This window comes from Gracilibacillus halotolerans (assembly GCF_014206945.1).
Lineage (GTDB): Bacteria > Bacillota > Bacilli > Bacillales > Amphibacillaceae > Gracilibacillus > Gracilibacillus halotolerans.
Genome location: NZ_JACHON010000003.1, coordinates 115,344 through 173,014 on the forward strand (window position 1 = coordinate 115,344; position 57,671 = coordinate 173,014).

A 57,671-nucleotide genomic window follows, 5' to 3' on the forward strand; every position below is an offset into this window, starting at 1 on the left:
ATTCGGGAACGATAGACCTACTTTCTCTAATAAAAGTGGAATTTGTTCTATCATCTTCTCTCTTGTTACTTGCATATTTTCTTGAACAAATGCTAGTTCTTCATCTACATATGGCATACAAAACTGGGTATCAGGCTCTTGAAAAACAAACCCTGAAGATGCGGATAATTGATAATTCTTATATTTCATCGGTATTTCCTCTAACTTAGGAATGATACCTGCCATTATTTTTAGTAAAGTAGATTTACCAGCACCTGAAGGACCGAGAATTAGAACTTTTTCCCCTTTGTGAATGGTTAACGAAAGGTCTTGAAAAAGTAACTCTTTACTTCCTGGATACTTAACTCGCATTTGCTCCATCGTAACAATAGGATCTGTCATATGCTCATCGCTCACTCTCTTCTAAAGCTTCGTAGTGTTCCTTAGCGACCGGTCGCACTAGATTAGTAACCCCTGTTTTATCTAATGCTTTTACGAGGTAAAATGCAAAGAACCCAGAGAGAATAATAGCTCCAATAGTTCTATTTGTAATAAGTAACGTTAAATTCCACCAAACTAAATCTGTGATATAACCATAATACATATCGAGCCACAACGAGCCTAATGTGGCAAGGATGGCTGCTAAACATGTTACATAAAGCCGATAATTTTTGTAACGGAATAAAGCAAAGACAAGTTCACACCCTATACCTTGCACTAAGCCATAAAGCAATAGGCTTATTCCCCATTGACCTCCAAATAGAAACTCACCCTGTGCTGCAGCTATCTCCGCAATGAATGCTACACCTGGTTTTCTTATGATGAGGAATGCGATAGTTGCGGCAATGAACCACATCCCATAAAGAAATTGCTCCACGTGTAGTCCGATGAGCGAAACAGCACTGTATAATGGTCCCCAAATTTTATAAATTACACTAAATACAATTGCAATAACGATAGTAACTAAAATATCTGTTAAGGTTAATTTTTTATTCACTCTTGTATTTCCTCCTTTTAAAAAATCTTATCTTAAAGTGACGTAAGTCTCCCTCCTTTATCACATAAAAAAACCACTATCACCTAAATAGGAATAGTGGTTCTACATATTGATATCAATTAAAATACAATCCTGTAGTAACAACCACTTCCCTACGCTGGTATAAGCCAGATCAGGTTCTAAGAGTCTCAAAGTTCTACTTTGATCTCAGTCTTTACAAGACACCCCTAGTGGAATTTATTAATTATGTTATTTACAAGTAACTATATCAATTTTTTCAATATTGTCAACTAGAAAAATGAATGTGGTTTAATAAATCATTTAGCAGGTTATGGATAGGTATAGAACCGATAGGGGAGGAACTAGACATGACAGCAGAGGTTGTAATAATGAATAAGCTAGGCATGTCCATGGCTGCAGATAGTGCGATAACAAGTGGAATAGATGGAGTTCCGAAAGTATATCATTCAGCAAATAAGTTGTTTCCATTGTCCAATAATCATCCGATAGGAATTATGGTATATGGAGCAGCTTCGTTTATGGAGGTGCCATGGGAAGTAATCATCACTTCCTTTCGGGACTATGTTGGAGACAAGAAATTGAATAATGTTACCGACTACTTCGATACTTTCTTACGCTTTCTAAAGGAAGATTCACGATTTTATCAAGAAAATATTGAAGGTATTATCGTTTATCGCACGTTTTCTGATGTGTTGAAGCGATTAGTCGCAAAAGTGGAAGAGCAAGTCGAAGATGACCCATCGGAAATAGACGATGAGAAACAAGTTGCAAAGCTACTTCAGCGAGAAGTTGAAAAGCAAATTAAGAAGTTTCAAAATAAAGAATCCCTTCTTTCCATAACGTATCAGCCATTTGAAGACAAACATTTCCCGGTTATTGAAGAGGTTAAAGAAGAATATATAGATTTTCCAATCACAAAAACTCTCTCTAAGAAACTTTGTCGACTAGCATTCGAAAGTGTGCGAAGTGACTACTTTAGTGTAGGTAGTACTGGATTTGTAATGGCTGGTTATGGGGAGGAAGAGATTTTTCCACATTTAGTGAATTATCGTTTGGAAGGCTTTGTATTAGGTAAACTAAAGGTGAAAAAATTAAAGGAAAAACAAATTGATTATCAGCAAAAAAATTATTCTGGCACAGCAGTCATTGAAGCTTTTGCCCAACGAGAAATGGTAGATTCCTTTATGGTAGGCGTCGAACCGCACATGGAAGATACTATCTTCAATATTATTAATCGCGTGTTATCCGAGTATCCAGAACGTATACAGAAACACTTAGATGTACAATTAACAAAAAAACAGGTTAGTCAACTACGAGTTTTGGGTAAAGATGTATATGACTCTATTAGAGATGCCTTGGATGATTATCAAAATAAAAACTACTATCAACCATTATTGGGGATTGTCAGATCACTGCCAAAAGATGAATTGGCTAATATGGCGGAAGCGTTAATGAACCTAACGTCGTTTAAGAGAAAGGTAACTCGTGCAACGGAGTCAGTGGGTCCGCCAATTGATGTAGCGGTTATCTCAAAGGGTGATGGCTTTGTCTGGGTGAAAAAGAAGAGCTATTACGATCAGGATTTAAATCGATAGAGTTGAGTTATGGTAGCAAACCAAGAAAGGAAGAGCGTTATGCCAAAAGAAAAAAAGAAGCGCAAGCAACTGTTTACTTTAACGACAGAAGAGCGACAGGAAATAGAGAAAGAAAACGAGCAGCATAAAGTGAAAGATGACATTGCGAATCAAGTGATGGAACAAATTGATAAAAAATTTAAAAATAAATAGATGGCTGAAGAAATACTTCTCTATTAAATTAGAGGAGTATTTTTTTGTTGCATAGATACTAATTTTTCGTACGATGTGAAAAGTTCAAGGTTCAAGATTAGTGTGAGATGTATTCTATATTGATATTATAAGTTAAATGAAATTAATAGTTAGTATAATATTAGAAAATTAATGTCATGCATGTGAAGAGAAGTTAATCTAAATATATTTTTAATGATTTAAATTGGCTTTGTACTAAAAAACATCCTAATAATGCAACAGTAAAAGAAAAATTGACAAGATAAAGTATTAATAAATTTCAAACTCTATCTTGCCAATTTCTGCGTATTTATCTGTAATTTTGTTGCTAGTTACAACGACTGAAGTTGGAAATACACTTGAAGTTTCAGAAGTAGAGGTTGAGGTCATGGTTAAGCCCTTACTATTTATTTTATAGCGATTTATTAATCTTAATTTAGTATCTGGATATGCAAAGTGATACACATTGTAACTTGCGGTGTATTTTCTGTCACCAAACCCTTTAGTAACAGTGCTAAATATTGTAGCTCCGCTCTCGTCGCTTATATCTGTTTCTAGAGACTCTACAAAACTACCATCGGGCAATTCTATTCTATCTGTTTTAGCGTTTATGTATTTGGTAGTATCTGTAACAATCCCGTCATTCGAATTCGACATTTTATTTATAGATTTTCACTTCGTTAAAAAAAGCCTCTGTATAAGCTCTCAGTACTTCTGGTCTAGTATTTTCAAACATATACTCTCTTTCTGCATCATCATCTTTACTAGATTTTTCAGTTTTTTTATGAACGCTTTTAGCTGTTCCGTTGTGTTTATTTTGTACTCTTGAAAAGCACAAAAAGAATTAACGCAAATGATAAACTTATTAACCTTCTCACTTTAAAACCATAAAACCATTAATAGATTTTGTAAACATTTTTTGAAAAAAGAAAAAACAACCCATTTATGAGTTGTTAAAGATGAAGTTTAATATTGTTAATTGCTTCGGATTGTTCTTTTAGATTTGATCCCGTATTCTGCGATTAGGAATACTCCTAAAAATAAAAAACAGGCAATAATAGTGTTGTTACTTGAAAGTGCTTTCGATTGAAGTATTTGCATGTAAATGAATAGATTCATTACAAATGAGATAACAAAACAAGTAATTGACACAGTTGCTAAATAACTACCTAATAATAGTCTTTTCGATACTTTATATTTCTCTTCTTTTTGTAAATATAAAATTCCCTTATCTCTACTAATTAAAATAACAATGAAGCAAATAGCTAAGGCAGCAATAATATAGGATATTGGGATATTCATAGTTCTCAACTCCTTATTTTTTAGAAATCTAGATGAAAAGACTTTTCAAACCCTCCTTAATAAACATATTACTAATTTTTAACAGTAATTTCAATTTATGTTCAAAAAAATTTTAAAAAGTGTGGAAATTCTGGTTGTCTCTATTATTGAATTCAAGCCAGATTTTTATAGAATGATGTTATAAATTAATTGAACTTTTTCTGGTGATAGAGTGTCTTATAGTTAGAGGGGGAAGTGGTGTGGAGGCTAAATGGGTGAAAAAGGCGAAAAAGGGCGATAAGGAAGCCTTGTTACAGCTTATATTAGCAAAACAAGATGATTATTATCGCATTGCAATGTCATATATGAAAAATAAAGAGGATGCACTTGATGTACTAGAGGATATGATTGTAAGGCTCTATGAAAATATCCATACCTTAAAAAATATAGATTCCTTCCAAGGCTGGAGCAAGAAGATTCTTATCAATTGTTGTCATGTTGCATATGGTAAAAGGAAAAAAACTGTGTATGTAGAGCAAGAATATTTGGAAGCATTCGCGGATTCTGAACAGGAAGTATCTTACGAGCATTTAGATGCGCAAATTGATATCGATAGGCTACTTGCCTCTATTAGTTCACCTCAGGCGGAGGCTATTCGCCTAAAATACATTCATGATTTAGATTTAGAAACAATAGCGTAGATAGAAGATGTTTCGGTAGGTACTGTGAAGTCTAGAATTTTCTATGGATTAAAGAAATTAAACCGTATATATCGAGGTGAACACAATGAGTAGTATAAAGAAAGTTATCGAGGGAGAAAAGAGCCAATTACAAGAGTTAAAGGCACCAGAAGAACTAGAGAATCGCCTACGTGTGGCATTAGAGAGAGAGCCTATTAGAAAAAGAAAAAAGAGAATTGCATGGAGAGGTATTGCAATTGCGAGTATATTGATACTATCTCTACTTATAGTTAATCACCATGAGGGATTAGCGTATTATGGTAAAAAAATTTTGGGGTTTGACCATGTTGTTTCAGAAACCTTAAAGGATTTGAATGAAAAAGGAATGGGGCAAGTCATAGGTGAGAGTATAACGTTACAGGAAGGTGTTATATTTACGGTAGAAGGTGTAATGAACGACGATAATCAATTAATTATGTACTATACAGTTGAAGCAGTAGAGGGTCAGATAGAACATAAGGAATTCCAACCGATTCGCCTAACAGGCTTCTGGACAAATAGCTATCATGACTATGGCGTAGGAAAAATAAGCGGAGATGGAAAGAAAATAACAGGTACACATAGCTTTGCTCCTCCGAATGGTTTTGCAAAAGAGTTAACGTTGCATTTCTTGCATACAGAAAAAACCTTAACTTTCACGTATGACCCATCAAAAGCTTTAGCTACAATAATTGAGATGAAGATTGGCCAAGATGTGTTGATCGATGATACTAAACTTACGTTTAAATCAATCAAGGCGTCGCCTACCATGACACTTATCGAAGGAAGCTGGGAAGGAGAGATAGAGAGCGCAGAAATAGATGCTACTAAATTGTATGTAAATAATGAATTAGTAACACAGCAAGGAAATAGCTATACATCAAATTGGCGAGGGAATACTTTTGAGTTAAGATATGATGCATTATCGGCCCCAGTCAACAAAATAGAGCTCGTACTTCATAATGGAGAAAGAATCGATGTAATGATACAGTGAGTGATGATGAATAAATTAGAAAGGATGAATGTCATATGACGTTTGAAGAGATATTACCAGAACTTAAAAAGGGAAAGAAAATTATTCGAGAAGGTTGGCCAGGTGCTGAGCTATATGTAAAGATGGTCGGCGAGGAGCAACGTGATGGTGAAAAACTGAATCCTTATTTTCTTATTAATGTAGAAGGTGAAGGATATACAATGTTTACTCCGACGGTTTGCGATATTTTAGCAGATGATTGGAAGATAGTAGAGTAATTTTGGAGGTAGAGCAATGAAAATCCCTGAATTAGAGGGCAAGACGGTGTTTGTTACGGGTGCGAATTCTGGGATTGGTCGCGCACAAGCAATAGTTTTCTTGAAAAATGGTGCGAATGTATTTGGATTTGATATCCAAGACCAAGGCTTAAAAGAACTACAGCAAGCCAACAGCAATTTCTATTATGAGGTTGGTTCAGTAGCGGATAAAGAAGCTGTATCACGCGCGGTGGAGTCGGCGGTAGATAGTTTTGGAAAGATAGACATTTTACTTAATACAGCAGGAATATTAGATGGATACGCTCCAACTTTAGATACGGATGAAGCTTTGTGGGATAAGGTGATGGACACAAATGTGAAGGGGATGTACCTCGTCACGAACGCAGTCTTGCCATACATGTTAAAACAAAATAAGGGAACAATCATTAACGTTGCCTCGATTGCAGGTTTAGTGGCTGGAGGTGGTGGTGCAGCTTATACAGCATCAAAACACGCCATTATCGGGTATACGAAACAACTTGCCTATGATTATAGCAGAAAAGGTATTCGTGCAAATGCAATAGCACCAGGTGCAATTAAAACACCAATGAATCAAGCCGATTTTGAAGGTGATGGAAAAATGGCAGATTGGGTCGCGGAAGAAACGCCTGCAGGTAGATGGGCTGAGGCAGAAGAAGTAGCAAATGTTACGCTATTTCTAGCGAGTGATGCGGCAGGTTATATGCATGGCTCGGTTCTTCCAATCGATGGTGGCTGGATAATAAAGTAGTACAAGTAGATGGGAATTGTGCTACAATACTCTTGCAGGAAAAAAGCGGAAACTAACAACCTGCACTGCGACACTTATTCTTCTTTGGTCGCAGTTATGACTAAAATAGCAACGAGCTATTTTACAAAGGAGAGTATATGATGACGAACGTATCCAGAACTTCTACCCAAGAAATGACCAAAATCGCCATCGTGACCGCCTTGTATGTTGCGATCGCTCTATTATTATCGGTTATTAGCTTTGGAGCACTCCAGTTAAGACTTTCAGAAATGTTTAATTTTTTGGCGTTGTTTCACAAAAGGTATGTAATTGCGGTCACGCTAGGAGTAGCAATTGCGAATTTCATGTCACCGATTTGGTTTCTTGATGTTCCAGTTGGTAGTATAGCAACGTTTTTAACACTACTTGTCTGTCGTGCAGTAACAAAAAATATGCAGAGTTTGAAAGCGAAAATGGTTACTACTGCAATTATTTTTGCATTTTCTATGTTTACGATTGCTGTGCAATATTATATTTTAATGGACTACCCATTTTTTGCTACATGGTTAACCATCGGCCTTGGTGAACTATTCTCCATGACAATTGGTGGTATCATTATATACATGGTTAGTAAACGAATAGATTTAACAAAGTAAGCGATAAATAGAGAATGGAATATACATAGACTCTGGAGGAGAGGTGTATATTCCATTTTTAATGCACGTTAGGAGAGTATAATTTTTTTATAGAAGGCTCACTCTAGCCAATCGCTAGGTTTGACGCTAGCCAAGTCTTTATTATGAAAACTCTTTATCCGATTTTTGTACGTATAATCGGTTGGACTTTATGCTAAAGAATAGGTATAGCAACATCGTTAGGGGTATGAATGACCAAGCAAAACCGCGCATTAATGCAAATGGTGTTTCAAATAAAAAAGAAAACCAGAAGGAAGTGCCTGTTTTATCCCATAATCCAGGAGTATAATAGAGTTCCTTTGGATTAACAAATGCATTAAAGTCGATAATATCTGTTAAATAAAAGACAACTAGTAATGGTAAATAGCTTATTGCTAATTGAAAGCTCATACTAGAGTAACGTTTATATCTCGCTGCTTTAGAGTGGTAATCGGAGAAAATATCATCTTCTTCTGTGTTGGTGTCTTTTTTGAAATATTGAATACCTGAGTTTTTCGTTCCACTAATATGTTTCCATCCACTATCCTCAAATAATGAACAATAATCAAGAAAGTCCTCTTTGTATTTAAATCGTCGATAGTCGATTTTTATTGTAGTCTCTTCAGGTTCCCCTTCTAAAAAGTGATAGCCAAACGATGCCTTATTTAAATGATAACCGTTTCTTGCCATATCCTCTAACCATTTTTCTTCCTTGTCAAAATCTAAAAAGAACTTAAATTTAAACATTGATATCCCCTCCAATGGCTGAAGAATCTGATAGGAGATTTTCAGTTACCTGGATCATATGCTTCATACGAGCACAATCAAGTCTTAGAACCTCTAAACCTTTCTCCGTAATAGCATATGTTTTTCTCCTTTTGTCAGAGCTCTTTACAGATTTAATTAATTGTTGTTTTAATAAGTTCTCAATAGCTCCATACATAGTCCCTGCAGCAATTTTCACTCTTTTATTACTCATTTCCTCGATTTTTTGCATCATCATATATCCATGAGAAGGTTCAAGCAATGATAACAAAATATAATAAGTTGTTTCTGTTAAGGGTAAATGCTTTTCTAAATCCACCGTAGTCACTCCAATACTCAGTCTTACTATATATCGTTAAACTGTATAGTTTGATTGTATACAGTTGGACTGTATATGTCAATAACTTTTAATACAAAAAAAGAGACTGATATAAAAATCAGCCTCTTTAGTCGTTATGGCTTATGCTTTTTTTCTTCTAACAAAGAATACTAGTGATCCAGCTGCAAGCATTGCTAATCCTGCAAGTAGGAAGTTGTAAGTGCTTGTTGCTGTATCGGGAAGAGTTTCCCCGTCTTTAGAAGATTCGTCATCTTCTGGTGTTGTAGAATCAGATTCTATTGGTGTTGAATCTGGCAGGTCCTCCACCTCTTCTACATCCTCTACTTCAAATACAGTAAATATACTGAAATGATCTGTTTCTACAGTAATGAATCCATCTTGATAATAGCCACCGTCACCTACTTGTTCCCATTCCTCAGTTTCAGGATTCCAGTAGAATACTTTTACATTGGTAGGATCATTTACCCTATCAGCGTTAACTGGGAATGTAAGTGTTACAGGTGTGTCCTTAAAGTTACTAATTATCTTACCATCTTGTGTAATTGTAAAGTCATATACTGCACTTAATGCTTCGTCAATATCCTGCATTCTTTCTACTACTATTTCTACTGCTTCACCATTATTTAGTATAGATGCTGGAATTGCTAATGTAACATCTTCCTTTTCAACCGTGATTTCAGCATTTTGTTCTTTTAACTTACTAACCTGCTCTTTTGTTAACGTAACTTTTACGGTTGAATCATTATCGGATAAATCAAGAACAAGATTACCGTTCTTTGGAACTGAATCAACTGCTTTATTGTCTACAGTAGCGACCTTATCTTTAACAGAAGGTTTTGTAACTACTGGTTTATTTTCTGGCTTTTCTGGTTGTTTAGGATCCTCAGGTTTAGGGTCTGCTGGTTTAGGTTCCTCAGGCTTAGGATCTTCTGGTTTAGGATTCTCAGGCTCTGGCTGTGGTTCATCGAGAGAATTAACGAGTGTTAACACCCCGAATACAGATGGGTCTTGATAGCCTTGGCCAGAAGTATCATTCCAAGTAGCGACACTATTACGAGCACCCTCTACAGCATCATTAATTTGAACATCAAATCCAATCTGTAGATTATCCTCGGGATTAATAGTTTTAAATGGAATCTTTAACTCTACTGTGTACCCTCCACCAGTAATTTGTGTTGCAGATTCAAAACCTTCTTCAACAGCAGTTGGGTTAAAGGATGTTTCGTTATCAAAATTCACACGATACTGCCCTACACCATCAACATAGGAAGAAGCTTTCGTATTTTGTTCATCAACAAATACTTCTACAGAATCTTGTTCATGAGCATCGGCATGTGCCTTATCTAAATTAGAGTCACTAACTTGTACGAATACATATAAGTTTTCATCATCCCAAAGTACTCTAGCATTACCGTTCGCTCCGTTATGAGCTGTTTGATAGCGATTGATTGGTAGTGCTGGTGCGTTACTCCAAACATCATCCATTACACCATCAATCGTTGGTGTACCTTGTACAGCGTTACCTTTATTTGCTTCAATCACTTCAGGATCATAATCTTCAATAAATCCTTCAGGGTCAATTACTGCATAGTATGCTGGCTTCGCTTGGAAGTCTTTATCAAATAGACTTGGGCTATTTTCTGATCTCCAGCTTGTACCATCATCTAATGCCCAGAATGTAACTCGAGCGATGTCATCTGCATATTCCTTATAAATTTGGAATAGCTGAGCATATAGGTAGGCTTGTCTATTCGCTTGTTGCTCTGTTTGTACTCCGCCATCCCCTGCCATAATATCTAGCTCAGTAACACTAACTTCTACTCCATCTAAAGAAATGAATTTCTCGATAGAGCTTCTTACATTTTCAGGGTTTGTATTGATATTGTAATGACCTTGCATACCAATACCGTCGACTAGAACATCACCGTTATTTTCTGCAGCATAGTTTTCGTTTATTTCTTTTACCATTTGATAAATGGCTTCTGCTTTGTTTTGGTTATCATCATTGTAGTCATTGTAATATAGCTTTACATCGTCCCAACCATTTTCTTGCATTACTTCCTTCGTAATTCGGAATGCTTGTTCTACAAAATCAGGTCCAATAGCATGGAACCAACCAGACCTACGAAGTGAAGCTCTCCAATCAGACGGGTTCGGAGGATTATCGCTCATCGCCTCATTTACTACATCCCATGCAATAACATCGTCACCAAAAGCTTCTACTGCGGCTCTAATATGTGCTTCCATATTAGCTAAAGCTTCATCACGACTTAATGGGTTACCGTCAGAATCTGCCCATAACCATTCTGGTGATTGTGAATGCCATACAAGCACATGTCCAACCATTTGTAGGTCATTTGCAAGCACACTATCAACTAGCGCTCTTTCAGATGTAAAATCAAAATCACCTTCATCATTATAAGCGTAGTCTGGCTTCATAGCATTTTCCGCTGTTACTACTTCATGATGATGTTTAAGGAAATCTAAACGCATACCCTCTAAATCTTTTTCAGACACGATATTACCAATTAAAAAGTCATCTTTATAAACATCCTTAATAGCGGTTAAACTATCATCAAAGCTTACTTCACCAGTTCCAGTAGGCTCAAACGTCACATCATCAACATAGAACGTTGCGTCTGCATTATTAGAGCTTTCTACGTAGATGGTGATATGTCCGTTACCACTACTAGTATAACGATACGTTCCTTCAAATTTTACCCAACCATCATCTTTACTAATGGTTTTACCTTGAATGGTGTTGTAACTTGCACCGTCACCATCGCCAATTTGGGTAGATAATTGGATTTGAGAGCTATCAGGAGAAATAAGTTTAATCCAAGCAGAAATCTTATATTCTTCACCTATATTGATATATTCTTCAACACGTAGTGAAGGTCCGTTCCAAGCTTGCTCGCGATTTTCAACTTTTAAAGCGAAAGAACCATCTTCAGTATGGTTTGCCTCATCTGTTACAGTAAGCAGTTCATTCTCTCCACGAGCTTCAAACCCATTTAATTCTCCATCTTCGAACGTAATTGTTTCAAATTCTAGGGCTGGCTCACGATCCGGATCTTCTTCTTCACCATTTTCATCACCTGGTGTGCTGTCAATTTCGCCTAATTGTGTAATGATTACCTCATCAATAAAAATATTTGGTGCAGTTTCGCTACCGCTATCGTCAGATTCGACGTATAGAATAAACTCAGAAGTGTCAGTAGGGAGGCTAAATTCATTAGCTTCAAAAGAAGTCCAATCTGTTGAACTTACATCTTGGTTATCTACTACCCAAGGATAGTTATTATCAAGTGAAGGAGCGTCTACTTTTGAAGCAATACGTAATGTATCTGTGCCTTCGCTAACTCTCACTTTTAACGAAATATTATAATTATATCCCGGTTCAACTTTATCGGTTAGATTTAGGCTAGGGCTACTATTTCTATCTTCTCTATCTTTAAATAGAAGTGATTTTGAACCGTCAGATGCTTGTTCAGTAGAAATCTCAAAGATACCATTGCTCTCAGCCCAAGGTAAGTTTTGCCAATTACCTAAATCATCATCTTCAAAGCTTTGGGAAAATACAACATTTCCATCTTCCTCAACTGGTTCTTCAGGTTCTTCAGTTGATGGAGTTTCTGGCGTCGGTCCATCAATCCATCCAGCGATATCAGTTAATGTGGTATCCATTGTTACATAATGGCGACCCATAGCATAATCCCCGTCATTAGGGTAACCAACCTTAAATGCATACTTTATGCCATTATCTTTATTTACTTCTTTGGCAATATCATTGTAACTCCCATATGGATAAGCCATTAATGTAGGATTTTCTCCAGTGAGCTCTTTAAGGTAATCTACAGCATTACCAATTTGTTCTTGTGCTTGCTCAGCAGTAATTCCACTTTGAACGGATCCATCACTTCCCCAAATATCACCGTCATGTGTTGTAGAGTGGACTTGTAAACTTATATTATCCTTACCCACTAAACTTTTAAGATTTTCTTCTGACATACTGAAATTTCCGCCTATCCAATCCGTAGTGACAAATTGAATAGCGTTCATATTAAATTCATCTAGTATCGGAACAACTGTATGAACGAAATCTGGTGTTGCATCATCAAAAGTAAGTAGAATAGGATTTTCAGGAGCTTGTTCCTCTCCATCCATTATTTTTACGTATTGATCAGCAGTCAATGTTGTGAAGTTATTATCTTGTAGGTATTGCACGGTTTGTCTAAACAGCTCTGTGCTAGTGTGTGTCCAAGTATCTGATGGGTTATCAACTACTTGGTGATACAAAAGTACAGGAATATCTTGTTTTTCAGCAGCTTTTACAATTGGTGATCCCCAACCCGGTGGTAGGAGCAAGAGAGCTGCCATGAGCATAATCATGAATTTTTTCATCTTCTTTACCATAGATTTTCGTTTCCCTCCATTAACTATTAAATTATAATAGCAAAATAGCGCACGAGATTAGAAGCGCTTCCAAAATGTAGAAACTTTCCTCCTTTCCCATCTTCCATTGTAACGTGTATGTGTAAGCGCTTTAAACCACCCAAATTATAGATTATACTCTAGAAAGTAAATAACTAATACTAATACTTGAGATACACTCTACTAGAAACTTTGAAAACTATAGAAAATACTTAAGTTGCAGTTTAGTGGTATTTTATTACAAATAAAAACTCAGTATGGCACTTAACCATACTGAGCAATCTTATTTTGTATAATTGTCAAAATATCCTTGGATATATACGATTGGTGTCCCCTTGTCTCCACTTCCAGATGTTAAATCGGCTAGAGAGCCAATTAAATCCGTTAATTTTCTTGGAGTCGTACCTTGAGATTCCATCTCGCCAACCAAATCATCTTTTTTATTATTAATATATTCCGCAACGGCTGTTTGTAATTCTTCCCCTTTCAAATCAGAGAAGTTGTTATCTGCTAGGTATTTCAATTTTACTTCATTTGGTGTTCCGTCTAATCCTGACGTATAGGCAGGGGAGACAACAGGATCTGCAAGTTCCCAAATCTTACCTGCAGGATCTTTGAAGGCACCGTCTCCGTAAACCATAACCTCAACTTGCTTACCGGTTTTCTCTTTCAATAATTGTTGAATTTCTTGAACGACAGGTTGACAGTCACGTGGGAAAAGCTTTACGTTATCTTCTGTCGCTTTGTTAGCACCTAGTAAACCGAATTCTTCATTATATCCACTACCATTAATGGATTGTTTTAATATGTCATCTAATGTATATACTTTTTCCGCTCCATTAGCATTTAAGATTCTTTTTGTTCGCAGACGACTGTGGATATCGCAAGCTAATACGCTTTTCGTATATTCTAATATCGATTTTGGATTATTAGAAAAAATAATTTCACATTCAATCCCAAATTCTTCGACAATCGATTTGTAGTACTCAATGTAATCGACGCCTGTAAAACGGTGTTTGTTATGGCCGAAATACTCTCTGAATTTTTCCTCAGTGAGAACATCTGTCCAAGGATTTACACCTTTTTCATCAAGTTGATCAAGATCAACTAAATGGTTCCCAACTTCATCAGAAGGATAGCTTAACATTAATACAATTTTGTTTGCGCCTTTTGCGATTCCTTTTAGAATTGTTGCAAAGCGGTTACGACTTAATATTGGAAAGATAACTCCGATCGTATCTTCATTAAATTTATCCTTAATATCTTGAGCAATAACATCAATGGTTGCGTAATTACCTTGTGCACGAGCAACAACCGATTCTGTTATAGCAACGATATCTTTATCTTGAACTGGAAAACCTTCTAATTCAGATGCCTTTAACACACTTTCTACTGTAATAGCAGCTATGTTATCACCTTGGTTAATGATTGGACATCTTAAACCCCTTGCAACCGTACCTACTACTCTTTCCACATCCATCGCTCCTTAACGTTCAAATTAACATCCTTCTGTAATATACAACTTTTATTGTTATAAGTAAAATTAATATATATAATAGTAGATATAAGGAGTGCTTATATGTCTATTAAATTAGATCTATATCGAGTGTTTTGGATGGTTGGTAAATATAAAAGTTTTTCTAAGGCTGCTGGTAAACTATTTATGACACAACCAGCTGTTAGCCAATCCATCCAGCAATTAGAAAGTGAATTAGGCACCCGCCTATTTAATCGTACATCAAAAGGAGTTACTTTTACGGAAGAAGGGAGTCTTCTATATGAGTATGTACATTCCTCACTAAGTTTAATTGATACTGGTGAAGAAAAAATCCTTGAATTTAAAAATTTAACAGCAGGAGAATTGAAAATAGGAGTAGGGGACACGATATCGCGCCACTTTCTCTTACCCTTCTTAGAGAAGTTCCATAGCAACTATCCGAATATAAAATTTAAAATTGAAAATGGAACAACAGCGGAAACATTAGCGATGTTGAAATCTGGGGAAGTCGATATTGCCGTCTGTAACTTACCAGTTAACGACCCTGCTTTAGAAGTAATGCCATGTATGGAAATTCAAGATATCTTCGTTTGTGGGGAAAAGTATAAACGGTTATTACGTAAGCCGTTGCAATTAGAACAACTTGTTCGCTTACCGTTGATTTTCCTCGAACCAAATTCTAATTCAAGAAAGTATGTGGATCAATTTTTAGAGAAGCAGGGTGTAGATGTATCTCCTGAATTCGAGTTAGGTTATCATGATTTATTACTGGACTTCGCTAAAATAAATTTAGGGATTGCGTGTGTAACAAGAGAATTTTCAAAGGAATACTTAAATAGAGGTTACGTCTGGGAGATACCATTAGAGATGGAAATACCAAAAAGAAGCATCGGTGTTTGTTATTTGCAGAGTGTTCCTCTTTCCTCCGCCTCGACGAAATTTGTGGAATTAATAGAACGTGGTACAACGTATTATTATTAAAAAACGCACTTCGCAAAATGGATTTGCTAAAGTGCGTTTGGTTTTTATAGTTCGATATCTTTATAGCGATGAAACCAAGGTTGCTCATTCTCGATTTGTTGAGCTAGCTGTAGCAACGTGCTTTCCTCTCCAGGTCTTCCGAAGAAATGCGTCCCGATTGGAACTCCTTCGTTCGTCCAAGATGTTGGCACGCTCATTGCAGGTTGGCCAGTAGCATTCGCAATTGGCATGTATGGGTTGTAGTCTACCATGTTATTAAGCATGCTTTCATAAGGATTTGTAACTTCTTCGTTATTTTGACCAATTTTGAATGGAACTTGGTTTAATGTAGGCGTCATCCAAATATCGAAATCATCAAAGAAAGATAAGATTTGTTGAGAAGTTCTCTCTAGCATAACGCGAGACTCTTCATAGTCGTATGCAGATAATTTTTTGCCAAACTGCAAGATTTGATAAGATAAGGATTCTACATTTTCGCTGTTAGGCTCTTGTCCACTTAGTTGTGCAAGATGATTAATTACGACAGCACCTGTTGCTAGCCATATATTAATGAAGTGATGCGCCAAATTAGAAAAATCAAACTCTGGCATTATTTCAACTACCTCATGTCCTAAATCTTTCATTAATAGAATTGACTTCTCCATATTTTTACGAGTTTCTTCATCAAAACGTATACTTTCCCTTTCATACTGGACAGCGATTTTAAGTTTTCTAGGCCTTTCATTCAAACTCTCTAGGAAAGAGGCCTTTTTCTCATAGCCTGGATAAAGTTGGTGCTTGCCGGTACCATGAATAATATCTAATAAAACTGCGCTATCACGTACAGAGCGTGTTACTGCATGGTCTATGGATAAATGGTTAACGTACGGTCCATATGGCCTTCTGCCTCTACTTGGCTTCAAGCCAAACAATCCACTTGCAGAGGCAGGAATACGGATCGAACCTCCTCCATCACTTGCGTGAGCGAATGGAATAAGTCCAGCTGCAACGGCGCTCGTTGCTCCACCACTTGATCCCCCGGTTGAATACTTTTCATTCCAAGGATTAATTGATGGGCCGAATAAGTCTGGTTCAGTTGTTGGTAGAAAACCGAATTCAGGCGTGTTTGTTTTACCAAGAAAGATGAGTCCAGCTTGTTCGTATCGTTGTACGATGTCATCTGACATAGGCGATACAAAATCTTTTAAAATGGTAGACCCATGGGTTAACCGTACACCCTTTATTCCAGCGAGATCTTTTATTAAGAAAGGAAGACCAGCGACAGGTCCATTTCCAATGGTTTGCTTTTTTGCTTGTTCCCTTGCGGTGTTGAACATTTCGGTTACAATGGCATTAAGTTTTGGGTTGTATTTTTGTATTCGATCTATATAGAAATCGGTTAATTCTATTGTAGTGATTTCTTTGTTATCTAATAATTCCTTTTGACCTAGCGCATCTCGTTCTAATAGTTGATCAAAGCTTGTCAATAAAGTCCTCTCCTTCGTGTAGTATTATCCATTATCAATGATACATTGCTATCAGTCGCTTTGCTAATAAATGAGCCGTGAGAGTTTTCTAAAATAATAAGTTAGAAAGTATAATAAAACTATTGAATATTTATGCATTCAATGTTATATTAATACAAGTCACTTTTAAGAAAATGGAGAGAACATCATGAAAAAACAACCCTTGACGTATACAGGCAAACAATATATGAAATTTTGGTTACCTTCTTTAATCGGAATCCTTCTTTTTCTAGTACCAGTTAAAGTAGGAGATAAGGTAACGATTGTATTAGGAGTATTTGCAGATGGCTTACAAGCGATGCTTGGAGATCACATACCACTTATTGCAACAATCCTTCTTCTTATCTCTTCAATAGGAAGTTTAATTGCATACTTTACTAATTTTGATTGGGTTAAGAATAACTTATTTTTGGATAGCTTGTTTAATGTGCCGATTCACTGGGTTATTTTTCGTCTAATAGGTGCAGTTTTTGCAATCTTTACATTAGGCGGTTTTGGTCCAGAATTGATAGCCTCTGACCTTACTGGGGGCGTTATGCTTAACGACTTAATTCCTGTTTTAATGGTTTGGTTCTTATTTGCTTGTTTGTTTATGCCGCTACTATTAGAATACGGGTTAATGGATTTTATTGGAACGATCGTAAGAAAAATTATGAATCCATTATTCCGATTACCAGGCCGTTCTTCTATTGATGCCTTAGCATCATGGATGGGGAGTGGAACTGTTGGAGTATTGCTTACAACACAACAATATGAGTCGGGTTATTATACGAAGCGTGAGGCTGCAGTAGTAGCGACTAACTTCTCAATTGCTTCGATTGCTTTTAGTTTAGTTATAGCTAAGTTCTTAAATATTGATCACATGTTTGTGCAGTATTACTTTACGGTTATCGTTGCGGGTATTATTGCAGCAATTATTTGTCCGCGAATTCCACCATTATCTAGAAAGAAAGATACGTATTATGAGAAAACTGGAAAGCAGATTGACGAAGTAGTACCAGAAGGGGTATCCAGTTTTCGTTTTGGATTGGAAAAAGCAACAGAAAAAGCATCGAACGTAAGTAATGCGGGAATGGTTATTAAAAGAGCAATTTTGAACGTGTTTGATATTTGGTTTGCATTAATCCCATTAGTAATGGCGTTAGGAACAGTAGCGCTAATTATTGCTGAATTTACACCTATATTCACGTATTTATCGTATCCTTTTATACCATTCTTGGAATTGTTACAAATACCGGAAGCGAGTGAAGCTGCTCCTGCGATGATCGTCGGATTTGCTGATATGTTTTTACCAGCTGTTATCGGTAGTGGAATTGAATCGGAATTAACTCGCTTTGTTATTGGGGTTATTGCGGTATCACAGCTCATATACATGTCAGAAATCGGCGTATTACTATTAAAATCAAAAATACCTATTTCCTTGCTGGAGTTATTTGTTATTTTCTTGCAAAGAACAATTGTAACCTTACCAGTTGCAGCTTTTATGGCGCATTTCTTATTCTTTTAATAGACGAACTCATTAGGCCTAGCCTGGTGAGTTTTTTACGTCTACTAAAACAATTCCAGCGAATCAAAAGTACTTTAGAGTAGTAGATGGCGACGTCTAAAAGGTTTTTTATGCTACAATAGGGGAAAATACAGTAAAAAAAGGTGTGACACCATTGAATTATACTTCTTTCTTTTCTGAACAGAGTAAGGCTTCATTCCAAAATGAACCACCAGGTGAATGGATGCCCAATATCCCAAACGATTGTATTCGACTTAGTTCTGGATATCCAGATCCTCAGCTAGTCCCTGTACAAGAAATAGACCAGGCAGTACATGATTTATTAACGAAAGAACAGGATTTACCGTTACATTATTTAGGTACTCCGAAAATGGATCAATTAAAATCACAAATAACGAAACATTTGAATAAACGTCATATATCTCTACAGGAAAGCGAGCTACTTGTCACTGCAGGTGCGTGCCAAGCGATTGATTTAATTTCTCGTGTTTTTATGGACCGTGATACAGTTGTAGCAATTGAAAAGCCAACTTACATGGAAGCTCTAGAAATTTTTAAAAATTACACTTCTCACTTTGTTGAAATACCTATAGATGACCAAGGTATGGATACAGAGCAATTTGAAAAGATGCTAATGGAGCGAAAGAAGAATGCACAACCACTACCGAAAATGGTTTACACGATTCCTACTTTCCATAATCCAACTGGTACAACAATGCCTGTAGAGAGGCGTCATCAGTTAATGCAGCTAGCCTCAGAATATGACTTTCTTATTATAGAGGACCATGCATATGGTGATTTATATTTTGATGAATTGCCTCCGCCTCTAAAATCTTTGGATAAAGAGGGAAGGGTTCTCCATGTCGGCTCATTATCAAAAATAGTGGCACCGGGTCTACGAATTGGCTGGATCGCGACAACGGAAACATTAATACAAAAACTTTATTGGTTTAAAAAGGATTTAGATCATCCTTTTCTACAAGCGGTGATGTCTACTTATTTGGAGTCATATAGTATTGCAGAACAATCTGAAAGCTTACGGTTAGTATATAAAGAGAAAGCTGAGACAATGACACGTGCATTAGAACTTTATATGCCGGAAGAAGTTACGTGGTTTTATCCGGACGGAGGTTACTTCGTATGGATTCAAATCGATGGGGTAGACACGACAAAGTTACTTACAACAGCAACTGAGAATGGAGTCTCCTATATACCAGGTGAATTTTTCTTTTTAAATAGAGAAGAGGGTAAGTCTTACTTACGGTTGTCCTATAGCTACGAATCGAAGGAGCAAATAGAAAAAGGGATTAAATTACTTGCAGACGTAATTAAAAATAATAATAAGGCTTGATTCTTTTGAAGGGATCAAGTCTTTCATTTTATGGTCGATCAACTCTTGTCCAATAAAGAATTTATGATTATAATGAAACAGCAAAGTAACGATTCTATTAAATTCCAAAAAAAGGGGAATGGTCCATGGAGCTCAAGTACGTAGGGAAAACGAAGGATGTCTATGAATTAGAAGATGGAAACTATCTACTTCAATTTAAAGATGACGTAACGGGTGTGGATGGTGTATTCGATCCAGGTGCAAACACGGTAGGGTTAACGATAGATGGTGTTGGCCAAGCGGGTTTAAAACTTACTAAGCATTTCTTTGAAGTCTTAAAGGAAAAAGGGATTCCTACACATTATATCGATGCAGATATCGAGAAAGCTACAATGACGGTTAAGCCTGCCGAGGTTTTTGGTAATGGCTTAGAAGTGATATGCAGGTACCGCGCTGTCGGAAGCTTTTTACGTAGATATGGACTTTATGCAGAGGAAGGACAACCACTTGATGGATTTGTGGAAGTTACATTAAAGGACGATGAAAGGGAAGACCCTCCGATTAGTGAGGATGCACTAGATATGCTTGGAATCTTATCTAAAGAAGAATATGGAGTGCTGAAACAACTAACTCGAGAGATTGGACTTATTGTTAAGGAAGAGCTTGCGAAAAAAGATATTGATTTATATGATATAAAATTTGAATTCGGTAGAGCAGGCAAGGATAAACAAATTGTATTAATTGATGAAATATCTGGTGGCAATATGCGCGCATATAAAGATGGTCAATACATAGAACCATTAGAGTTAGAGAAACTGTTCTTTTAAGTAAAAAAACTGGCATACAATGAATGTGTGCCAGTTTTTTTGATTGATGGAAGAATAGTAGAGACCAAATATGTTAATATATAGAAAAAGGTTAAAGGGTGAGTTGATTGCGGGAAGTATGGTATGTAATATATGTGATTATTCTAGGCTTGCTGGCATTTTACACAGGTGAGATTGTAACGTTTATTATGCTTGGAATAGTGTTACTAGCGTTGCAGAATATTTTAAAAGTTTTAAAAGAGATTTTACATGAACTGAGAACGGAAAGAATAGAATGAACTAAATCTCGGCCGTATTTTGGTGTGTGGGTTTTGTAGACGTGCAAAGTTTTGAGGACTAAATAGAGTTGACAATTTGCTATCTTGTCCTTACAATACATAGAGTATAAGTGAATACCCGATAAGCGGGAGAGGTTCATAGCGCAACCCTCTATAAAAAACTATGGATATTGAATATACACCATATCCATATAGGATGTGGTTTTTCATTTCTTATAGTCTTTGCTATGGCCTCTCTCGGAGTAGATATATATTCGAGGAGGTTTTTTTATGTCCAGCACGAGACGACCAGAAGAAGGTTTAGAAGATTTAACGTTATTAGGAAATCAGAATACTGCATATAAATTTGGCTACGCTCCTGAGGTTTTAGAGGCCGTTGATAATAAGCATCCGAATAGGGACTATTTTGTAAAATTTAACTGTCCGGAATTTACGAGCCTTTGCCCGATTACGAGTCAGCCAGATTTTGCAACGATCTATATTTCTTATATTCCTGACAAGAAATTAGTAGAAAGTAAATCTTTGAAACTATATTTATTTAGTTTCCGAAATCATGGGGATTTTCATGAGGATTGTGTCAACATTATCATGAACGACTTAATCGAATTATTAGATCCACGTTATATTGAAGTGTGGGGTAAATTCACACCACGTGGCGGGATTTCCATTGATCCGTGGTGTAACTATGGTAAACCAGGAACTAAATTTGAAGAAATGGCGATGCAAAGGCTATTTAATCATGATTTAAATCCTGAGAAAATTGATAATCGCTAGGAAAGAGGATAAAGATGCTTAGAATATTGTTATATCTTATCTCGATTGTTATTGCGAATGTGGTAACTGCCGCATACGCTCCACTAGAATTAGGAATTTTTATTATACCGTATGGCACGTTGTTTATTGGTGCAACATTTATCTTTAGAGATATGGTACAGAACAAATTTGGTCGGAAAAAGACATATTTTATTATTTTATCCGCACTTGTTCTGTCGGCGGGTGTATCTGCTTTATTAGGTGACACGATGATGATCGTTGCAGCCTCAGCTTTATCTTTTATTATTTCTGAAACAGCAGATACAGAGATTTATACAAGACTGAATTTACCTCTGAGTTGGAGGGTCTTTTATAGTGGTCTAGCTGGAGGGTTTTTGGATTCGTTAGTGTTTGTTATAGTAGGTTTAAGTCCAATTGGGGCTGGATTTTTGCCATGGGAAGCAGTGCCGATTGCAATCATGAGTCAAATACTTGCTAAGACGGTTATACAGCTCATAGGTGCGCTCATTATTAGTAAAGTCCACACATCATATGAGACAAAAGCCGCTGCCTAATATAGTAAAAGCCTATTCTTGATGAATAGGCTTTTTAGCTATTATAGCAATGCTTCCGGGATAACTTTAAATCCGTCAATAATGGCATCTTCTTCTACTTCGATCATTAAATATCTTTTACTATCGAACACTACTTGACGGACATGACGTAAATCTTGCGGACTAACGGAAATGTTCGCTACTTTCGTATTAATTTTAATTGATTTTGATGAATATTTTGGTACGATATTTTGAGCTTTAACTTGGAAATGCTCATCATCCGTATAGAGTTTTAAAGCTTCTTGGATACGCTCCTGCTCTATATTCTCCACACCACTAGATTTAAGTACATGTCCAATGTCCCTAGCATCTAGCTTGGCAGGTTCTTCTTCTTCATGATTCTCTATTAAATCGTTAATTTCTTCATATACACTAGCTAGCGTAGATGTATCGAGGCGATCCTCCATAACATCTCGCACTACCTCTTCAAATACAGCTTTATCATCTTTAGCTGTATATGTTTCTTCCGCATTTAAAACCTCTTCAATGAAGTGTTCGTCTGGCTCATTCGCTTTACTACAACTATATAAAACACGGTTAACATCTTGCGCGTTATCCGTAACGGTAGGGAATAAAAATCCAGAAAGAGGTGCTTTTAGATTAATAACAGGATTAACTACGATATTATACGTAAACATTTTTTCTATATAATCAAACTGTAATTCTTTGCGAGGGTCTTCGGTTTTATTAACACTACATAAGATAAGCTTATGAGAATAAACGGCGTCTCGGCTATTTTCCTCTGTTTCTTCATTAGTTGCTTTCACAGGTTTATAGAATTCTGCACGCATAAATGTAACGACAATGTCCATCTCATATTGGCGATCAGCAAGCATTTTATTCACGATTTCTAGCATGTCCTGTTTCCATTGTTCTGTATCGTCTGTCAACAATCCTCGATGTAAAATTAATTGGCTGGAGTTTTCTACATTTTGCTGAAATTTTAATTCAAATAACTTTTCATCTAGGTTCCCTGTTAACACCTTTTTGAAATTACCAAGAAAAAGCTCCTTCTGTTCATCCTCTAACATCTCAAATGGCTGATGCTGATGGTGATAAATCTCACTAGATTCTTTCAAAATATATACATTAAAAATGTCTTTGATTGTTAATAAATCATTTTCTGGCTTTAGTTGTCTTCGTATTGCTGCAATATCTTTTTTATTCATTCATTCATTCCTCCAAAAATTCCATACACAATACTATGATTATATCGGAAGTAGAGAGAGGATGTAAGGGAAAACGATAGAAAAATAACCTTTTATCTTTAATGTGCGCATAAGTATAGTGTTGATTTTAAGTCCAGCTGGTAAAAAACAGAGCAAAGACGCTATTTTAAAAAATACCTTGTAATTTCAAATCACTTATGTAAATATAGATGTAAAGACAGTAGTAGTTACATAGATAACAATTATGTGATTTTCCTCACAAATAGAATCCTAGAGAGTGGGTGTATATAGTGAATTCTTTGCAATTAAAAGAAAAATTAAAAGCTTTTTTTAAAGAAGATATTGGAAATGGAGATATCTCCTCTGAGTTTATTTTTAATAAAGGTACTAAAGGGAAAATTTCTTTTCTCGCTAAGGAGGACGGTATTTTTTGTGGGAAAGACATTATCAAAACAGGATACCAATTGTTAGAAAGCGAGATACAAGTGAAAGAATTTGTAGAAGATGGCGACAAGATACGAAAAGGTGACCATATCGCAGAAGTGTCCGGAAGTGTTCCCGCCTTACTTTTAGGGGAGCGGGTGATTCTAAATCTATTGCAACGGTTAAGTGGCATCGCAACGTTAACGAATCAAGCGGTAACCGTCTTAGATGATGACCATACAAGAATTTGTGATACGAGAAAAACAACACCTGGCCTTAGAATGCTAGAAAAGTATGCGGTACGTTGTGGAGGAGGCTATAATCATCGTTTTGGATTGTATGACGCCGTTATGTTGAAAGACAACCATCTAACGTTTGCGGGGTCTCTTCAACAAGCGGTTCACCGTGTTAGAAAACAAGTAGGCCATACTGTAAAAATAGAAGTAGAAGTCGAAACAAAAGACCAGGTTCGAGAGGCTGTAGATTCAGGTGCAGACATTATTATGTTTGATAATTGTTCACCAGAGCTAGTAAAGGAATTTCAACAGCTTGTTCCCGCCCATATTCTCACCGAAGCATCTGGAGGTATTCAGTTAGACAATTTAGCGACATATCGAAATACTGGCGTAGATTATATTTCATTAGGATTTTTAACTCATTCTGTCCCATCTTTAGATATCAGTGTAGAAGCGATATAAACATAATAAGGAGGAAGTTTCATGCTTATTTCTATGTTGGAGAGAAAAGAATTGGTAGAAGAAATAATGTATTGGAAGGAAAAACGGAATGCAGTATTGTTAGCGCACAATTACCAGTTACCAGAAATACAGGATATTGCAGATGTATTAGGTGACTCCCTTCACTTAGCAAGAGCTACAACAGAAGTTGATGCAGATGTTATTGTCTTTTGCGGTGTGCATTTCATGGCAGAAACATCAGCTATTTTAAATCCAAATAAAAAGGTGTTATTGCCAGATATCAATGCCGGTTGTTCGTTAGCCGATTCCATTACTGTAGAGCAATTGCGAGAATGGAAGAAGGAGCACCCAAATGCTACCGTGGTTTCCTATGTTAATACATCGGCTGACGTAAAGGCGGAAAGTGATTATTGTTGTACTTCCTCTAATGCTGTTGAGGTTGTCAATGCAATACCAGAAGATCAAGAGATACTATTTTTACCAGATATGTTTCTAGGTTCTTTTGTACAACGACAAACTGGTCGAGAGAATATGCACATATGGATGGGAGAATGTCATGTTCATGCAGGTATTGAACCACAACATATTGACACCGTAACAAATAATCATCCTAATGCAGATTTACTAGTACATCCAGAATGCGGCTGTTCTACGTCGATGATCTATTTGTCTGGCGAGGGAGAATTACCAGAGGAGAAGACACATATTTTATCAACTGGCCGCATGTTAGACTACTCTAAACAATCATCTGCTAATGAATTTATTGTAGCTACTGAAACGGGAATCATCCATCAAATGCAAAAACAAAATCCTGATAAAAGTTTTTATGCGGCAAATCCAGAAGCCGTATGTCCATTTATGAAGATGATTACATTGGAGAAAGTTTTACAATCATTAAAAGAAGATACACATGTTATATCGGTACCAAAGGATACAGCAGAGAAAGCTAGAACAGCCATCGACAGAATGGTCGCAATAGGCTAAAAGAAAAAGAGGTAAACCTTGTTACAGGCTTACCTCTTTTGGTTTGTAGTTAGTTGATTTTCATCTTCTAGTTCTACAAGTTTTAAATTCTTTTTCGTGAGAAGATATTGCAAACCACGACGAAATGTTGCAAAAGATTTTGTCTCACGAAAAGCAGGTGCGTTTGTAAGAATTAATTTCTGAGCAAACTGAGGTGTAAAACCTACAAAAATAGTGTTTACACCCATTAAAGAAAGTGTGCTGACCAACGCATTTAGACGTTCCCCTAAATATTGATACCCCAATCCGTCTTCCACTTCAAATTTACTAATACCAGTAAAATCGATTAGCACCGTATTCGCTCGATCCACAGCAACCCGTTTTGTAATTTCATCTTGAATATGGAAGATACGTCTTTCGGTTATTGTTCCGGTTAGCGGTACAAGAATCGTTTCTGGCAAAATGGATGGAATAATAGGAGCAGATAATTCGTCGATCATTTTTTCATAGGCATTAATTTGATTCTTTAATGCTTCATTCTCTTTAACAACTTCCTCTAAAGTCTTGTTCATAACATCTCACCTTTATCTCTTTAATATTTATTAAATAAGAAGTTATTATTTTAATGTATTCGCTTTATTGCTCTGAAGTAATTATTCCATAGGGTCAGTTAGAGAGTTAAACTCTTTTTAAGATTGAAAGTCACGGTAAATTCTTATTCTACCATGAAGATTTTATTTTGCTAGATTAATTGATTGGGAAAATTAAAATTTTGCCTTAAAAGTCATAAATATTCATTCCGATGTTTACTTTTAGAAGATGAGGGTTAATATAAATATACTAAATTTTCTTTATAGTTTCCATAATGGAGATGTTAAACAATTACAGAGGAGTGAAATGAATGAAACCAGAAGATATGCTAACGAATGGAGTACCTAAACAAACACAGAGACCTCAGCCAGGAATAGAGACTAAAATGGACCCACAACCACATCAGCCTATTGATTATAAAGGTTCTGGTAAATTAAAAGATAAAGTAGCTCTTATAACAGGTGGAGATAGCGGTATTGGACGTGCTGTCGCAATCATGTATGCAAAAGAAGGTGCGGATGTTGCGATATCTTATTTAAATGAGGATGACGATGCGGACAATACGAAAGCAATGATAGAGAAAGAAGGAAGAAAATGCTTGCTACTTCCTGGAGACATCAAAGATCCAAAGCATTGTGAATATCTTGTGGATAAAACGGTAGAGACTTTTGGGAAATTAAATATCTTAGTAAATAATGCTGCGATACAATTTGTTAAAAAGAAATTTGAAGATATTTCGAATGAACAATTAGAAGAAGTATTCCAAAATAACATCTTCTCTCAATTTTATTTAACAAAAGCAGCAGTTCCGCATATGAGTAAGGGCGATTCAATTATTAGTACTTCTTCTATAACAGCATTTCGCGGAAGTAGTGACTTAATTGACTATGCATCTACGAAAGGAGCAATCACGAGCTTTGTTCGAAGTCTTGCTCAAAATCTTGCAGATCGCGGTATTCGCGTTAATGCCGTTGCACCAGGTCCTGTGTGGACACCACTTATTCCAGCATCCTTTGAAGAAGATGATGTAGAAAGCTTCGGACAAAATACTTTAATGGGTAGACCAGGTCAACCTTCTGAGCATGCTGCACCTTATGTATTGCTAGCTTCGGAGGATGGATCATTTATTACTGGTCAAACGATACATGTAAATGGTGGATCGTATTTATCTTCATAATAAAGAATGATTTACACCAGCAACTGCTAAGTGAATAGTTATTAATTAGTCGAATATACCTAAATAGTAACTAGATATAAAGAAAGGGGATTTTCTGTGCACTATGCCGAAAGTCTTCTTTCTTTTTTTTGAAGAAAGTTAGAAGACCTAGGATTATTTTGCATTTATAGGCAGGTTATGAAACAAAAAAATGATAAATACTTTGTTAGCTCTTATCCTTCTGTACTTCCACAACCTATGCAAAATTGTATTATAGACGGTTAATATAATCGTAGTTATGCTTTTATTAAGAATTTCCGTTTAAGCGCAAGAAAATGTATGCGCTTACAAAGGGGTGAGGAATGAAAAGGGAAATTCGACAAACAGTACCTTACTATACCTAATTTCTTTATAAGAAGGAGTGCTTATCTTTTGGGAAATAGAACAAGAAAAAACATTAAAACGTCTCTGACTTATATCATGCTTACAGGATTAATATTGTCCGTTTTCACGTTTCCATCCATTTCAGTAGCTAATACTTCGAATGAATGGAAAACCCTTTATGAAACAGATTTTGGTGATGAGATACCGACCGAAGACGAAATGTGGGGATTCTCTACGTTTGCGGCTGAATTATCTATTAACAATGAACAAATTGGCAGTAACAGCTCGAATAAATTACAGTTTAGTGTCGAAGATCAATCTGGAGGGCGGGTAGCTACAAAGGAATTAAAGTCGCAGGTTTCTGGTGAGCAAATTCATTTGTCTTTTGATTGGTATCCAGGGAAGAGTAATGATAAAGGCAGCCATCTTCATGAAAATGGAGGTGAGTTCCGTATTGGAGATGCTTCAAGTAATACTATATTCACGATAAATAGTACAAATGAAGAACCTATCTCTTATTATGTTGGCCAATCGGAACGACAGGATACAAGTTTCACAGATCAAGAAACTTGGTATCATACGGAGATAACTTTTAATCTTGTAGAGAACAACGTACAGTTTTCAATGAAAGATACAGAGTCTGGAGAAGAGGAGACCCACACTGCTTCCTTAGACGATATAGCATTTGATGGAACGATATCTGTTATTCGATTAGCAGGAATACGTACTTCTGGTAATAATCATACGTGGACAACCTATCTAGATAATGTGGCTATATCTCATCTTCCGGTAAGTGAAAATGCGATTGCTAATATCCCATCATTGCCTTACCACCGATTGTATGTGGGAGATGCTGTGGATACTGTTGAATCTATTGGTCTCCCTGACTCAGTTCCAGTGATTTTAGCTAATCATGAAAAAGTAGATGTTCCAGTTCAAGAATGGATAGTGGAAGGAAAGGATTGGAATCCAAAAGAGCAGGGAGTCTATACATTTAGAGGAATACTGGCTGAAGTAGACGGATTAGAAAATCCTTTCCATCACACTGCGACCCAATATGTTTATAATCGATTAACACCTCCAGAAACGAATCGAGATACAGAGTGGTTAGATCGAGGAGTAGTCGCTATTCATACTGAGGAAGGAAATTTTATCTCATGGCGATTATTAGTAGACGAATATAGTGAGGATATTTCATTTAATATTTATAGTAATGGAAACAAATTAAACAGTAATCCGTTATCTGTAACTAACTTTACGGATGAATCAGGTAAAGTTAATCAAACCTACACAGTAGAGACACTTTTAAATGATAAGTCTATTCAAGAGGAAGATGTTACTGTTGGAGAAAAAGATTATTTATCTGTTCCTTTGCAGAAACCTGAAGGTGGAACAACACCGACTGGAGATTATACGTACAGTGCTAATGACGCAAGTGTTGGTGATCTAGATGGTGATGGTGAATATGAAATTATTCTAAAATGGCGCCCATCTAATGCTATGATGGCGTTAGAGGATGTAATTACAGGACCGACTATCTTTGACGCATATAAACTAGACGGTACTTTAATGTGGAGAATAAACATGGGAATGAACCTAACCTCCGGTCCTCAATACCACCAATTTGTAGTGGCAGATATGGACAGTGATGGTAAGTCAGAGTTTCTCATCAAAACAGGTGATGGTACAAGAGTTTATGGTACAACAGATGGGGTGTATGACGAAAGTAAAGTAATCAGTGTCGTTGGTAACATGGAAGATGATGGGAAGTGGATAGATGAAGGAGGACATCAAGTTACCGGTCCTGAGTATGTTTCTGTATTTGATGGTGAGACAGGAGAAGTAATCGATACGATTGATTTTGCCTTCCCAGTAGAAAAAGTAGAGGGTGACCAAGGTGCTTCCTGGGGTGATACATTTTACAATCGATCTGACCGTTTCCTATCAGGCGTAGCATATCTCGATGGTAAAAAGCCAAGTGCGATTTACGGACGTGGTTATTATGTAAGAACAGGTTTTGTAGCGTATAGCTTGGAAAATGGTGAGTTGATAGAGGAATGGGTCTTTGATACGGATGACCATAATGGATATGGAGAAGGACTAGGTAATCACAATCTTGCTACAGGTGATGTAGATAATGATGGCTATGATGAAATTATCGCAGGTTCTTTAACGTTAGACCATGACGGAACAATTTTATATGCGATGGATGGAGCGATGGGACGGGTGAAAGGTTCGCATGGGGATGCGTTGCATGTTGGAGCTTTTGATCCTGAACGAGAAGGCTTACATGTATTCGGTGTACGTGAAGATTCAGAGGTTGCGTCGTTAGAATATCACGATGGTGCAACAGGAGAAACCATCAAAGCCTTCTATGCTTATAAAGATGCAGGACGTGGAGTTGCAGCAAATATTACACCAAAACCTGGTTATGAGTATTGGGGTGCGGGCGGAACGACGACAGAAACAGGCGGAGGTGTTTATAATGTTCAAGGTGGAGTAGAAGCAGAGGATTTCCGAAATATCAATCTACCTGTTAACTTTGTCACGTACTGGGATGGTGATTTGCTACATGAATTGCTAGATGGTACGACAATCACCAAGTATAAGGATGCGGATAAATCAACTTACATGATGGAAAGCTTTGAAGAAGTGATGAGTATAAATGGAACAAAGGCGAATCCATCTCTACAAGTTGATATATTAGGGGATTGGCGAGAAGAAGTTATTTATCCAACAGAGGATAGTTCAGAATTACGTATCTTTACAACGTCGATTCCTACAGAGTATCGTTTACCAACTTTAATGCATGACACGGTCTATCGCATGGGAATTGCTTGGCAGAATACAACGTATAATCAGCCACCACATATTGGTTATTATTTAGGAGAGGATATAAGGGAAGAGGTTTTGGCAGGGGAGTTATCATTTCCTAAAGTAAATTACACGCCATCTCTTCAAGCTATTAAGCATGTTGTTTTATTACAGGGTGGAAAAAATGTTCTAATGAATAAGCTAGACCAAGCTGAGCATCAGTATCAGAAAGGAAACACTCATGTAGCGATAAAGCAGCTAGAAGGTTTTATAAAACAATTAAAGAAAAGTAACTTCGATGATCAAATAATTGAGGAATTAATAAACAGTGCACAGCAGGTCATTAATAGTTGGAAATAAATCGGGAAAGAGCCCTATCTAAATCATAGATAGGGCTTGTATAAATCATTATTATGTTGTGGTAAAACAAAAAGCTGTTGCCTTCGCAACAGCTGCTCTATTTTAAATGATGGATTTAACTTTTTCTATGAGACTAATCTTACCTCTACCTTCGCAGGAAGTACACGCTTCTTGCCCCTCACCTGCACAAGAGGCACATTTCCGAATTCCGTAATCCATACCTTCGCCTGAACAATCTGGACATTGAACGAAACCAATTCCTTCACAAGCCTTACATCTCATTTTCCATTCCTCCTTTAAATTGGAAAGACCTTCGACTGGACAACTACATATTCCAGATTTCAATTTTCCTAGGAACGTGGTGTATGACCTATATTACGTTTATTCCTGTCCGATTGTTGAGAAGTGTATTCTTTGATTAGTCGTCACATCTAGAATATGAGCCAATCAGTTATTTAATACCACAATTTATCAAAGTGTAATCCTATTTTTGGAATTTGTAATAAAATAATGCTAAATTGTAATATTAATCGAGTTCGACTAAGTCTTGAACGGCTACTTCAAACTTTTCTTCTGATTTATTTGTAAAGTGAACCGTTGCTCGTTGTGTATCTTCATCTACGTCATCAATGTAGACGAACTTATCTTTATATTTAACTTCCTGCATCACCGGATCATCTTTAATTTCTTTCGCTCGCATTATATTCATTTGCATCCTCCTCATTTCGTTATACTTCTTAAATAGACGTATTCCATAAAAATAAAACATCCATGAGGAGATGTCATCTAAATGTAAAATTGCTTACCTATTTTAACAGTGATTCCGCCCCATCTATAAAGACCTCTGTTCCAGTAATATGGCTTGCTTCATCGGACGATAAGAATGAAACGAGTTTTGCTACATCTTCAGGCTTACCTGGTTTATCCTCTAATGGATGGCGTCCTTCGGGAAACTCTACCGGAATGCTTACCTTTTCTAATTCTGGTCGTTTGTCCGTATTTTTTCCGATATTCGTATTAATAGCGCCTGGACAAATAATGTTGACACGTATTTTATATTTAGCTAGTTCCAATGCCGCCATTTTTCCAAATGCCATTTGCCCCGCCTTTGACGTACTATAGGCAGACATCCCGATGTTGGAAAAGACTCTATTTCCATTTACAGAACTCGTAATAACGATACTTCCACCTTGCTTTTTCAATAAAGGAATCGCATATTTTACAGTATGGAATGTACCTTTCAAGTTCGTATTAATGGTGCTGTCCCATTCTTCAGGAGTAAGATCTTCTATCGGAGCCAGCACACCATTTATACCGCCGTTAGCAAATACAATATCAAGTCGACCCCATCTATCTTCGACCTCTTGAATTCCTTTTTCTACTCGTTGAGGATTCGCTAAATCAACATCCGTTACGAAGGCTTCTCCGCCGAGTTGCTCAATCTCCTTCTGTACCTTCTCGGCATTTTCCTCTTTAATATCCATTAAACAAACTTTTGCACCTTGTTGAGCGAAAGCAATTGCCGTTGCGCGTCCAATACCTGAGCTTCCACCTGTGATGATAGCTGTTTTTCCTTGTAATCGATCCTTTGGTAAGTCATGCATGATAATTTCCTCCTAGTTTCCAAGTGATAGAGTTACAACTATGCTTATCTTTAACCTTTATTTAGCTTTTCAAACACAAAAAATAAATCCAATCAAATGTTTACTTACTTGGTTTTATATTTGTTTGGTTGACTTATTTTTGTAAACGCTTTATTATTTTGAATATGTTAACCATTATATGGAGGTGTTCGTTATGATTAGAAAAGGATTTATAATGAAAGTCTATCCAGATAAGCACGCGGAATATGAAAAACGCCATCATGAAATTTGGCCGGAAATGGTAGACGAATTACACCGACATGGAGCGAGTAATTATTCCATATTTTTGGAAAAAGAAACAAGTACGTTGTTTGGTTATGTAGAAATAGAAGATGAAGAGAAATGGAGCAAGATGGCATCAACAGACATTAATCAAAAGTGGTGGGAATATATGGAGCCAGTTATGGAAACAAATCCAGATAATAGCCCGGTTACAATTGATTTAACAGAAGTATTTCATATGGATTAAAACTAAGGCTAGCATGTGAATGCTAGCCTTAGTAGGTAGTGAATTTAGTGATTTTTTGTAGACGATACACCAGCTTTTTAAAGGTAGTTAAGGAACTATACGTTTCGTAATCCACTGTATAAATTGCATCTTGGTTATCCCATAATCGGTTAAAGTATTGTTGAACATCTCTTACAATAGAAGTATCATTATTTGCTTTCACGTAGATGTTGGTTTCCAAATTATAATCATCTAGATTTCTAGAAGTGAAATTAGCGGAACCTCCTAGCAGATAACTCTTGTCGTCAGATTTAACGAACAGGAGCTTCGTATGATACTGTTCTTTATTGACGTTATACCATTTTACTTGAATGTCGCCTTCCTTCTCTAGTAGTTCCCTTGCGACAGGTATATTAGGTAAACCTGATTTTTCGCTACCAAATGCTTCTTGATTCGGATCTAAAATAATACGAATCTTTACTCCTTTCGCTGCTGCATCTGTAATAGCATCTATAATATCTCGATCAGCTAAATAAAACATCCCTATCCAAATCGTATCTCCTTTTGTCGCTTGATCCATAGCTTCCACAGCTGCATGCTGGATTTGTTGTTCGGTAACGACCTTCGTTTGAATATCGGAAGAATTGTTGCTTGTATTATTCGGTTGAACTTGCTCCTCATTAGGAAAAAGGGATAAATCTCCATCGGAAAATTGCACGACAGCTCTTTCTGTTTCTATTATCTCCTTTAGTATATCTCCACTTACTTTAAAGGCTATATTAGAATGATAACCACTAGCATCATGAGGGTTTGCAGAAGTAATTAATGCTTCCTTTTCAGAAATAACAACCTTTCGATGATTTGCTTTCACATTAAGAAGGTTAAGATAAGATCGAGCAGTTACTTTAGGTGAGTCATTTCCCAAGGGATTTGTTATCCAACCGGTTCCTTTTTGTCCGAACCACTGAATACCTATCCGCCATATAGCCGAATACAATGGATTAGGATCACGTAACTGTTTCAAGTCTGTAAAGATTACTTCAACACCTGCGTCTTTCAAAGCCTCTAAAAAAGCATTAGAATGGGAATGATAAGTAGTATTAATAGGATCGGTAATAAAGATAATCTGTAAGTCCGGATAGGTTTCTAACTGTTGTAGAATTTTATTAGATAATTGCTTACTCAAAGGTGGGAAATCTTTCTCGTTAGAGGAAGAGTCATTAACAAGAAAAAAGTCTAAAATTAAAAACGTTTCTGCCTCTTCAATGATGTTAAATATTTCATCAAATATTTCTTGTTCGTATACTTCTTCATTCCCGTCTTGGTAGGTGAGATCAAAAAGGAATTCAATCTCATCATCGCTCATATCATGAAATTTACCGTTGTAGGATATATTCTCTGGTAAGCTTTTTTGTTGATGATGATAGATTACAACAATATACAACAACAGGAATAGAAGAAACCAATATCTTTTACGTTTGTACCATTTTTGCGTCATTTTAGTATCTCCTTCATTTTTCTCTATTTGTATATTCCCTAAAGAAGGAACATGTAGTACAAAAGTAAAATAAGAGAAACCTTACTAGCAGATATAACGTATTACTTAAAGGGAGGCGATTTGTGCATGAACACTTATGAACGCAAGGCCTATGAAGAATTACTCGATTGGGAGTTATCCATCTTAAAGAATAAATCAACGTTCCAATCTTTTGCTAAAAACGTACAGAATAAATTTAATAGCTATATACCGGAACGAGCACATGAAATTATTACAGAAGGAGTCAAACATATGGTGAAAACCACTTTATTTGGCTCGGAATATTTAACTAAAAAGAACCAAGCAGAAGGCATGCTATTCGAAGAAAAAGAAAAAGTGGTAGACCAAAAATTTGAGTCCTACCGAAAAGCAGCTGTACTAGAAGGTGCAGGAACTGGTGCTGGTGGAATTTTACTTGGATTGGCAGATTTCCCTCTTTTACTTTCTATTAAGATGAAGTTTCTATTTGAAGTTGCCACTATATACGGATTTGATACGAAGGATTATACAGAGCGACTATATCTACTACATATCTTTCAGCTTGCCTTTTCAAGTGATAAAAGAAAAAAGGAAGTTTTCCATACGATGAAAAATTGGGAGGTTGAGAAGGAAAGACTTAGAGATGTAGATTGGCAGGTGTTTCAGCAGGAATATCGGGATTACTTAGATGTCATAAAGTTGCTGCAGCTTTTACCAGGGCTTGGCGCTGTTTTTGGAGCTTATGCTAATTATCAACTATTAGATAAGCTTGGAGAAACAGCAAAAAATTCTTATCGTTTGCGGATTTTGAAGGAGGGATCTAATGAGCTCTTATAAACAACGGAAAAAGAGAAACAGAAAGAAGAACAAGGATTCAAATGAGTCGCACTATTTATTAGAACTCTTGTCTTGGATACCTGAGCTTCTCATACTTCCATTTAGATTATTTGTTTGGTTAATTCGCAGTATTGGGCGTTTATTTGATTAATATAGTAAAGGAAGGGTGGGCATGGGAGAGAAATATACAGTTATCCCTGAAAAGGTAGTAGGAAAGACAGTTGAGGAGATTGCGATTACAGATAAATCAGTTGTGTTAAAATTTGATGATAACACGTTCCTTGATATTTATCTTGATCCAACTGGAAAATCACTGAGAACATCTACAAATCGATTGAAGGAATAGAAAATAAAAGGAACTGAGACAGAATTATTTAATCATACTACAAACCGAACGATTCGTTAGAATCAATTCTGTTTGTATGCTTTTTATAATTACTTCGCTAAAACACTTCGCTTTCCGCAGGCAACGCCTCAACTAATTTCAAAAGTTCAATTGAACTTTTGAAATGGATTTTCGGCTGTTGCTTTCCTGCAGGAGTCTACGTGTTTTTGCTGCGTAATTTATATTTCATTTTTTAATTGTTCACCTTTAATATTGTAAGATTTAGTTATTTCTCCGCCACTCGATTTATGCGAACGCAAAGCACTATATATGAGGCAAACGCATGTAGGAATCATATACGTATGTTAGTTAGTATCCCACCGAAATTCAACATATTTCGATTTATGGGATATTTAAAAGGGAAAAGTAGCTTGATGATATTTAAACGTCATGCCAATCTCAAATATAAATATGGAAATCGCAAGTTTTGTTGCTGTAGTTTCTACCTAGATACAGTAGATAGAAATAAAAAGAAAATACAAGAATAAATTGGGAATTAGCTAAAAGAAGATTACATGACGGACCAATTAACTATATTCGAAGAGTTTGATCCGTTTACAGGGCAAAAAACAATATACAATAAGGGATTCTTTTAGAATCAGTGAGTAAATGTGGTGCAAGAGGGTGAAGCATTCGATAGGCCTTTCAGGCCGAGGCCGGTAAAAGAGGCTTTCAGCCGCAGAGCAAAGAGGCCGAGCACAAAAATCCAACCAAATCATGGAAATGATATAAATAGCCAAGTCAAAATACAAGACTCCTGCAGGAAAAGCAACAGCCGAGGGATTACAGGATGTAATTCAGTTCGGCGTCGCAACAGGACGTTGCGTTATTCGCCGAACTTCACAAACTAAAGTTTTTATATAGCTTTTGTAATTAATTGAGGCGTTGCCGAGGTATAGGAAACACTGTGCAAGTATTTTTTGCACAGATGTTAACTTATACCCTATGGGTAAAAGCGAAGTATTTTGACAAGGCGTTAGTATAATATTCGAATTTTGTATTAAGAAAATTACTTCTGTCCCAGTCTCTTTGCATTGAATCAAATGTGTTTTTGTCTTAGCTAACCTTTAATCTTTTCTGATACATGTAATAAATAACGAGCGCAAAAATAGAGAGTACAATCCCCGAAATGTAAGGTAAGAAGATGCTTAGGCCGTACAACAATCCACCTAACGAAGGCCCGATAATTCTACCTAAGGAATCAAAGGATGAAAGCACACCAGTGATTTCCCCATACCCACTTGTAGCTTCTTTTGTTAATAAAGCAGAAACAGCGGGTCGAATAAGTCCGTTGCCGAGTCCAAAGATTGTAAGATAGATTGCTGCAGTTGTGAAGCTATCAACGGTTAGAATAAGTGCGAATCCAATTGCGGAAACAATAATTCCAATTTTGATAACCATACCTTCTCCAAGTCTCTTCGTCATAATTCCAACAAATCCACCTTGGACAATGGCGCCAGCCACACCCATAATCATAAAAATATACCCGAGCTCTACTGTTCCTAATCCAGCTCGATCATCTGCGTAATAAGCAAAGGTTGCTTCTAATCCAGCTAAGGAGATGGACACGAACCACTGCAACACGTATAAAGGTGCAATTGGCTGTTTAAGTGAAGCAAACAAAGATTTCCTTTTCTTAGTAGTAGCTTCTGTAGTTTTTTTCGTTTCTTTCAAAATAAAGACAACGAATAATAGTGTAACTAAAGAAGAGAACCCTGCAATGAGAAATGGCATACTTAAACTCGTTTTGGAGAATATTCCACCGATAGCAGGACCAAATACGAATCCTAATCCTACAGCAGCACCTACTATTCCCATACCTTTTCCACGGTCTTCTTTTGTTGTGACGTCTGCTACATAAGCCATAACTGTAGGCATATTAGCTGCAGACAAAAACCCACCAATAATCCTTGCAGCGAACAGCATCCACAAATGGGATGAAAAGGCCATCATAAAGAAGGATAAAGATAAGCCGGTAATACCGATCATTAAAACAGGCTTTCGACCGATTCGATCGGAAATGCGTCCCCACATTGGTGAGAAAATAAATTGCATTAGTGAATATACAGACATAAGTAAGCCGAGTTGAAAGGAGGACGCCCCTAACTCTTCAGCGTAAAACGGTAAAACAGGGATAATAATTCCAAAGCCGACCATGACAAAGAACATGACGGCGAACAATACAGCAAATACTTTTCCAGATTTCAATACATTCACTCCAGTGTGTTGTAAGACAATTCAGGTTCCAATAGAAAGAGGAGTTACCTATTCGCAGATTTTTCCTTACTACTAAAGTATTCCAATAATTCCTCAGGGTGTTCGATGATGGCATCGGGACTAATACTAGTTGTAGGTTGTGGGTGTCTTCGATGATTAAACCAAATCACTTTCCAACCACTCTGTTTAGCACCGATTACATCATTTTGGAACGAATCTCCTATGTAAACCATTGTATCTTTTTTGGCTTTTAATTTCTCTTCGACAATATCAAAAACTTGTGTATCAGGTTTCGAAACCCCTAAAGCTCCAGAAATAAAAAAGTTCTCCTCTGGTATCCAACGGTGAAGCTTCAGTTGCTGAATTTTCATTAGTTGGTGGTAGTATTCTCCGTTCGTAAGAATAGCAAGCTGTTTTCCTGCATTTTTTAATTGCGAAAGAAGAATTTCTACTTCTTGAAACGGTTTAATTTGGCGTTGTTGAAAAACATATTCATTTTGAAATTTATGTGCGGTTTCCTGATCAATTGGGCAACCGAAATCTTTACAAGCCATCATAATTCGGTAGGTCTGAAGCTCTAAGGCAGTGATTTCGCCCTTCATTTGTGCTTCAAAAACTTCATCACTGTACTTTCGGCTTACTAAATAAAATTCTTCCATCTCTTGGTCTGTAAATGTAACTGGTAGAATCTTGTTAGTAGCAATTCGAAAGGGATCTAGTTGATTATATAATGTGTCATCTAAATCAAAGACAATCGTTTGCAATTAATCTCATCCTATTTAATAGTAGTGTCAATTAAACTATTTTATCATACTTTGTCGATTGGAAATGTTACGAAATATAGAAATTGCTAATCTTTTAACTTAAGATTGAAATGACAGGAGATTATTGTTAAAATAATCACAATACAAATGACTATGTGTGACTGGCGAGGATGCAGAATAAACTGCAGGGGAGCACATAGTGACGCAGCCGCTCGCCTGGGCAAAGGTAAGGAACTCTATCCTTACCTCTTCTTATACGTAATTGTACCAAGTGTTTTGATGTTATTGCCTGTCTAAATCAAATCGAAGTGAGAATGGAGTGGTTAATTGTGAACCGAGTATTTAATTTTTCTGCAGGTCCAGCCATGCTGCCATTGCCAGTGTTAGAAAAGGTTCAAGAGGAACTATTAGACTATAAGGGTTCCGGTATGTCTGTAATGGAGATGAGTCACCGTTCTGGTCTGTTCACGGATATCATTACAAGTGCGGAAGATACGTTACGCGAGATAATGAATATACCTGATAACTACAAGGTGTTATTTGTACAAGGTGGAGCTTCCCAACAGTTTGCTGCTGTTCCATTGAACATAATGAAAAACAAGAAGGCAGACTTTGTTAACACAGGATCATGGTCCAAAAAGGCAATGAAGGAAGCGAAAAAATATATCGAAGTGAATGAAATTGCTTCTTCTGAAGATAAAAACTTCACGTATATTCCTGAAATTGATGCAAGTAAGCTCGATCCACAAGCAGACTATGTGCATATAACGACGAATAATACAATCGAAGGAACTGTCTTTAAAGAAATCCCAGACACAGGTAATGTTCCTCTTGTAGCAGATATGTCTTCCAACATTTTATCAGAGGAAATAGATGTTTCAAAATTCGGAATTATTTATGCAGGTGCTCAAAAAAATATTGGTCCTGCGGGCTTAACAATTGTAATTATTCGTGAAGATCTTATTGGTCGAGCTGCGGATATTTGCCCAACGATGCTTGACTACAAGACACATAGTGAAAGTGGTTCTCTTTATAATACACCGCCAACATTTGGGGTCTATATTGCGAAATTAGTATTTGATTGGATCAAAGAACAAGGTGGAGTGAAGGCTGTTCAGCAACAGAATGAAAAGAAGGCTGCCTTACTATATGATTACATCACTATGTCTGATTTCTATCATTCTCCGATTCAAGAGGATAGCCGCTCTTTAATGAATGTACCTTTTACGATACCTAATCGTGATTTAGATGCGAAGTTTATTGAAGAAGCGAAGAAAAATGGACTTGAAACATTGAAAGGCCATCGTTCTGTAGGTGGAATGCGTGCAAGTATTTATAACGCAATGCCTTTAGAAGGTGTAGAAAAGCTTGTTCAATTTATGAAACAGTTTAAAGAAGAGAATAAATAATAGATAAAGCAGTTCAGCATGACTTCACCTTTGAAGTGAATCGCAGAACTGCTTTTTAAGTTACTCTCTTGGGACAGAGTCACGTCTATTAAATTAGGTAGTAAGCAAGTAGAATGCCAAATAGCCCAAATACAAACGAATAAATTAGATTATATAATGTAATTAAATATGGACTTTGCTTCAAACTCATCGAGATAATTGTTACGACCAGCCCATACGTTCCAATAGGGACAGTTGCTACTCCTGATACAACGAGAATAACAGCTAAGCTCATCGGACTAAGTATTTCCATGAGCAAGCCACTCATACCTCCAAGAATCCCCATTGTCGCAATAGGGTGAACCCCAAACATACTCATCAATACGAAGAAAATTTGAATGAGAATTAATAGTAATATAGGGTAATCTGCGACGGCAAGAATCGGTTGTTGAATCCAGTCCAAAAATGGTGATGCATTCAACGTATTGGTAAAGAGAGCTAAAGATATGAATAGTATATTGAAATTATGCATGTTATTAACAGACGATTTCCAATTGGAGAAGCCAACTTTCCAGAAGCTTCTCCACCTCTTCATTGACCAGGCCCATATACATGCAAAAGGGAAAACAAGTAAGGTAACGATAAAGATAAATTCCATGTCAAAAACATTACCAAATAGAATAACTAGTAATAAAAAGGAAATTAACGCTATGGATAATTGGATGAGTTTTGGCCGTATTTCACGTAGATTGATAGGTTCAGAGCTAGAGTTAGTATCGACATAAGGAACTTTCTTGAAAAACCAGTTACCCCATAGACTATCCAATATATACATAAGTAGCGTAATTCCAATCATCCACGGTAATAAACTACTGAACGAAACGCCTGTAATGAAGATGCTCATTGCTAAAAGGACCTCAAGTGGACTCCAAGCAAGTGCTAATGAATATCCTCGCAACGTAACCATCATAATAAATTGATTTGCTGTACGTTCCTTTACTGACTTTAAATTATCCGCTAATACATCCCGAGCGATGGTGGCGGAAGAGACATTTAAGAATGCAGTTAACGCCATCATTGTAGTAGTACTTCGACGATAGAGTGAACCCAAGTGTTTTACATTACCTTTTAAAATTTTACTCATTAGACGATCAAATCTACCAGCGTGGACCACGCTATTCATCCATGGTAGTACGGCTAATAAAGTAAGTAGCGAAATGTTTTCGCCTAAGAATGGAATTACTTCTAAGACGCGTAAATCCGCAAAGAAAAAAAGAAAGATTCCTATAGCTAGAAATCCTCCAGCTAACGTTTGAAATAGTCTCGATGCATGCCAAAAGCTAATGAGCAATATGATAAGAGACAATGAGCCGAGTACATACGATAGGGTAGTACTTGGGTAGAAAACAGATAGAATATGTAACACAAAAACAAATGAGAAGAATATATAAATATGTTTCATAGTATGCAAGCCATCCTTTAAGTTGTTCTTGTTCATCATATCATAGTATGGAGATACATAGAATTCTATGGGAACTTTGGTATAGTAAAGCTAAGGGGATTTCCTATGTTTTGGTAGTTTTATACTAGTTAATTTTAATGTTATATAGTATGATAGTTATAAATATCAAGCGATAATTTATTAAAATTTCAAAAGATACTAATTATATAAATTCACTGGCCATTTCCATTTTTACATCATTAAGAGGAAAGAAGGTTGTGCAGAATTGTGATACAAAATTTATATGAAATGATATTACAGCACGCAATGATGGATGACGTTTTTGTTTTTAAAAAAGAAGGAAGAAGCCAATTTAATTGTATATACAGTAATAAAATGAGTTTGGAGACGCAAGATAAGTTTCGGACGATAACTCAGCTCTTTCCGCCGGAGAAAAATCCGAAGTTGTTTGACAATGTTGAATTGTTACTACGAGGCAAAACAGAAATGAGCTACGAAGAAATCGTAACAGAAGAGAATGATAAGAAGTTTTTACAATATCGACTCTCTCCTTTGATTATCGAAAAAGAGGAAGTAGAGGTTTTTATGCTTGTTATTCTGGATCAGACATTGCAGCGCAAAACAGAGTTGGAACTTAAGGAACTATGGGCAGAGTTACATAAATCAAAAAAGAGTTATCAATCTTTGTTTAAACATAATCCAGAAGCTATTGTTTCGGTTGATTTAAAAGGTAGAATCAATAACTGTAATCCTCAAATTGAAAGTCTGATAGGCTATAAACCTGTGCAATTAATAGGTAAGTCCTTCTACTCCATTGTAGCTTCTGAGGATAAGTTCTTCGCCAAAAGTGTTGTAAGCGATTCATATAGAAATAGTAATAACCTTTATCAATTTCATTTAAGGGATATAAAAGGAAAGAAAGTACCCGTTTCGATAAAAAAGTCGTGGATTATTCCGGATAATGAAATTGAAGGAATCTATTTAACGATGCATGATTTGTCCGAGCAACTAGATTCAGAGAATAAGCTATTTGAAAGTGAGGAAAATCTCCGAATTATCATCGAAAATGCAAGGGACTTAATAACGTTGTTAAATGATAAGGGGAAGATAATCTTTGGTTCTCCTTCATATAAGAAGATACTGGGATATGATCAAGAAGAATACATGAATAAAATTTTCTTATTCAACATACACCCAGAGGATCAAGAGCGCGTGCACAATGTTGTACAAAATTCTATTGTAAAAGGTAAAGGTTTTACGATACAGTGCCGACACTATAAAGCGGATGGCAGCTCCATTTGGTTGGAGTGGAAAGGTACCCCTGTTTTTAGTTCAGATCGAACATTTCGCCATATGGTAGTTCTGTCTAGAGATATTTCGGAGCAGAAGGAATATGAGGACAAGCTAAAACATGATGCGCTCCATGATGTATTAACAGGGTTACCTAATCGCCGGCATTTTTCTAAGGAACTACTAGCAACAATTGAAGATTGTAAACAAAGGAACGAGCGCTTGGCTCTTATGATGTTGGATATTGACAATTTTAAGTCAATCAATGATACGTATGGCCATGATATTGGGGATGAAGTAATTAAAGAGTTTGGAAATCGTATTCAGCGGTTGCTTGGTAAACATGCGATGATTGCTCGGCTCGGTGGCGATGAGTTTATCGTAATGGTGTATCCAGTAACAGATTTGGATAAAATTCATGCACTGGCAGAAGAGATTATCCGTGTCGTTCAGGAAAGCTGGACGTTTATTCATCCATCTTTAAGTATAACTACAAGTATCGGTGTTAATATGATGACAAATCAAGTACAAGATAGATATTTGTTAATGAAGCAAGCCGATTTAGCTCTATATAAAGCGAAGGAGCTAGGCAAGAATCAATACTACTTTTATGAGCATCCAACAGAGGATAAGGGTTCATTAGTAACGCCTAATAAAAACAGAGACTCCAATCAAGTATAACGCTGATTGGAGTTTTAGTTTCACTTAGAATATTTACATTATGAAATTCAATTGTTACTTTCTTCTTGGTGGTTGCCAGGATAATATCTTTCAATAACAAAATTCGTTCTGTCTCCGCGGAAGTAAGATTGGGAATATTCAATTTTTGCTCCGTCTTTATCTTCTGCAACCGTCTCGATATAAAAGCAAGGAGCACCAAGTTCACAGTCCAAGTAATCGGAAGTTGTTTCATCTGCTAATACTATTTCAATCAATTCCTTCTAAGATAAGTTGATTTAGTGTAGTTAAAAGCAATATTAGTATCATATCTTTGCCCAAAATTTCCGCATGGTTCATAATTAAACGAACAACACCGTTATTGATGGGACTCTGACAAGTCATCAAAAAAGTGGGGGATATAAATATGTCAGAACCAAATACAGATTTAAGAGTCATACGTACGCGTAAATTAATTATGGATTCTTTTATGGACCTTTCGGGTAAGAAGGAATTCAAGGATATTACGGTTAAAGATATTACAGCAGAAGCGATGATTAATCGTGCTACGTTTTATTATCATTTTGAAGATATATACGATTTGTTGGAGAAAGTTTTGGAAGAAGTATTATTGTTAAATTTAAATAGTAAAAATTTTGTAGAGAATCAACTGGATGAGGAAACGATTAAGGAGTTGTTTTTAGCGGTTACTGAATTTCAACAATCGTTGTCCAATCGTTGTCACAGGGGATATGAGGATATTATAGCTCGAATTATTAGAGAGCAACTGGAAGTGATCTTTTATAAACTACTTTGTAAAAATAAAACCTCCGGAACAAAAGAAACGATGAAAGTTCCTGCGACGATGTTAAGTTGGGGTATCTATGGTGCTTCCGTAGAATGGAGAAGAAATGGTAATCATGTACCGGCAGAGGACTTTATACAATCAGCAATTCCATACATTTTGTCAGGTGTAAATAGTTAGATGTCTAGTAAAATCCCCTTATTTCTCGAAAATAAGGGGATTGTTAGTATGCTATTAAATAACTCCTTGCCAAATCATCGCATCTGCAACTTTTTTGAAGCCAGCGATATTAGCGCCAATAACAAGGTTACCTGGGTGTCCGAATTCTTCTGCAGCCTCAATGGAATGTTTATAAATATCCTGCATGATTTCTTTTAGCTTCGCATCTACCTCTTCAAATTTCCAAGAAAGTCTTGCACTGTTCTGTGCCATTTCAAGTGCTGAAACAGCAACTCCGCCTGCATTAGCAGCTTTTGCTGGTGCAAACAGTATATTATTTTCAATGAATAGATCAATAGCTTTCAGTGTAGAAGGCATATTCGCTCCTTCACCGACTGCTTTTACGCCATTGGCAATTAACTTTTTCGCATCTTCTTCGTTGATCTCATTTTGAGTGGCACAAGGCAATGCAATATCACAAGGAATTGACCAGATACCATTGCATTCATCAAAATATTTAGCCTCTGGATGAAATTCTAAATATTCTTTGATACGTTTATTTTCTTCTTCTTTAAGGCGTTTTACTGTTGCTAAGTTTATTCCGTTTTCGTCATAAATATAGCCGTTGGAATCACTACAAGCTACCACTTTAGCACCTAGTTCTGTAGCTTTTTCCATTGCATATACGGATACATTCCCTGACCCTGAAACAACGACGGTTTTACCTGAAAAGCTATCATTGTTATCTTTTAGCATTTCTTGTACGAAATAAACAGTTCCGTAACCAGTAGCTTCTTTTCTAGCTAAACTTCCACCGAAATCAGGTGCTTTACCTGTTAAGACACCTGCTTCATAAGCACCACGTAATCTTTTGTATTGGCCGAACATGTATCCAACTTCGCGTGCTCCTACTCCAATGTCTCCAGCTGGGACATCTGTATCTGGACCGATGTGTTTGTATAATTCTGTCATAAAACTTTGACAAAATCGCATAATCTCATTGTCTGACTTTCCTTTAGGATCAAAGTCAGCTCCACCCTTACCTCCACCAATTGGTTGGCCTGTAAGTGAATTTTTAAAGATTTGTTCAAAACCGAGGAATTTAATAATGCTTGCATTTACGGAAGGATGGAAACGAATTCCTCCTTTATACGGCCCAATGGCACTATTGAATTGTACACGAAAACCCCGATTAACCTGTGTTTTACCTTGATCGTCTAACCAAGGTACTCGAAATGTAACCATTCTTTCTGGTTCAGATATTCTTTCTAAAATATTGTGTTCAATATAAGTAGGGTTTTGCTCAAAGACAGGTACTAAAGATTCGAAGATCTCTTCTACTGCTTGATGAAATTCATTTTCATGGGGGTTTCTTCTTTTTACTGTTTCAAAAACATTATTTACATACTCTCTTGCCGATTGGTTAGTATTTGCCATCGTCACCTATCGCTCCTATTCTTTGCAAATTGTTATAAAATAGTTTTCCTGCGTTAGCTAGTTAGTAAACGCGTTTATAAAATAATAGACTAGGTTAACTTCTCATCCATTAGAGTAGTTTAAATGAAAAACCGAATAAAAAAGACAGCAATCATAAACTAAGCAGTGCTGTCAAAGACTGTACTATAACAATTCAACACGGATAATGTGTAATTTGTTAACCATTAATTAAGTATTTTAAGTGTACTATAACTGTTTGTTCTAAAACAATACTTATTTGACATTGGATTAATCTCATAATTAGATAGGTTGCTAATTATATATCTAAATTGGTGAAGGAATGGTTGGCAAAGCTGTAGAACGTCGAGGTGGAAAATCGGGCTAACGGCTAACAGGAAGTTGGTCACAAAGGCATCACGACAGGACGTGGTGTAAGATGCCTTTGTACCCCTAGTTATAAGTGCAACTAAGCTATTACCTGCGCCTACGGCTTGGCACTAGCTAAGTTTTCTTTTCACATTGGACTTTATAAAATTTTAGCAAAGGTGTAGTTCGACGTAGTAAAAATTTTAATGTACCAAGTATAAGTGCAACTAAGCTATTACCTGCGCCTACGGCTTGGTATTAGCTAAGTTTTCTTTATCGGATGGGACGAAGTATAGGACGATGGCTCCGACAATAAATAATACGATTAGGCTTAAAATTCCCATATTTGAGCGGCCTGTTAGTTGAGCTGTAATCCCCATCAAAAAAGGTCCAGTAATAGATGCGAATTTTCCAAAGATATTATAAAAGCCAAAAAATTCATTCGCATGATTTTTAGGAATCAATTTAGCAAAATAGGAGCGGCTTAACGCCTGTATACCACCTTGCGATGACGCAACTAGCATAGCTAGCACCCAAAAATCTAACGCTGTTTCTAGAAAGAAACCATATATACAAACGATGATGTAGACAAAAATTCCGACAAATAGCATGGATTTTGCAGAATAACGGTTAGCTAATCTTCCATATAAAACTGAAAATGGAGCGGCTACAATTTGCGTCATTAGCAAAACTAATAATAAAACCGACGCACTTAGTCCTACATCTGTACCATAGGCAGTCGACATCGAGATAATTGTTCCGACACCATCGATATAAAAGAAGTAAGCTATTAAAAACAATGTAACATACTTATAATCTTTTACATGACGAATGGTTTTCCATAATCGTTGAAAACTCTTTCTAATAGGCTGGGATTCACGCTCTATGTAATGCACTTGGTTGACACGGCGTATCATAGGAATTGCAAATGTTATCCACCATATACAGGTTATAAAAAAGGCGATTTTGCTTGCAGCTGTACTACTGATTGGTAGGATACCTTGTTGAGCAAGCAATATGATCGCAATACTTATAACAAATGGTATAGAACTACCAATATAACCTAAACCATAACCTCTTGCTGAGACATCGTTCATTCGTTTATCGTTTGTGACATCGACAAGAAATGCATCATAAAAGACATTTGCCCCTGTTGATCCTATAGAAGCGAAGGTGAAGAGAATAAGTAAGGGAAGCCAAGCACCCTCTGGGACAAATAATAAGGAAAATGTAGAGATAAATCCTATCCCTAAAAAGACCAGAAAGAACTTTTTCTTAAGACCTTTATAGTCAGCGATAGTACCTAAAATAGGACCGAGAATGGCAAGAATAAAAGTAAAGATAGAAATCGTATAGCCGAGATAAGCTGTGGAAAGTGCTCCACTTACTCCAGCATTAGTTGCTTGTGCTTTATAATAAATTGGGAAAATAGCTGTTGTTATAATGACGCTAAATGCGGAGCTCCCCCAATCGTACATCATCCAGCTTTTCTCTACTTTTGAAAACCTTTTCATTACCTTCAACCTCCTTTTCTTCATTCTACTGGAAATTTAACATTTTAACTATTCCTTTTCTAAATTCTTATTGATATCTTTACAAATACTTTCTATGGGTAGGAGCTTATTTTGAAAAACTATTTCCCTTCTGTTTTAAAAACTTTTATATGGGGTACATTACTACTAAATAATTCCGAAAGGATGAGTGCGATGTATAAAGCGGTACAAGCATTTTTCAAAACAGAAGATGATGCGGAAAGTGCAAGAGCTACTTTGAATAAATTAAAGACAAATGATATCTTCTTTGATCATCTACCAGATGGTGAAGGATATATAACGGCCGTTCCTCTTGCATACACCGGTAATAACACACATGGTATGGGAGCGGGGCATGGAGGTATTATCGCCCCAATTGCTTTTACAGGAGAAATGAATTCGGATGACGATACTCCACGCACCTATATGATAGACATGCAAGTTGATGAGTCAGATTTCCAAGAGGCATTACGGATTATTATGGAGAAAGACGGTCGAGTACCTAAGGACCTTTTTGACGATTAAAAATCTTCCAATCTATTCCTATTAATCGTGTTTTCATGCGCTTTATAGCGCGAAAGCACGATTTTTTTCACGCTACCAAAAAGTGGGCGAAAACTCTTTCATTTTACCGTTGACATTCATGTATATACAAGTTATCATTATCCCATAAACTATCTTGTATATACAAGATAGAAAATACGTTTAAATAGGAGGGTTAACCGTGAGTAAATATACAGAACCTGCTAAGGAATTGTTAGAAAAAGTAGGTGGGTCAGATAATATTGATGTTGTTACACATTGCGCTACCCGGATGCGTTTTGTTTTAAATGATCCTAAGCAAGCGGATGTAGACGCAATAGAAAATATTGACCTTGTAAAAGGAACATTTACTCAAGCAGGGCAGTTTCAAGTAATTGTAGGTAATGAAGTTGCCTCGTTTTACAATGAATTTTCAAAAATAGCAGGTGTTGGTGATACTTCGAAGGATGAAGCGAAAGAAAAGGCAAAGCAAAATATGAACATTCTTCAACGTATGGTTTCACACTTAGCGGATATTTTCACACCAATCATTCCAGCATTGGTTGTTGGGGGACTGATTCTCGGGTTCCGGAATCTAATTGGTGAAGTGAATATGATTAACAATGGAACTCAGTCATTAGTTGATACATCTCAGTTTTGGCAAGGTGTATATGACTTTCTGTGGTTAATTGGAGAAGCGATTTTTCATTTCCTCCCGGTAGCAATAACATGGGCTATTTCGCGGAAAATGGGTACAACACAAGTACTTGGTATCGTATTAGGGATCACTTTAGTATCTCCACAGCTATTAAACGCGTATGGAGTAGCTGGAGCGGAAGAAATACCATTTTGGGATTTTGGGTTTGCTCAAATTGATATGATTGGATATCAAGCGCAAGTAATACCAGCTATCCTGGCAGGATTTGTTCTCGCATATTTAGAGATTTGGCTCCGAAAAGTTATACCACAAGTAGTTTCGATGATTTTTGTTCCGTTTTTTGCACTCATTCCAGCTGTTTTAGTAGCACACATGGTATTAGGACCAATTGGATGGGAAATAGGTTCATGGATTTCAAATGTGGTATACGATGGACTTACGTCAGCATTTGGTTGGCTATTTGCAGCCATATTTGGTTTTGCATATGCTCCACTCGTTATAACAGGGTTACATCATATGACAAATGCTATCGACTTGCAGTTAATGAGTGAATTTGATGGTACAATTCTTTGGCCGATGATTGCGTTATCTAATATTGCTCAAGGATCGGCTGTAGTAGCGATGATTTACTTAAACAGGAAAGATAAAAAAGAACAACAAGTATCTGTTCCAGCAGCAGTGTCTTGTTATTTAGGAGTAACAGAACCAGCGTTATTCGGTATTAACCTTCGATACGTCTTTCCGTTTGTAGCGGGTATTTGTGGTTCTGCAGTGGCCGCAGTGATATCTGTAGGTACTGGCGTTATGGCTAATTCCATTGGTGTAGGGGGTATTCCAGGAATTCTATCTATTCAAGTTCCGGATATGCTTAAATTTGCCATCGCGATGCTTGCGGCAATTGTTATACCGTTTATTCTAACTGTAATTTTTGCAAGAACAAAAATGGGTAAACAGGCATATATTCGTTTAGGAAAAACACAGCCTTAAATTAAACAAAACATCTTAAAGAGTCTGGGAGATAACACAAATTTAATTTATCAAAGATGAAGAATAAGGTGTTGTTATATTAATTACGTGGTCAAAACACGAGACTCCTGCAGGAACAGCACGAGCCAAGAATCACCCAAGACGAGCAATGGTGAGGATTGGGAAGTCGAGGCCGTGCCTGCGGAAAGCGAAGTGTTTTAGCGAAGTAATTATAAAAAAGCGTAGGTACCGAACGAATTCCAACAAATCGATCGGTACCTACTATGATAAAATACTTCTGTTCCAAACTCTTTTACCAATCTAAGAACCAGCGTATAGGAAGGGGTTACATCAATGAATCAACAATGGTGGAAAAAGTCTACCGTATATCAAATTTATCCGAAGAGCTTTAAAGACACGACAGGAAATGGTGTTGGGGATATCAACGGGATTATCGAAAAACTTGATTATATAAAAGAGCTTGGAGTCGACATTATTTGGTTAACTCCTATTTATAAATCTCCGCAGAATGATAATGGCTATGATATTGCAGATTATTACTCAATTGATGAACGTTTTGGGACGATGGATGATTTTGAAAAACTTTTAGAGGAAGTACATCGACGTGAAATGAAGCTTATCATGGATATTGTAGTCAACCACACATCAACGGAACATCCTTGGTTCCAAGAATCCAAATCAAGCAAAGATAACCCATGCAGGGATTTTTATATTTGGAAGAAAGAAAGAGATGGTAACCCACCAACGAACTGGAAATCTAAATTTGGCGGTTCTGCATGGCAGTATGATACAGAAACAGAAGAGTATTACTTACACCTTTTTGACGTTACCCAAGCAGATCTAAATTGGGAAAATGAAGAGGTAAGAAACCGCGTCTATGAAATGATGAATTACTGGGTAGATAAAGGAGTAGATGGATTCCGTCTAGATGTGATTAATTTGATTTCCAAGGATCAACAGTTTCCAAATGATGATGGAAGTGTTCCGCCAGGGGATGGACGAAAATTTTACACAGATGGCCCACGAGTACATGAATTCCTTCATGAAATGAACCAGGAAGTATTTAAAGGGAAAGAGACCATCACTGTAGGGGAAATGTCATCAACGACCATAGACAACTGTGTGCGATATTCAAATCCAAAAAATGAAGAATTAGATATGGTATTTAGCTTTCATCATTTAAAAGTTGATTATCCAAATGGGGAGAAATGGACAAAAGCACCTTTTGACTTTATTCAGTTAAAAAAGATATTATCGGATTGGCAAGTTGGTATGTACCAAGGCGGAGGTTGGAATGCACTATTTTGGTGTAATCATGATCAACCACGAATCGTTTCAAGATTTGGAAATGATAAAAAATATCATAAAGAATCCGCAAAAATGCTTGGAACAACCATACATTTAATGCAGGGAACGCCTTACATTTACCAAGGAGAAGAAATAGGGATGACGAATCCTTACTTTGATTCTATTGAACAGTACAGAGATGTAGAATCGATAAATATTTATCAAGAGTGGTTAGAGCAGGGTGGAAAAGAAGAAGAAATCATCGAAATATTGAAAGAAAAATCTCGTGATAATGCTCGTACTCCGATGCAATGGAATAATGAGGAGCATGCTGGATTTACAACTGGACAACCTTGGATTGGCCTCAGTTCGAACTATAATCACATAAATGTAGAGACCACGTTAAAAGATAAGGATTCTATCTTCTATCACTATAAGAAGTTAATTCAGCTTCGGAAAGACTATGATGTGATTACAGACGGGGAATATCAGTTGCTTTTACCAGATAATCCTGCTATTTTTGCTTATGTAAGGGAAAGTGACAACGAAATAATGCTTGTCGTCAATAATTTTTATGAGGAAGAGACAACCTTTCGTATGCCAGAAGAGAGAAAAGGAAGTATGAAGAACCCTAACGTTATTCTCTCCAATTATAAAGATACAATAGGAGACATCCATTCTCTTACGTTACGTCCATACGAATCTGTTGTCCTCTATGAAGCAAAAGAATTGGAGTAATGGGGATATGCAGAGTAAATACTTTGTTATTTACCAAGAAATAGCTAATAAAATAGACAAGGGAGATTATAAAGCAAAAGAATATCTCCCTTCTGAGCATGAGCTTTGTACAATTTATGGAACTGCTAGGGAAACAATTAGGAAAGCATTAAACTTATTAGCGGAAAATGGCTATATCCAAAAAATTAGAGGTAAGGGATCTCTAGTAATTGACCGTAATAAATTTGATTTACCAGTCTCTGGTTTAGTCAGTTTTCGAGAAATTACAGATAAAATGGATGAAAAGCCCCTCACAGTAGTCCATGAATGCAATCTAGAAAAAGTCACACCAAAAATTGCTCAACAACTGAAGGTTAGTTCGCCGGAATTGGTTTGGGAAGTAAAAAGAACGAGGCAATTTTCTGGGGAGCATGTAATCCTTGATAAGGACTATTTTTTAGAAAAGTATGTACCGAAATTAACCGAGGACATTGCTTCCCGTTCTATTTATGATTATTTAGAGAATACATTAGGGCTAAGCATTAGCTTTGCTAAGAAAGAAATTACCGTCATTGAGTCGACAGAAGAAGATAAAGAACTACTTGATTTAGAAGGATTTCAGCATATCGTTGTCATTAAAAACTATGTTTATTTAGATGATGCTACCTTGTTTCAATACACAGAGTCTAGACATAGACCTGATAAATTTCGATTTGTAGATTTTGCCCGTAGGAATAGGTAGTAAATAGAATAACACCAGACACACCTTATTAATTTTGGTTTGTCTGGTGTTATTTGAATACATTTTAATACTCGTACTGCCTTGAGCAAGCTTTTATCCCTCGAACTTTTAATAATTAATCCTCTGAAAAAGGTGTCCATTCAAATCTTAGTCATTGATGTTGCGAATCCAATCTATATCATCTTTAAAAATCCAACTAACATTACCACCAGAAAAATGGAAGGAATGCAATCGTTGCAATAGAGCCTAGTGCAATACCTAAACCTAGCCCCCATCCGTAAAATCCGATTCCGTACCCGCCTAAATTGCGACCTCCACCCATCGGTTTTAAATACAGGTTATAGGAATCTACCCGATCGATTATACCGTGATGTACTTCACCATTATGAGTGACTACTCTAACAGGTCTACCAATATTACGTGCACAAAGATGGTAATAGGAAGACATTATCTATCACCTCCCAACGAATCCCGATAGGATACTATATGCTATTGCTCTATTTTAGAGTGGTCACTTGTACTTCTGGTAGTATGTTTTGCTTAATTTAGGCAAACTAATTACGCTCTTCTAAACTAGAAAGGAATATCTCATTTTCTAAGTACAGTAATTTTTTCATTGATATGGAATTTTCTTCAGCGTATTGATTAACTAAGTGGTATCCGAGTAAATAACCTAAATTTTTAGGGATACTATGCGATCCGAACATGATTTTATCATGGAGATGGTCGTGTCTCTTAGTTGCTTCCTTCCCTTTTATCCATCGGTTCCAATATCTTTCGAATACGTCATTATCTAATTTTCTAATATATTGATTTCCAGCGTCTTTTCCTAGCTTCTTTCTAACGATTACTTCCGCAATACCTTCTAATATAATGGCATCTAAAATGGTCATTTCTTGATTTTCTTTATATAAATGATGCAAGCGACAAACATGACTATATTCATGTATAAAGAGAGCTGCTAATTGTTTTGTTGTAGCATCTACAGGCAAAAAAAGAAACAATTTATCGGGATAGCTTAGACCGGAGGATCCGTTAAATAGTATGGATAATTCGCGATTTTCCTCATTGGAGGGAAGAATGAAGATAGAAGGAGATGGACCATCCCATTTGCTTTGAAGATACTGATAGATTTTTTGAACATGAGATTTAAAATCCTTTTTAAGCCAGCGTACGATTTTATCTTTTTCATTTTTATGAGGTATAAAGAGACCGAATTGATAGAGATGCTGCTGAATCTCCATTGTATTGACACCATTAAAATATGGCAATAATGGGTTAATTACATAATCTTGCTGAAGCTTTATTCTGTCACTAGTGTTGGCATTATTTTCTTCGGCTTCTTTTATATATTTCTTTATCCATCGATCGGTTTTGCCTATCATTGTATCGTTTACCTCCTCCAAAAGTATTCCATATAACAGTGGTTCAAAAATACGCTCAATTGTAGTAAGATTAGATATACTATAAGTAGTGTATACTCGAGGACTGGAGAAGGTGAAAAGATTGAAACAAAAAGAGATTGAACTATTAAAATTATTGGAGAAAAATGGTCGCCTTGAAACAGAAACAATAAGTAAGATGTTAAACATGCCTCCTAAAGAGATTGAGGAGTTAATCACAAAGCTAGAAAATGAACAAAAGATATTAGGTTATTCCACTTTAATTGATTGGTCCAGCGTTTATGAATATGAAGGAGTCGCAGCATTAATTGATGTTAAAGTAACACCTGTACGAGGGGTAGGATTTGATAAAATAGCTTCTAGAATATATCGTTTTCCAGAGGTTAAGGCTGTTTATTTAATGTCAGGCTCCTATGACTTAAGTGTGTCTGTAGAAGGAAAAACAATGATGGAAGTTAGTCGATTTGTATCCGATAAGTTATCTACATTAGATACTGTAGTTTCCACTACCACACATTTTATACTTAAAAAATATAAACATGACGGCATTATATTTGATGATGAAAGTGATGATGATAAACGCATCATGGTGACACCATGACTCGTTCCTATTTAGCGAAAAACGTGCAGTCATTACAGCCTTCAGGCATACGTAAATTTTTTGATTTAGCGTCTAAAATGGATAATGTTATTTCATTAGGAGTGGGAGAGCCAGACTTTGTAACACCATGGAATGTAATTGAAGCAAGCTACCACTCATTAGAGCAGGGTTACACAGCATATACAGCAAATGCTGGATTATTAGAGTTACGTGAGGAAATTAGCAGCTATTTAAGCAAAGAATTTAGCCTTTCTTACCAAGCGGATAACCAAATTCTTGTTACTGTTGGTGCTAGCCAGGCGATTGATTTAGCTTTGCGTTCTGTTTTGGAGCCTGGTGATGAAGTGGTCGTCGTTGAACCTAGCTTTGTATCATATAGTCCAGCGGTGACCTTAGCGGGTGGCAAAGCGATAAGCCTAAGCGCATCGGCAGAAAATGAATTTAAGATACAGGCAGAGCAACTTGAAGAAGTTATAACAACTAAAACAAAAGCTATCGTACTTTGTAGTCCTAATAACCCAACTGGGACAGTATTAAATAGAAAAGAGTTAGAACAGATTGCTGCAGTGGTGGAGAAACATGATGTTCTAGTAATCTCGGATGAAATCTATGCAGAATTGTCATTTGAAGAAAAGGCGATGAGCATTGCTAGCATACCTGGCATGGCAGAGCGTACAATTGTCGTTTCAGGCTTTTCTAAGGCATTTGCTATGACAGGCTGGCGTTTAGGCTACGCATGTGGCCCTGTAGAGATTATAGATGCAATGACTAAAATCCATCAATACACAATGATGTGTGCGCCGACTATGGCGCAATATGGCGCATTAGAAGCGTTAAGAAACGGAATGGAAAGCGTAGAAAATATGAAAATGAGTTATCGTCAGAGACGAAACTATGTTGTAAATGCTTTAAATGAGATGGGGTTAAGTTGTCATGTCCCTGGTGGCGCATTTTATGTTTTCCCATCGATCAAAGAAACTGGTATGAGTTCAGAGGAATTTGCGCAGCGATTGTTAGAAGAAGAGCGCGTTGCTGTTGTACCAGGTCATGTATTTGGAGAGAGTGGAGAGGGATATATTCGGTGCTCATACGCTACATCAATAAAACAATTAGGTGTCGCGTTACAACGAATGGCTAGGTTCGTAGAGAAACATCGAATAAGTGATCGGGATATCGAGGTAACGAATCAACAATAAATCTGAATATTTAAAATGCTTGTGAGCCGAACTGTGCAGAATGGTGAAAACCATCCATTGCTGCTAGTTCGGTTTTTCTATTTTAGCTTACAAACCTGTGCCCGGATACTAGGTCGGGCTTATTAAGCTGGTTGAGTCTAACTTGTTAGTATAACTTTAATAAAATTCTGATATTAATAATAGTTGTAAGTACCAATTTTATTTTATATAATACATGTAGGAAGATTAGAAAGGGTGTGGAGCAAGATGGAAATTAAACATATTCATAATGTAGAAATCACCGTGGCAAAAGGAGAAGAGGTTATCCTGCCTTCTCGTGTGCAGGTAGATTTAGAGAATGATATAACAGCAGAGTTTAACGTGGAGTGGGATGTGAAAGATGACTCTCAGTTTAGTGAAAAAGGTACATACGAGATAGAGGGTGCTGTTCAACATAAAAACTATCCGAAACCATTTATTGAGCAACGTGCTGATCCATATTTATATAAGCATACCGATGGATACTATTACTTTATGGGGTCTTATCCGCTATATGACAGAATTGTATTGCGACGCGCAAAAACGATTGATGAACTGCCACAAGCTGAAGAAAAGGTTATTTGGTGGAAGCATGAATCTGGAATTATGTCAGAGCATATATGGGCACCTGAACTTCATTTTATAGATGGAAAGTGGTATGTACACTTTGCCGCTGGGGAAAAGGATGATGTATGGGAAATTCGACCATACGTGTTAGAGTGTGAAGCGGATAATCCATTAGAAGGTGAATGGGTGGAGAAAGGACAAGTTAACACGGAGTTTCAAAGCTTCTCATTAGATGCTACTACTTTTGAGCATCAAGGTAAGCGCTATTTAGTTTGGGCTCAGAAGATAGAAGAAGATACGATATCTAATCTATATATTGCTGAGATGGAAAATCCTTGGACGATTAAAAAGCAAGTAAGCCTGTCGACTCCTGAATATGATTGGGAAACGATTGGATTTGATGTGAACGAAGGGGCGGCAATGATTAAAAACAACGAAAAAGTATTTATTGCCTTTTCGGCTAGTGCTACCGATGAGAATTACGCGGTAGGTCTATTATACGCGGACGCTGACAGTGATTTAGTTAATCCTGATTCTTGGACTAAGTTACCCGAGCCGGTCATGGTTTCTAGTGATAAAAATAGTGAGTATGGCCCAGGGCACAACAGTTTCTCAGTTGATGAAGATGGCTATGAGTTAATTATTTATCATGCTCGCCCATATAAAGGATTTAATACAGAAAATCCACTCTATGACCATAATCGTCATGCTAGAATCCAACGTTTATTTTGGACAAAAGATGGCTTCCCTTATTTCGGAGAGCCAGGTTATACCCTTGATTTTTCTAATAAGAAAGCCAAGGCAATAATAACGGTAAAATAAAATACGTTAATTTACTTAAGATTCCCCTTAAGTCAGACAGATTTAGTCTCTGTTTGCGAAGGGGAATTTTATATTGAATACCCTTCTAAATAATACCTTTATGTGGTAAAATGTTAGGACTGAATTCGTTTTCATTGACTGGAAATTTAATAAATTTTATAATAATTGGTATGGATAGAGGGGAAACGGGGTTGTAGTCCGTATTTATCTCTAAAAAACATAAGGGAGATGATGTGAAGTTGAGTACGAAAATAAAGAAATGTACGTTGGATGATCTTGAGCAGTTACAAAATATAGCTATTGAAACATACAACGAAACCTACAGTCATCTTAATACCCCAGAAAATATGCACGACTATTTAGAAAAAGCCTTTAGTACT

At 36.6% G+C, this 57,671-nt stretch carries 55 protein-coding genes, 1 pseudogene and 3 riboswitches (2 of these 59 cut by a window edge); of the genes and pseudogenes, 34 read left to right on the forward strand and 22 right to left on the reverse strand.

All coding sequences use genetic code 11. The annotated features are described in order from the left end of the window. Positions 1 to 381, reverse strand: partial view of an ABC transporter ATP-binding protein gene (locus GGQ92_RS06045; protein ID WP_184245662.1) — the 5' end (the start) only. 1,077 nt of this gene lie to the left of the window's left edge; 381 of the gene's 1,458 nt are visible here — the first part of the coding sequence; it begins with the start codon at positions 379 to 381; the stop codon falls past the left edge of the window. A 4-nt stretch (positions 382 to 385) separates the two neighbouring features. After that, entirely contained in the window at positions 386 to 976 is a 591-nt protein-coding gene (locus tag GGQ92_RS06050; RefSeq protein ID WP_184245665.1) for an ECF transporter S component, read from the reverse strand. Positions 977 to 1,108: 132 nt separating this feature from the next. Then, positions 1,109 to 1,215, reverse strand: a riboswitch (TPP riboswitch). Between the two features lie 129 nt (positions 1,216 to 1,344). On the opposite strand from GGQ92_RS06050, the gene GGQ92_RS06055 reads away from it, so the two are divergent. Beyond that, entirely contained in the window at positions 1,345 to 2,592 is a 1,248-nt protein-coding gene (locus GGQ92_RS06055; RefSeq protein WP_184245668.1) for a hypothetical protein, read from the forward strand. Between the two features lie 39 nt (positions 2,593 to 2,631). Beyond that, positions 2,632 to 2,784 carry a hypothetical protein gene (locus GGQ92_RS06060; protein ID WP_184245671.1) on the forward strand — a complete coding sequence of 51 codons (153 nt, stop codon included), beginning with the start codon at positions 2,632 to 2,634 and terminating at the stop codon, positions 2,782 to 2,784. 993 nt (positions 2,785 to 3,777) lie between these two features. Here the strand turns inward: GGQ92_RS06060 and GGQ92_RS06065 are convergent. Beyond that, positions 3,778 to 4,104 (reverse strand): hypothetical protein, encoded by a 327-nt coding sequence (locus GGQ92_RS06065; RefSeq protein ID WP_184245674.1) that lies wholly within the window; start codon positions 4,102 to 4,104, stop codon positions 3,778 to 3,780. 239 nt (positions 4,105 to 4,343) lie between these two features. Here GGQ92_RS06065 and GGQ92_RS06070 point away from each other — a divergent pair, with 239 nt between their 5' ends. The 5 genes from GGQ92_RS06070 (at position 4,344) to GGQ92_RS06090 (ending at position 7,457) form a co-directional block, all read left to right on the forward strand. Then, entirely contained in the window at positions 4,344 to 4,784 is a 441-nt protein-coding gene (locus tag GGQ92_RS06070) for an RNA polymerase sigma factor (RefSeq protein WP_343068775.1), read from the forward strand. Between the two features lie 85 nt (positions 4,785 to 4,869). Next, positions 4,870 to 5,796 (forward strand): DUF4179 domain-containing protein, encoded by a 927-nt coding sequence (locus GGQ92_RS06075; RefSeq protein WP_184245676.1) that lies wholly within the window; start codon positions 4,870 to 4,872, stop codon positions 5,794 to 5,796. A gap of 35 nt (positions 5,797 to 5,831) precedes the next feature. Continuing rightward, positions 5,832 to 6,053, forward strand: coding sequence for a DUF2829 domain-containing protein (locus GGQ92_RS06080; protein WP_184245679.1), 222 nt, complete (start codon positions 5,832 to 5,834; stop codon positions 6,051 to 6,053). 16 nt (positions 6,054 to 6,069) lie between these two features. Next, positions 6,070 to 6,822, forward strand: a complete 753-nt coding sequence (locus GGQ92_RS06085; RefSeq protein ID WP_184245682.1) for a 3-oxoacyl-ACP reductase — start codon at positions 6,070 to 6,072, stop codon at positions 6,820 to 6,822. Between the two features lie 140 nt (positions 6,823 to 6,962). Continuing rightward, on the forward strand, positions 6,963 to 7,457 hold the full coding sequence (locus GGQ92_RS06090; protein ID WP_281380435.1) for a QueT transporter family protein: 495 nt from the start codon (positions 6,963 to 6,965) through the stop codon (positions 7,455 to 7,457). A gap of 141 nt (positions 7,458 to 7,598) precedes the next feature. Here the strand turns inward: GGQ92_RS06090 and GGQ92_RS06095 are convergent, their stop codons facing one another. From GGQ92_RS06095 to GGQ92_RS06110, 4 genes are all read right to left on the reverse strand, one after another. Continuing rightward, positions 7,599 to 8,222 (reverse strand): DUF2812 domain-containing protein, encoded by a 624-nt coding sequence (locus GGQ92_RS06095; protein ID WP_184245688.1) that lies wholly within the window; start codon positions 8,220 to 8,222, stop codon positions 7,599 to 7,601. Further along, positions 8,215 to 8,559, reverse strand: a complete 345-nt coding sequence (locus GGQ92_RS06100) for a helix-turn-helix transcriptional regulator (protein ID WP_184245691.1) — start codon at positions 8,557 to 8,559, stop codon at positions 8,215 to 8,217. Before GGQ92_RS06100 ends, GGQ92_RS06095 begins: the two co-directional genes overlap by 8 nt. 141 nt (positions 8,560 to 8,700) lie before the next feature. Further along, the gene (locus GGQ92_RS06105) at positions 8,701 to 12,996 is read right to left on the reverse strand and encodes an endo-1,4-beta-xylanase (protein ID WP_184245694.1); all 4,296 of its coding nucleotides are present in this window, start codon (positions 12,994 to 12,996) and stop codon (positions 8,701 to 8,703) included. A gap of 301 nt (positions 12,997 to 13,297) precedes the next feature. Next, positions 13,298 to 14,488 (reverse strand): coenzyme F420-0:L-glutamate ligase, encoded by a 1,191-nt coding sequence (locus tag GGQ92_RS06110; protein ID WP_184245697.1) that lies wholly within the window; start codon positions 14,486 to 14,488, stop codon positions 13,298 to 13,300. Between the two features lie 105 nt (positions 14,489 to 14,593). On the opposite strand from GGQ92_RS06110, the gene GGQ92_RS06115 reads away from it, so the two are divergent. Continuing rightward, positions 14,594 to 15,493 carry a LysR family transcriptional regulator gene (locus GGQ92_RS06115; protein ID WP_184245700.1) on the forward strand — a complete coding sequence of 300 codons (900 nt, stop codon included), beginning with the start codon at positions 14,594 to 14,596 and terminating at the stop codon, positions 15,491 to 15,493. Between the two features lie 44 nt (positions 15,494 to 15,537). Here GGQ92_RS06115 and GGQ92_RS06120 read toward each other — a convergent pair whose 3' ends face one another. Further along, the gene (locus tag GGQ92_RS06120) at positions 15,538 to 16,959 is read right to left on the reverse strand and encodes an amidase (RefSeq protein WP_184245702.1); all 1,422 of its coding nucleotides are present in this window, start codon (positions 16,957 to 16,959) and stop codon (positions 15,538 to 15,540) included. Between the two features lie 187 nt (positions 16,960 to 17,146). Between GGQ92_RS06120 and GGQ92_RS06125 the strand changes: the two genes are divergently transcribed. The 6 genes from GGQ92_RS06125 (at position 17,147) to GGQ92_RS06150 (ending at position 22,268) form a co-directional block, all read left to right on the forward strand. After that, entirely contained in the window at positions 17,147 to 18,505 is a 1,359-nt protein-coding gene (locus GGQ92_RS06125) for a YjiH family protein (protein WP_184245705.1), read from the forward strand. 154 nt (positions 18,506 to 18,659) lie between these two features. After that, the gene (locus tag GGQ92_RS06130) at positions 18,660 to 19,856 is read left to right on the forward strand and encodes an aminotransferase-like domain-containing protein (RefSeq protein WP_184245708.1); all 1,197 of its coding nucleotides are present in this window, start codon (positions 18,660 to 18,662) and stop codon (positions 19,854 to 19,856) included. A gap of 125 nt (positions 19,857 to 19,981) precedes the next feature. After that, entirely contained in the window at positions 19,982 to 20,662 is a 681-nt protein-coding gene (locus GGQ92_RS06135) for a phosphoribosylaminoimidazolesuccinocarboxamide synthase (protein ID WP_184245710.1), read from the forward strand. A gap of 107 nt (positions 20,663 to 20,769) precedes the next feature. Beyond that, on the forward strand, positions 20,770 to 20,940 hold the full coding sequence (locus GGQ92_RS06140) for a hypothetical protein (RefSeq protein ID WP_184245713.1): 171 nt from the start codon (positions 20,770 to 20,772) through the stop codon (positions 20,938 to 20,940). Positions 20,941 to 21,065: 125 nt separating this feature from the next. Beyond that, positions 21,066 to 21,111, forward strand: a riboswitch (PreQ1 riboswitch). Positions 21,112 to 21,210: 99 nt separating this feature from the next. Continuing rightward, positions 21,211 to 21,714 carry a preQ(1) synthase gene (queF, locus tag GGQ92_RS06145; RefSeq protein WP_184245716.1) on the forward strand — a complete coding sequence of 168 codons (504 nt, stop codon included), beginning with the start codon at positions 21,211 to 21,213 and terminating at the stop codon, positions 21,712 to 21,714. A 14-nt stretch (positions 21,715 to 21,728) separates the two neighbouring features. Then, a complete protein-coding gene (locus GGQ92_RS06150) occupies positions 21,729 to 22,268 on the forward strand; it encodes a VUT family protein (RefSeq protein ID WP_184245719.1) in 540 nt (179 codons plus the stop codon). A 41-nt stretch (positions 22,269 to 22,309) separates the two neighbouring features. On the opposite strand, the gene GGQ92_RS06155 is transcribed toward GGQ92_RS06150, so the two are convergent. Continuing rightward, on the reverse strand, positions 22,310 to 23,476 hold the full coding sequence (locus tag GGQ92_RS06155) for a DUF4317 domain-containing protein (RefSeq protein ID WP_184245722.1): 1,167 nt from the start codon (positions 23,474 to 23,476) through the stop codon (positions 22,310 to 22,312). 290 nt (positions 23,477 to 23,766) lie between these two features. Here GGQ92_RS06155 and nadC point away from each other — a divergent pair, with 290 nt between their 5' ends. Together nadC and nadA are read left to right on the forward strand one after the other, a co-directional pair. Next, the gene (gene nadC / locus GGQ92_RS06160; RefSeq protein WP_184245724.1) at positions 23,767 to 24,597 is read left to right on the forward strand and encodes a carboxylating nicotinate-nucleotide diphosphorylase; all 831 of its coding nucleotides are present in this window, start codon (positions 23,767 to 23,769) and stop codon (positions 24,595 to 24,597) included. Positions 24,598 to 24,618: 21 nt separating this feature from the next. Continuing rightward, complete coding sequence (gene nadA / locus GGQ92_RS06165) at positions 24,619 to 25,581, forward strand: quinolinate synthase NadA (protein WP_184245727.1); 963 nt, start codon at positions 24,619 to 24,621, stop codon at positions 25,579 to 25,581. Between the two features lie 29 nt (positions 25,582 to 25,610). On the opposite strand, the gene GGQ92_RS06170 is transcribed toward nadA, so the two are convergent. Next, entirely contained in the window at positions 25,611 to 26,132 is a 522-nt protein-coding gene (locus tag GGQ92_RS06170; protein WP_184245729.1) for an STAS domain-containing protein, read from the reverse strand. 329 nt (positions 26,133 to 26,461) lie between these two features. On the opposite strand from GGQ92_RS06170, the gene GGQ92_RS06175 reads away from it, so the two are divergent. Both GGQ92_RS06175 and GGQ92_RS06180 read left to right on the forward strand, forming a co-directional pair. Continuing rightward, positions 26,462 to 27,328 (forward strand): SDR family oxidoreductase, encoded by an 867-nt coding sequence (locus GGQ92_RS06175; protein ID WP_184245731.1) that lies wholly within the window; start codon positions 26,462 to 26,464, stop codon positions 27,326 to 27,328. Between the two features lie 411 nt (positions 27,329 to 27,739). Continuing rightward, positions 27,740 to 30,865: a rhamnogalacturonan lyase gene (locus tag GGQ92_RS06180; RefSeq protein ID WP_246384124.1), complete on the forward strand. Its 3,126-nt coding sequence runs from the start codon at positions 27,740 to 27,742 to the stop codon at positions 30,863 to 30,865. A gap of 102 nt (positions 30,866 to 30,967) precedes the next feature. Here the strand turns inward: GGQ92_RS06180 and GGQ92_RS06185 are convergent, their stop codons facing one another. The 3 genes from GGQ92_RS06185 to GGQ92_RS06195 all read right to left on the reverse strand — a co-directional run bounded on the left by GGQ92_RS06185 (position 30,968) and on the right by GGQ92_RS06195 (position 32,469). Next, positions 30,968 to 31,147 carry a hypothetical protein gene (locus GGQ92_RS06185; protein WP_184245733.1) on the reverse strand — a complete coding sequence of 60 codons (180 nt, stop codon included), beginning with the start codon at positions 31,145 to 31,147 and terminating at the stop codon, positions 30,968 to 30,970. Between the two features lie 244 nt (positions 31,148 to 31,391). Next, positions 31,392 to 31,574, reverse strand: coding sequence for an H-type small acid-soluble spore protein (locus GGQ92_RS06190; protein ID WP_184245735.1), 183 nt, complete (start codon positions 31,572 to 31,574; stop codon positions 31,392 to 31,394). A gap of 97 nt (positions 31,575 to 31,671) precedes the next feature. Continuing rightward, positions 31,672 to 32,469: an SDR family oxidoreductase gene (locus tag GGQ92_RS06195; protein WP_184245737.1), complete on the reverse strand. Its 798-nt coding sequence runs from the start codon at positions 32,467 to 32,469 to the stop codon at positions 31,672 to 31,674. Positions 32,470 to 32,662: 193 nt separating this feature from the next. On the opposite strand from GGQ92_RS06195, the gene rhaM reads away from it, so the two are divergent. Then, positions 32,663 to 32,977 carry an L-rhamnose mutarotase gene (gene rhaM / locus GGQ92_RS06200; protein ID WP_184245739.1) on the forward strand — a complete coding sequence of 105 codons (315 nt, stop codon included), beginning with the start codon at positions 32,663 to 32,665 and terminating at the stop codon, positions 32,975 to 32,977. Positions 32,978 to 33,005: 28 nt separating this feature from the next. Here rhaM and GGQ92_RS06205 read toward each other — a convergent pair whose 3' ends face one another. Beyond that, the gene (locus GGQ92_RS06205; protein WP_184245741.1) at positions 33,006 to 34,454 is read right to left on the reverse strand and encodes a phospholipase D family protein; all 1,449 of its coding nucleotides are present in this window, start codon (positions 34,452 to 34,454) and stop codon (positions 33,006 to 33,008) included. Between the two features lie 126 nt (positions 34,455 to 34,580). On the opposite strand from GGQ92_RS06205, the gene GGQ92_RS06210 reads away from it, so the two are divergent. The 4 genes and pseudogenes from GGQ92_RS06210 to tnpA form a co-directional block, all read left to right on the forward strand. After that, a complete protein-coding gene (locus tag GGQ92_RS06210) occupies positions 34,581 to 35,309 on the forward strand; it encodes an EcsC family protein (protein WP_184245743.1) in 729 nt (242 codons plus the stop codon). Continuing rightward, the gene (locus GGQ92_RS06215; RefSeq protein ID WP_184245746.1) at positions 35,296 to 35,460 is read left to right on the forward strand and encodes a hypothetical protein; all 165 of its coding nucleotides are present in this window, start codon (positions 35,296 to 35,298) and stop codon (positions 35,458 to 35,460) included. Before GGQ92_RS06210 ends, GGQ92_RS06215 begins: the two co-directional genes overlap by 14 nt. 21 nt (positions 35,461 to 35,481) lie before the next feature. After that, positions 35,482 to 35,655, forward strand: coding sequence for a hypothetical protein (locus GGQ92_RS06220; RefSeq protein ID WP_184245748.1), 174 nt, complete (start codon positions 35,482 to 35,484; stop codon positions 35,653 to 35,655). A gap of 302 nt (positions 35,656 to 35,957) precedes the next feature. Continuing rightward, positions 35,958 to 36,290: pseudogene (gene tnpA / locus GGQ92_RS06225) on the forward strand (IS200/IS605 family transposase); the annotation flags it as partial. A gap of 460 nt (positions 36,291 to 36,750) precedes the next feature. Here the strand turns inward: tnpA and GGQ92_RS06230 are convergent. Beyond that, on the reverse strand, positions 36,751 to 37,902 hold the full coding sequence (locus GGQ92_RS06230; protein ID WP_184245751.1) for an MFS transporter: 1,152 nt from the start codon (positions 37,900 to 37,902) through the stop codon (positions 36,751 to 36,753). Between the two features lie 53 nt (positions 37,903 to 37,955). Further along, on the reverse strand, positions 37,956 to 38,675 hold the full coding sequence (locus GGQ92_RS06235; protein ID WP_184245754.1) for an HAD family hydrolase: 720 nt from the start codon (positions 38,673 to 38,675) through the stop codon (positions 37,956 to 37,958). A 147-nt stretch (positions 38,676 to 38,822) separates the two neighbouring features. Beyond that, a riboswitch (ZMP/ZTP riboswitch) is annotated at positions 38,823 to 38,904 on the forward strand. A 100-nt stretch (positions 38,905 to 39,004) separates the two neighbouring features. Between GGQ92_RS06235 and serC the strand changes: the two genes are divergently transcribed. Then, the gene (serC, locus tag GGQ92_RS06240) at positions 39,005 to 40,084 is read left to right on the forward strand and encodes a 3-phosphoserine/phosphohydroxythreonine transaminase (RefSeq protein ID WP_184245757.1); all 1,080 of its coding nucleotides are present in this window, start codon (positions 39,005 to 39,007) and stop codon (positions 40,082 to 40,084) included. An 88-nt stretch (positions 40,085 to 40,172) separates the two neighbouring features. Here the strand turns inward: serC and GGQ92_RS06245 are convergent, their stop codons facing one another. Then, positions 40,173 to 41,525 (reverse strand): hypothetical protein, encoded by a 1,353-nt coding sequence (locus tag GGQ92_RS06245; RefSeq protein ID WP_184245760.1) that lies wholly within the window; start codon positions 41,523 to 41,525, stop codon positions 40,173 to 40,175. Between the two features lie 267 nt (positions 41,526 to 41,792). Here GGQ92_RS06245 and GGQ92_RS06250 point away from each other — a divergent pair, with 267 nt between their 5' ends. Beyond that, complete coding sequence (locus tag GGQ92_RS06250; protein ID WP_184245763.1) at positions 41,793 to 43,496, forward strand: diguanylate cyclase domain-containing protein; 1,704 nt, start codon at positions 41,793 to 41,795, stop codon at positions 43,494 to 43,496. 47 nt (positions 43,497 to 43,543) lie between these two features. Here GGQ92_RS06250 and GGQ92_RS06255 read toward each other — a convergent pair whose 3' ends face one another. Then, on the reverse strand, positions 43,544 to 43,750 hold the full coding sequence (locus tag GGQ92_RS06255; protein WP_184245766.1) for a UTRA domain-containing protein: 207 nt from the start codon (positions 43,748 to 43,750) through the stop codon (positions 43,544 to 43,546). A 149-nt stretch (positions 43,751 to 43,899) separates the two neighbouring features. Between GGQ92_RS06255 and GGQ92_RS06260 the strand changes: the two genes are divergently transcribed. Beyond that, positions 43,900 to 44,457 (forward strand): TetR/AcrR family transcriptional regulator, encoded by a 558-nt coding sequence (locus tag GGQ92_RS06260; protein WP_184245769.1) that lies wholly within the window; start codon positions 43,900 to 43,902, stop codon positions 44,455 to 44,457. Positions 44,458 to 44,511: 54 nt separating this feature from the next. On the opposite strand, the gene gdhA is transcribed toward GGQ92_RS06260, so the two are convergent. Beyond that, positions 44,512 to 45,873, reverse strand: a complete 1,362-nt coding sequence (gene gdhA / locus GGQ92_RS06265; RefSeq protein WP_184245771.1) for an NADP-specific glutamate dehydrogenase — start codon at positions 45,871 to 45,873, stop codon at positions 44,512 to 44,514. A gap of 611 nt (positions 45,874 to 46,484) precedes the next feature. Beyond that, positions 46,485 to 47,753 (reverse strand): MFS transporter, encoded by a 1,269-nt coding sequence (locus GGQ92_RS06270; protein WP_184245774.1) that lies wholly within the window; start codon positions 47,751 to 47,753, stop codon positions 46,485 to 46,487. 192 nt (positions 47,754 to 47,945) lie between these two features. On the opposite strand from GGQ92_RS06270, the gene GGQ92_RS06275 reads away from it, so the two are divergent. From GGQ92_RS06275 to treR, 4 genes are all read left to right on the forward strand, one after another. Further along, the gene (locus tag GGQ92_RS06275) at positions 47,946 to 48,296 is read left to right on the forward strand and encodes a hypothetical protein (protein ID WP_184245777.1); all 351 of its coding nucleotides are present in this window, start codon (positions 47,946 to 47,948) and stop codon (positions 48,294 to 48,296) included. 199 nt (positions 48,297 to 48,495) lie between these two features. Further along, on the forward strand, positions 48,496 to 49,938 hold the full coding sequence (gene treP, locus GGQ92_RS06280; RefSeq protein WP_184245780.1) for a PTS system trehalose-specific EIIBC component: 1,443 nt from the start codon (positions 48,496 to 48,498) through the stop codon (positions 49,936 to 49,938). A 333-nt stretch (positions 49,939 to 50,271) separates the two neighbouring features. Further along, positions 50,272 to 51,963 (forward strand): alpha,alpha-phosphotrehalase, encoded by a 1,692-nt coding sequence (treC, locus tag GGQ92_RS06285; RefSeq protein ID WP_184245783.1) that lies wholly within the window; start codon positions 50,272 to 50,274, stop codon positions 51,961 to 51,963. 7 nt (positions 51,964 to 51,970) lie between these two features. Then, positions 51,971 to 52,684: a trehalose operon repressor gene (gene treR / locus GGQ92_RS06290; RefSeq protein ID WP_184245786.1), complete on the forward strand. Its 714-nt coding sequence runs from the start codon at positions 51,971 to 51,973 to the stop codon at positions 52,682 to 52,684. 202 nt (positions 52,685 to 52,886) lie between these two features. On the opposite strand, the gene GGQ92_RS06295 is transcribed toward treR, so the two are convergent. Further along, positions 52,887 to 53,132, reverse strand: coding sequence for a hypothetical protein (locus GGQ92_RS06295; protein WP_184245789.1), 246 nt, complete (start codon positions 53,130 to 53,132; stop codon positions 52,887 to 52,889). 106 nt (positions 53,133 to 53,238) lie between these two features. Beyond that, the gene (locus GGQ92_RS06300) at positions 53,239 to 54,069 is read right to left on the reverse strand and encodes a DUF2268 domain-containing putative Zn-dependent protease (protein ID WP_184245792.1); all 831 of its coding nucleotides are present in this window, start codon (positions 54,067 to 54,069) and stop codon (positions 53,239 to 53,241) included. A 121-nt stretch (positions 54,070 to 54,190) separates the two neighbouring features. Here GGQ92_RS06300 and GGQ92_RS06305 point away from each other — a divergent pair, with 121 nt between their 5' ends. From GGQ92_RS06305 to GGQ92_RS06320, 4 genes are all read left to right on the forward strand, one after another. Further along, positions 54,191 to 54,688, forward strand: coding sequence for an Lrp/AsnC family transcriptional regulator (locus GGQ92_RS06305; RefSeq protein ID WP_184245795.1), 498 nt, complete (start codon positions 54,191 to 54,193; stop codon positions 54,686 to 54,688). Beyond that, on the forward strand, positions 54,685 to 55,884 hold the full coding sequence (locus GGQ92_RS06310; RefSeq protein WP_184245798.1) for an aminotransferase: 1,200 nt from the start codon (positions 54,685 to 54,687) through the stop codon (positions 55,882 to 55,884). The genes GGQ92_RS06305 and GGQ92_RS06310 overlap by 4 nt, the downstream gene beginning before the upstream one ends. Before the next feature lie 246 nt (positions 55,885 to 56,130). Continuing rightward, positions 56,131 to 57,291 (forward strand): family 43 glycosylhydrolase, encoded by a 1,161-nt coding sequence (locus GGQ92_RS06315; protein WP_184245801.1) that lies wholly within the window; start codon positions 56,131 to 56,133, stop codon positions 57,289 to 57,291. A gap of 239 nt (positions 57,292 to 57,530) precedes the next feature. Further along, positions 57,531 to 57,671: the beginning of a GNAT family N-acetyltransferase gene (locus GGQ92_RS06320; protein ID WP_184245804.1), read on the forward strand. It continues 381 nt past the right edge of the window; only the first 141 of its 522 coding nucleotides appear in the window; it begins with the start codon at positions 57,531 to 57,533; its stop codon lies off the right edge, out of view.

Coding starts and splice junctions, on each gene's coding strand:
- GGQ92_RS06260 (WP_184245769.1), top strand. CDS start 43,900: ATGTCAGAACCAAATACAGATTTAAGAGTCATACGTACGCGTAAATTA.
- treC (WP_184245783.1), top strand. CDS start 50,272: ATGAATCAACAATGGTGGAAAAAGTCTACCGTATATCAAATTTATCCG.
- GGQ92_RS06125 (WP_184245705.1), top strand. CDS start 17,147: ATGAAAAAACAACCCTTGACGTATACAGGCAAACAATATATGAAATTT.
- treR (WP_184245786.1), top strand. CDS start 51,971: ATGCAGAGTAAATACTTTGTTATTTACCAAGAAATAGCTAATAAAATA.
- GGQ92_RS06215 (WP_184245746.1), top strand. CDS start 35,296: ATGAGCTCTTATAAACAACGGAAAAAGAGAAACAGAAAGAAGAACAAG.
- GGQ92_RS06220 (WP_184245748.1), top strand. CDS start 35,482: ATGGGAGAGAAATATACAGTTATCCCTGAAAAGGTAGTAGGAAAGACA.
- GGQ92_RS06275 (WP_184245777.1), top strand. CDS start 47,946: ATGTATAAAGCGGTACAAGCATTTTTCAAAACAGAAGATGATGCGGAA.
- rhaM (WP_184245739.1), top strand. CDS start 32,663: ATGATTAGAAAAGGATTTATAATGAAAGTCTATCCAGATAAGCACGCG.
- GGQ92_RS06115 (WP_184245700.1), top strand. CDS start 14,594: ATGTCTATTAAATTAGATCTATATCGAGTGTTTTGGATGGTTGGTAAA.
- GGQ92_RS06210 (WP_184245743.1), top strand. CDS start 34,581: ATGAACACTTATGAACGCAAGGCCTATGAAGAATTACTCGATTGGGAG.
- GGQ92_RS06300 (WP_184245792.1), bottom strand. CDS start 54,069: ATGATAGGCAAAACCGATCGATGGATAAAGAAATATATAAAAGAAGCC.
- GGQ92_RS06105 (WP_184245694.1), bottom strand. CDS start 12,996: ATGGTAAAGAAGATGAAAAAATTCATGATTATGCTCATGGCAGCTCTC.
- GGQ92_RS06170 (WP_184245729.1), bottom strand. CDS start 26,132: ATGAACAAGACTTTAGAGGAAGTTGTTAAAGAGAATGAAGCATTAAAG.
- GGQ92_RS06075 (WP_184245676.1), top strand. CDS start 4,870: ATGAGTAGTATAAAGAAAGTTATCGAGGGAGAAAAGAGCCAATTACAA.
- gdhA (WP_184245771.1), bottom strand. CDS start 45,873: ATGGCAAATACTAACCAATCGGCAAGAGAGTATGTAAATAATGTTTTT.
- GGQ92_RS06205 (WP_184245741.1), bottom strand. CDS start 34,454: ATGACGCAAAAATGGTACAAACGTAAAAGATATTGGTTTCTTCTATTC.
- GGQ92_RS06080 (WP_184245679.1), top strand. CDS start 5,832: ATGACGTTTGAAGAGATATTACCAGAACTTAAAAAGGGAAAGAAAATT.
- GGQ92_RS06085 (WP_184245682.1), top strand. CDS start 6,070: ATGAAAATCCCTGAATTAGAGGGCAAGACGGTGTTTGTTACGGGTGCG.
- GGQ92_RS06175 (WP_184245731.1), top strand. CDS start 26,462: ATGAAACCAGAAGATATGCTAACGAATGGAGTACCTAAACAAACACAG.
- GGQ92_RS06090 (WP_281380435.1), top strand. CDS start 6,963: ATGACGAACGTATCCAGAACTTCTACCCAAGAAATGACCAAAATCGCC.
- GGQ92_RS06190 (WP_184245735.1), bottom strand. CDS start 31,574: ATGAATATAATGCGAGCGAAAGAAATTAAAGATGATCCGGTGATGCAG.
- GGQ92_RS06055 (WP_184245668.1), top strand. CDS start 1,345: ATGACAGCAGAGGTTGTAATAATGAATAAGCTAGGCATGTCCATGGCT.
- queF (WP_184245716.1), top strand. CDS start 21,211: ATGTCCAGCACGAGACGACCAGAAGAAGGTTTAGAAGATTTAACGTTA.
- GGQ92_RS06185 (WP_184245733.1), bottom strand. CDS start 31,147: ATGAGATGTAAGGCTTGTGAAGGAATTGGTTTCGTTCAATGTCCAGAT.
- GGQ92_RS06095 (WP_184245688.1), bottom strand. CDS start 8,222: ATGTTTAAATTTAAGTTCTTTTTAGATTTTGACAAGGAAGAAAAATGG.
- GGQ92_RS06310 (WP_184245798.1), top strand. CDS start 54,685: ATGACTCGTTCCTATTTAGCGAAAAACGTGCAGTCATTACAGCCTTCA.
- GGQ92_RS06195 (WP_184245737.1), bottom strand. CDS start 32,469: ATGCATGACTTACCAAAGGATCGATTACAAGGAAAAACAGCTATCATC.
- GGQ92_RS06135 (WP_184245710.1), top strand. CDS start 19,982: ATGGAGCTCAAGTACGTAGGGAAAACGAAGGATGTCTATGAATTAGAA.
- GGQ92_RS06315 (WP_184245801.1), top strand. CDS start 56,131: ATGGAAATTAAACATATTCATAATGTAGAAATCACCGTGGCAAAAGGA.
- GGQ92_RS06060 (WP_184245671.1), top strand. CDS start 2,632: ATGCCAAAAGAAAAAAAGAAGCGCAAGCAACTGTTTACTTTAACGACA.
- nadA (WP_184245727.1), top strand. CDS start 24,619: ATGCTTATTTCTATGTTGGAGAGAAAAGAATTGGTAGAAGAAATAATG.
- GGQ92_RS06150 (WP_184245719.1), top strand. CDS start 21,729: ATGCTTAGAATATTGTTATATCTTATCTCGATTGTTATTGCGAATGTG.
- GGQ92_RS06155 (WP_184245722.1), bottom strand. CDS start 23,476: ATGAATAAAAAAGATATTGCAGCAATACGAAGACAACTAAAGCCAGAA.
- GGQ92_RS06270 (WP_184245774.1), bottom strand. CDS start 47,753: ATGAAAAGGTTTTCAAAAGTAGAGAAAAGCTGGATGATGTACGATTGG.
- GGQ92_RS06065 (WP_184245674.1), bottom strand. CDS start 4,104: ATGAATATCCCAATATCCTATATTATTGCTGCCTTAGCTATTTGCTTC.
- GGQ92_RS06295 (WP_184245789.1), bottom strand. CDS start 53,132: ATGTCTTCCTATTACCATCTTTGTGCACGTAATATTGGTAGACCTGTT.
- GGQ92_RS06245 (WP_184245760.1), bottom strand. CDS start 41,525: ATGAAACATATTTATATATTCTTCTCATTTGTTTTTGTGTTACATATT.